We start from the raw sequence: 55193 nt of genomic DNA, 5'->3' as shown, positions 1-55193 counted from the left end.
ATGGTCTTCGCCTCGGCATTCTGCGGAGTATCGTAGGCCACCGCATCGGCCATGGTCCCTGACACGCCGGGCACGAGGCGCTTGGCGACGCCGGTCTCGATCGCCGGCGGCCCGGCCAGCGCCGCCGGATTGGTCTCGCCCTTGAAGAAGTCCTCGCCGGCCTTCACCGCCGAGGCGGCGGCGAGCTTGCTGCCGACGAACTTGCCCAACTGGTCGCCCAGCGTCGCACGCAGGTTGTCGAGCGTCTCGGCCGAGGTTGCGCCGACCCGGAACTCGTGCGCAGCCACGACATCGGCGTCGGCCTCGGTCGCCGTCAACGTCATCGTCTCGACGCTGCCGTCAGGCAGGGTGAACGAGAGCGTGAGCGACTGCCCCGGCGAGGCATTGCCCGCGCCGGCAGCGATCGACAGCGAGGCCGGCGGCCCGGCGGTCGAGGTCACGGCGATGCCGTCCACAGCCCCCGATGCGACGCCGATCTTCAGCCCGAAGGGGTGCGTGCCGTCCTCGGCGAGCGTCACCGGCTGGGTGCCCGTGGCGGAGAGAGCGAGGCGTCCGGTGGCGGCGGGATCGGCCTCGGGGGTTGCCGAGGCGACGCCGAGGTCGGCCTGCATGCGCTGCAGCAGCGCGGTCTTGAAGCCGTCCTTCCTATTGTCGCCGTTGAGGAAGATCGAAGCGTCGAGCACCGGCGGCGTCGCCGACTTGCGGCCACCAAAGACATAGCGCGTGCCGTCGCTGGCGTTGAGCATGGAGACGACGGCGTTGAGCCCGTCGCCGGCCGCGACCTGCCCGATGGTGCGGCCCGACGACAGGGTGAACTCGTTCGGCTGCATCGAGGTCTTGGTCGAGGCCACCGTCTTGGCGATGCCGGTCAGGGAGGTGTCGACGATCGAGATGCGCGTCATCACCAGGGAAATGCTCTGCTGCCAGGAATCCATCTGGCTCACCGAGGCGCGGAAGGCGAGCGAGAAGCCGCGATCGGGGCCGAGCCCGCCATAGGTCTCCGACTTCAGGCCGGAACCGAGCTGGCGCTGGAGGTCGGCCAACTTGGCCTTCATGCTGACGAAGTCGCTGGCGCTCAGCCCGCTGATGATGCCGGAGGTCCGGATGGCCATGGCGTCCTCACATCTGCCTGAGCATGTCGAGCATCTCGCGGACCGCGCTCATCACGCGCGCATTGGCGCCATAGGCGGTCTGGAGCTGGATCAGAAGGGTCATTTCCTCGTCGATGTTCACCGCGGCGACGCTGTCGAAGCGGGCCTGCAACTGAGTCACGACGGCCTCCTGCCCCTGGGCGATCTGCTGGGCCGTGGCGGCGTCGTTGGTCTGGGTGACGATGACGGAGCGGGCGTAAGAGAGCACCGAGCCCTGGAAAGGATTGGTCGTCGTTCCGAGGCCGCCGGCGGGTGTGAAATAACGGCCGGTGTTCTGCAGCGCGGCGACGAGGAAGGATGGGCGCGTCTCGTCCGACTCCAGCGTTGTGGAGGTGATCTTCACCAGGGCGCTGGGATCGGCCTTGAGGGCGCCGTTCACGTCGATCCGGGCGGCAAGGCCTGTGACCTGGGCGCCGGACCCGGTCTGGCGGTCGGAGAACAGGCCGCCCACGGCGGCCGTGTCGATGAAGAAGGGCAGCGCGCTGCCGCCATTGGCCAGGGTCTGGGCCGTGACATAGGCCGCGGCACGGTTGACGCTGGCGCCGCCGGTAGCCGTCGGATCGGCGAGCACGCGGAGGTCCGAGCCGCTGACGGAGACGCCAAAAGCGCCTGCCGCGCCGCCGACGCCCGCCGCCCAGGCGTCGATGGCTGCCTGCATCTGTGTCGCATGGCCGGCCGCGGACGAGCCGGTCAGGCGGAACACGATGTCGTTCGGGTCGGCCGTCATCGCGTCCGACATCGGAACTGACGTGTCGTCGACGCGCTTGAAGGTGATCTTCTGCGTCACGCCATTGGTGGTCAGCTCCACCGTCACCGAATCGCCGTCGACCAGGCCCGCACCGAGGGCCATGTCGTATCCGGTTGTCGGACCGGGGCCGGCGACGCTCGCGGCGGTCGTCGTCGATCCGGTGCCGAGAGCCTGCGCGAGGCTCGCGGCGATCTGGTCGAGCTGGTCCTGCGCCGCAGGCAGGGCCTTGTCCCTGAGTTCGATGAGGGCGGCGATCTTGCCCGAGGTGAAGACGCCGGCAGCGATCAGGTCGACCTTGCCGGAGGGCGTCTGCGCCGTGATCGTGCCGACCGTGCGCTTGGTCGCGTCCTCGTCATAGCTGTTGGTCGGCCCGATGATGTCGCGCGCGTCGAACGAGAGTTCCGGCTTGCTGTCCGAGAGAAGCACGAAGCCGCCGCCACCATAGAGCTGCACGCCGCCATTGCTCTGGTAGACGGGGCGCACGTCGACATATTCGGCGATCTCCTTCACCAGGGCGTCGCGCTGGTCGAGCAGACCCACGCGCGACTCGTCGGTGAAGGCGACCGACAGGCGCTTGTTGACCTTGCCGAGGTCGCCGAGCAGCGCGTTGAGGCGGGTAGTGGCGTCCGCCAGACCGGTCTCCGCGTCGAGGCGCATGGACTGGACCGAGGCCGAAAGGCTGCGCAGGGTCTGGGCCACCACTGTCGCCGAATTGATCACGCCCGACCGGGCCGTGTCGCTTTCGGGCGAAGTCAGCAGTGTCTGGAAGGACGACGAGAAGCTGTTCAGCACCGTGTCGAGGGCGCGGGCGGATCCGGGAGCGCCGAGCATCTGGTCGAGGCGCGACAGGAACTGCGACCGCGTCGAGGCATAGGCGCCGTGGGACGTCTCGGCGACGAGCTGACGCTGGACGAAGGCATCGTACTCGCGGCGGATCGACCCGACCGCGATACCCGAGATCTGATCGCCGGCGAGCAGTTCGACCGGGTCGATGATCTTGCGGGTATAGGTCGGGTTGGCCGCATTGGAGATGTTGGCGCTGGTGAGCGCCGTCGCCGTCGACGTGAACCTCAGTCCCGAAAGTGAATTGCTCAGGGCGCTGGTCAGAGACATCGCCGGTCACTCCTTGACACGCGTCATGACCCGCCTCAGCGGATCATGTTGATGGTTTCCTGCAGCATCGAATTGGACGTCGTGACGATGCGCGTGTTGGCGGCGTAGGCCTGCTGGGTAATGATCAGCTTCGTGAACTCTTCCGAGATGTCGACGTTCGAGCTCTCGAGGCTCTGCGACACGATGCGGCCCGAGGCGCCGAGGATCGGCGGGCCGGAGCCCGAGGTCTCGGCGAAGGCGCCGCCGTCGAGCCGCTTCAACATGTTGTCGCCGTTGAAGCTGGCGAGCGGGATGGAGAAGAGATCGACCGACTGGCCGTTGGAATAGTTGCCGCGCACGCGGCCTGCGTCGGTGATCGTGACGTTCATCAGCTCGCCGACGGCGTAGCCGTTCTGGCCGATGTCCGTGACCTGCACCGTGCCGTCGGATCGGGCATATTGCGACAGGCCGTTGGTGCCGATGTCGAGCGTGACGTTGCCGACATTGGTGCCGTTGACGGTCAGGTTGGTGATCGTCGGGTTGGAAGTCGGCGCGGTCAGCTGGCCCGTCGACGAGAAGGTGAAGTCGCCGCCGATGCGGGTCCAGGTCTCGGCACCCGAGGTGGAAGCCGACTGGTAGTAGGCGCTCCAGGTGTCGGAAACGGCCGGCGGGCCAGACGAGGCGTTCGCCGTCTTGGCCCAGCGGATCTGGACGTTCACCTCGTTGCCCAGCGCGTCATAGACGGTCTGCGATCCGCCAGCGATGGAGGTCGCGACGAAATTCCCGGCGTCGGACGATCCGATGGTCGCCTGACCGATCAGCGAGGCCTGCATGAGTTCGCTGCCGGCGACGCTGGTGGCATTGGCGGTGGCCGGCGTGGTCGGAAGGCTGGCGCGGTACTTCATCGTGTCGGTGGCGCGCGCCGGGATGACGTCGTTGGTGATCTGGATCGGCGTCGGCGAGGAGCCGAGCGGATTGCCTGTGGTGCGGTCGAGCGGCAGTCCGCGCAGGAAGTAGCCGGCGCCATTGACCATGTAGCCGTTGGCGTCGACCGTGAAGTCGCCGCGCCGGGTGTAGGCGTTGGAGGTCGAGAACACCGGATTGCCGTCGACGAAGCCGGAGGGCTGCTGCACCACGAAGTAGCCGTCGCCGTTGATGGCGAGGTTCGTGGTGATCGAGGTCGCCGAGATCTGGCCCTGGATGGTGTTCGTCGCCCGCGAGTAGCCGGTGACGGAGCCGGACAGTTCGCGCTTCGGCCCTGAATCGGGGATGAGGTCGACGAAGCTGGTCTCGATCCGCTTGAACGCGGTCGTCTGCGAGTTGGCAATGTTTCCGGAAATGTTTTCCAGGGCATAGGCCTGCGCGGACAGCCCGCTGACCGCCGTGGTCATTGCACCGAAGATACCCATGCTACTCCCCCTCGCCGATGACGTCCGGCCAAGTCCACAACGGAACGCCGTCGCACTCCGTAACAGTCTGTGCAGCCGCCATGCCAAGGCAGGACCCGCGGGAGATCGCGTCTTTTCAATTGCTTAGGTGGTAAACGAATCCTTTCCGACGGCCACCCCGGCAGTTTCGACTGTGCCGATCGGCAGATTCTGCCGGGTGTTGCGGGCGCCCGCCCCGCCCCCTACCCTGCCCGGCGAACGACGGAGGTTCCTCTCCGCGAAGCATTCAAGACACGAGGCACATCACATGGCGTCCGGGCGTTTCGAGGGGACGAGCGGCTATGTCGCGACCGACGATCTGAAAGTGGCGGTCAACGCCGCCATCACGCTCGAGCGCCCCCTTCTGGTGAAGGGCGAGCCCGGCACCGGCAAGACGGTGCTGGCCATCGAGATCGCCAAGGCGATCGGCGCGCCGCTGATCGAATGGCACGTGAAATCCACCACCAAGGCGCAGCAAGGCCTCTACGAATATGACGCCGTGTCGCGCCTGCGCGACAGCCAGCTCGGCGACGAGCGGGTCAAGGACATCGCCAACTACATCAAGCGCGGCAAGCTCTGGGAGGGCTTCACCGCGCCGCAGCGTCCGGTCCTGCTGATCGACGAGATCGACAAGGCCGACATCGAGTTCCCGAACGACCTGCTGCAGGAACTCGATCGCATGGAGTTCTTCGTTTACGAGACCGGCGAGACCGTGAAGGCCGTGCAGCGGCCGATCGTCGTCATCACCTCGAACAACGAGAAGGAGCTTCCCGACGCATTCCTGCGCCGCTGCTTCTTCCACTACATCAGGTTTCCCGACGCGGAGACGATGCAGGCGATCGTCGACGTCCATTTCCCCGGCATCAAGCAGAAGCTGGTCGCGGAGGCCCTGCGCATCTTCTACGAGGTGCGTGACGTCCCCGGCCTGAAGAAGAAGCCCTCCACCTCCGAGCTTCTGGACTGGCTGAAGCTGCTCATGGTCGAGGACATCTCGGCCGAGACGCTCCGCGAGAAGGACCCGCGCAAGGCGATCCCGCCGCTGCACGGGGCCCTCCTGAAGAACGAGCAGGATGTGCATCTGTTCGAGCGGCTGGCCTTCCTCGCCAAGCGCGGCTGAGGCATTGTCGGGGCCATCGAGTCGCCACGAGCGACGTCCAGATTGAGCCCATGACCCCTGCCCGCCGCCAGCCTCTGCGCCCTGCCACGGTCCTTGCGGCCGCATGGGTGCTCGGTGGCTGCTCGGCGGGGCTCGACGCCAGCCCTCCCGGCCCGCAGCCGGGGGCAACAGCCTGGGCGATCGAGCGGCAGGTATTCCGCTGCCGGCAAACCCAGGCAGGCGGCACGCGCGCCGGCATGGCAGGCGCGGGCGGCGTCTTCGTCTTCGGCACCGTCACGGCGGTCAGCCGCACCGACGGCCCCGAGGACTGCGCGCCGATCCTCGCCCTCACCGATGAGGATGTCGGCGAGGTCCGCACGCTGATCCTCGCCACGGGCGCGAGCGCCCGCGGCATGGAGACCAACTGGCAGAGCCGGGCCGGCACCCGCCGCGAGATCGTCCTGTCCGTCTATCCCGTCGAGGCCGTTCGCAGCCGGCCCTGCCGCGTCGTGTCGGCGACGCTGACCGTCTTTGGCGACCCCTCCGGCCTGCTGGTCGGCGCGCCTCCCCCCGTGCCGCTCGACGAACAGCGTATGTGCCGCGCGTCGACCGGAGCCTGGGAGCCGGAATAGCCGGCGACACGCATCGCAAGCTCCGGCGGCACGGACGGGAAACGCCGGTGCGGTTGTCTGATGGCACCCAAGGTCCCAGCCATCAGACGGAGCGAGCCCCGCCATGAGTTCGACCCTCGCCATGATCCTCGCCGCGGGCGGCGTCGGCGCCCTGCTCACCCTCGCCCTGCGCGGCACCTTCGGCGGCGATGGTGAGACCGACACGGATGCAGCGGGCTCCGGGGACAGCACCGCCAGCGCGGAGAGCGACAGCAGCGACAACGGTGGAGACAGCGGTGGCGGGGATAGCGGTGGAGGTGGTGGCGATGGTGGTGGCGACTGACTGTCACGCGCCGCAGGCGGGAATCTTGGCCTGCCAGTCTGCCACGGAGATGTACTGGCGCAGGTCGAGACCGTCGACCAGGGTGATATAGGTTTCGCCGCGCGACGGCCTGAGGAAGCTCGACATGAGCACGGGTCCTGCGGGAATGCGCGCCGTGCGGCAGCCGCCCGAGACCTTGATCTCGATCCCGCCCCGGATCCGCCCCGCCTGCCCCTCTGACGCGCGCACCCGCTCCTGGATCGCGGCGACGCGCGGCAGGTCGTCCGGCGCGATGCGCCAGAGGCTCAGGGCAAATCCAGGCCGCGCCTCGGCAGTCAGCCGGGAACGTTCCCCGGCATCGGCGTCCTCGGCGAGAACGAAGACATCCTCGGTCGCGCCCTGCGGCCCGCGGGTCCTGACCGTCATGGTGGCGTCGCCCGGTCTGACGCGCAGCATGTCGGGCAGGCGCAGGCCCGCCCGCACCTCGTCCATCTTCAGGGTGGCGAAATCCAGCCGCAACAGCCGGGGAATGCTGCGGATAGGGGTCGAGAGGCAGCCCCCGAGAAGGAGCGTCGCCGCGATCAGGCCGAGGCGAAGGGAGCGAGGTTGCGACATCACGAGCATCATTCCTATTGACGATATATTTTTATTGTTTTACAGAAATTCCATATCGTCAAGAGGGCTTGCGCCATGACCCACATCGTCGACCGCCGGTCTCCGGCTTCCAGCGACCGCCATGCACGGATGGCAGCCTGGATGTCTGGCATCACGCTGGCCGGCATCGTCTTCGCCATCACGGGAACGCTGTGGGTCTGGACCGATCGCCACCTGATCGAGACCCTGCTGGCGCCGCATGTCGGCCTCGCCGGCCGCCCGCTCGCCGTGACGCCAATGGTGCAACTGGCGGGCCTTGCCCTGTCCGCCCCGCCGCTGGCGCTGCTCATCTATCTTCTGATGCAGGCGCAGGCGGTGTTTCGCGGCTTTGCGCGTGGTCTTCGCTTCACCGACCTGGTGGCTGTCCGCGTCGCGCGGATCGGCTGGATCCTGATCGCCAAGGGCTGCCTGATGCCGCTCTGGCGCGCGGCGGCCGGGGTCGTGCTCACCGTCGGCAACCCTGACGGACACCGCCTCCTCGCCATCGGCATCAGCATGGACGACGTCCTGTGGGGCATTGTCGGCGCCTTGCTCGTCGCCATCGGCTGGACGCTGCGGGAGGCGGCGCGAATCGCCGAGGAGAATGCGAGCTTCGTCTGATGCCGATCCTCGTGAACCTCGACGTCATGCTGGCGCGCCGAAAGATGCGGTCGAAGGACCTCGCCGCCATCGTCGGCATCACCGAGGCCAACCTGTCGTTGCTCAAGTCCGGCAAGGTCAAGGGCGTGCGCTTCGACACGCTGGAGGCCATCTGCCGGGCGCTCGACTGCCAGCCGGGCGACCTGCTCGAATTCGTCGCCGATGACGACCCGCGCCTCGGACCGGCGGGCAGTTGATCGGCCAGCCGTCCGGTCGCCCTGCCCGCCTCTCCACGCCGGTTGCACTGCACGGATTGTCGGGATCGCGTTGACGATAGCGCAACCGCCCCGTGCGAGGATGGCGTCATGGATATCACGGCCCTCGCCTCGCTCGGCGTGCTTCTGGCGCTTGTCGGCGCCCATCTCTGGTACGACCGCTGGTGCGACCGCAATGGTGTGCCGCGCCCATCCGGTTCGGCATCCATGGACGGCCTCTCCTCGTCCGACGGCGATGGTGGCGACTGAGCGAACGGCCCGAGAGCCTGGTGTCCCCCGGGTTTTCTTGACCTCGGCACATGAAACGGCCACCATATCCACATGCGCAACATGGGTTATCTCGCCGTCTTCGCTGCGATGGTGCTGACCCTGCCACTCTCCTGGTGGCTGGTGGGGCGGAGCTGGCGTGATCCGCTTGCCCGCCGTATCAGCGACAGGCGGGCAGAGGCGGATCGCATCTCCGCCGCAACAGGCTTGAACGTGCCGGCCGGTGGCGGCGATTCCGCCTGATCCGTCGAACAGGGCGGGTGACGACGTTTCCGCTTCGCCCTAGACTGCGCCGATGTTCATCAATTTCTTCCACGACCTGAAGAAGGCGGGCGTGCCGGTCACGGTGCGCGAATATCTGACGCTCATGGAGGCGCTGGACGCCGACATCATCGAACGGGCGCCGACCGACTTCTACTACCTCTCCCGCGCCACGCTGGTGAAGGACGAGCGCAACATCGACAAGTTTGACAAGGTCTTCGGAGCCACCTTCAAGGGGCTGGAGACGCTGGCCGAGGGGCTTGAGGTCAACATCCCCGAGGAGTGGCTGAGGAAACTCACCGAGAAGTTCCTCACCGAGGAGGAGAAGGCGCAGATCGAGGCGCTCGGCGGCTGGGACAAGTTGATGGAGACGCTGAAGAAGCGCCTCGAGGAGCAGAAGGGCCGCCATCAGGGCGGCTCCAAGTGGATCGGCACGGGCGGCACCTCGCCCTTCGGCGCCCATGGCTACAATCCTGAAGGCGTGCGCATCGGCCAGGATTCCAACCGCAACTTCCGCGCCGTGAAGGTCTGGGACAAGCGCGAGTTCAGGGATTACGACGACACGGTCGAACTCGGCACCCGCAACATCAAGATCGCGCTGCGCCGCCTGCGTAAGTTCGCCCGCACCGGCTCCCCCGACGAGTTGGACCTCGACGGCACCATCCGCGAGACGGCGCGCCATGGCTTCCTCGACGTGCAGATGCGCCCCGAGCGGCGCAATTCCATCAAGGTCCTCATCTTCTTCGACGTCGGCGGCTCGATGGACTGGCATATCCAGCTCTGCGAGGAGCTGTTCTCGGCCGCCAAGGCCGAGTTCAAGCACATGGAGTATTTCTACTTCCACAACTGTCTCTACGAGAAGGTGTGGAAGAAGAACCAGCGCCGCTTCGACGAGACCATGCCGACCTGGGACGTGCTGCACAAATACGGCAACGACTACAAGGTGATCTTCGTCGGCGACGCCTCCATGTCGCCTTACGAGATCGCCCAGCCCGGCGGCTCCGTCGAGCACTTCAACGAGGAGGCCGGTGTCACCTGGATGAAGCGCGTCGCCTCCATCTACCCCTCGATGATCTGGCTGAACCCGGTGAAGGAGAAGCACTGGGACTACACCCACTCCATCGGCATGATGCGCGACATCATGGAGCAGCGCATGTTCCCGCTGACCCTCACCGGCCTCGACAAGGCGATGAAGGAGCTGGTGCGGTAGGGGACAAGCCCGCCACCGCCGCGCCGCCCTTCCATGCGCGGCCCGCCCTTGCGAAACGTTTGAAGACGCGGTCATCATCACCGCAACGACGCTTCAACAACAATGGGAGGGGAAGTCGTGAAACTCGTTCGCTATGGCGCCAAGGGGAAAGAAAAGCCCGGCCTGATCGACCCCGACGGCAAGATCCGCGACCTCTCCGGCGTCGTGCCCGACATTGCCGGCGCCGCCCTCTCGGCCAAGGGGCTGGCCAAGATCGCCAAGGCGAACTGGGAGAAGCTGCCGCTGGTGAAGGGCAAGCCGCGTCTCGGCCCCTGCGTCGGCGACGTCGGCAACTTCATCGCCGTCGGCCTCAACTATGCCGACCACGCCGCCGAGACCGGCGCTGCCATCCCGACCGAGCCGATCCTCTTCAACAAGGCGCGCTCCTGCATCGTCGGCCCGAACGACGACGTCATGCTGCCGAAGAAGTCGGTGAAGACCGACTGGGAGATCGAGCTCGCCATCGTCATCGGCGAGCGCGCCCGCTACGTCTCCAAGAAGGACGCGCTGTCGGTCGTCGCCGGCTTCTGCATCTGCAACGACGTGTCCGAGCGCGAGTACCAGATCGAGCGCGGCGGCCAGTGGATGAAGGGCAAGGGCTGCGAGACCTTCGGCCCGCTCGGCCCCTGGCTCGTCACCAAGGACGAGATCAAGGACGTGCAGAAGCTCGGCATGTGGCTCGACGTCAACGGCGCGCGGATGCAGACCGGCTCGACCAAGACCATGATCTTCGACGTGAAGACCATCGTCTCCTACATCTCCGAATTCATGGTGCTGGAGCCGGGTGACGTCATCACCACCGGCACCCCGCCCGGCGTCGGCCTCGGCATGAAGCCGCCGAAGTTCCTCAAGGCCGGCGACGTCATGACCCTCGGCATCGAGGGCCTCGGCGAGCAGAAGCAGAAGGTCATCGCCTGGACATGATGCGGCAGGGCGGACGGCGCCGACGGGCCGCCCGCCCCCCATCCTCCTGACGAAGGCGCGCCATGCTGAGGACCATTGCCCTGACGGCGACGGCGATGGTCGCCTTCGCCGCAAACTCCGTGCTGGCCCGCCTCGCCCTCGCCGACGGTGCGATCGACGACATGGGCTATACCGGCTGGCGTCTGGCCTCGGGCGCCGTCGTGCTGTTTCTGCTGTCGCGGATGGTCGGCCGCCGCGCTGGCGTTCCGGCCGTCGCCGGCAGCTGGCTACAGGCTGCCGCGCTTTTCGGCTATGCCCTCGCCTTCTCCATCGCCTATCTGTGGCTGGGCGCCGCGGTCGGGGCGATCGTTCTGTTCGGCGCGGTGCAGTTCGGCATGATCGCCCGCGCCCTCGTGGCGGGAGACCGGCCCGGCCCGCTGGAATGGACCGGCCTCGCGGTCGCCTTCGCCGCCCTCGTCTGGCTGGTCTCGCCCGGGGTCGCCGCGCCCTCGCCGCTCGGCGTCGCGCTGATGGCCTTTGCCGGCCTGTGCTGGGCCGCCTATTCGCTGCTGGGACGCGGCTCGTCCGATCCGCTCGCCGACACAACCGGCAACTTCGTCCGCTGCCTTCCGGTGGCGGTCCTGCTCATGGCCTGGGGCTGGCGGGTGCATCCGCCGGACGCGGCGGGCCTCGCCTTTGCGGTGGCCTCGGGGGCGCTGGCCTCCGGCCTCGGCTATGCGGTCTGGTATGCCGTCCTGCCGGCCCTCTCGCGCGTCACCGCGGCCTCGGTGCAGCTCACCGTTCCGGCCATCGCGGCGGCAGGCGCCGTGGTGTTCATCGGGGAGCCGCTGACGGTGCGTCTGGTCGCAGCATCGCTGGCGATCCTCGCCGGGATCGCACTGGCCATCCCGGCGGGCGAGCGACGCCGCCGGCAGAGCTGAATCGGAACCTCATCGCCTGGATTCTCCACCTCAGGGTAAAGGGCAATTGCAATTCCGTTCCAGACACTTGCCGGCTTCCGCTACGGAGGCGGGCGATCCCGTCGGGATCGACGCCTACTCCATCACCGCGGCCTTGAGGATGCAGACCATGACCGCGTGGGCGGTCTCGGTCCCGACGTTGCGGATGACGTGGCGACCGTCGCAGCGATAGCGGGCGCTCTCGCCGGCCCCCACCGTTTCCACCCGGTCGCCGACCTCCACCTGGAGCTCTCCCGAAAGCACGGAGAGACTCTCGATGGAGCCGCGCTGGTGGCCCTCGCTTTCCAGCACGCCGCCGGGATCGCACTGGAAATCATACCACTGCAGCCACTCGACGGTCTTGATCCAGCCGATGATGGACAGACGGCACTTGCCGTCGTCGGAAACCAGCAGCGGCGTGTCGGCGCGCGACAGCTTCTCGAGGAACGGTTCTTCGGTCGCGGTCGCCAGCACCCGCTCGATGGAGACGTCGAGCGCCTGGCTCAGGCGCCAGATGGTGGCCAGCGTCGGGTTGGTCTCGTTGCGCTCGATCTGGCTGATGATCGATTTGGCGACGCCAGACTGCTCGGACAGCTCCGAGAGCGACAGGTTGTAGGCCTTGCGCAGGCGCTGCACGGTCTTGCCGAGATTGCCCGACAACACATGCGCGCCGGCATCCATCTCGATCTTCTTGGGGTCGCGGTCGGCCATTGGCAGGCGTCGTCTCGGGCGTTGTGTCGAACGATCGTTCGTCCAAACGATCATACGGACCCCCTCGCTGCGGTGCAAGGCGACAGGGCCGGGACCCGCCGCTGGCCGGGCCGCTAGACCTCCCGCGCACCCAGCGCCGCGTGGGTCGACACCCGCGTCCAGGGACCTATGCGGGCCTGGAAGGCGGCATAGCCTGCGCCGACCTTGCCGGCCATCGTGCTGCGCGTGCCAAGATCGCGGACGAGGTCGCTCGCATGACGCCGGGCCTGCTGGATCATGGCCGTCGGGAAGGCGCGCAGCTTGACGCCATGGGCTGACACCATCGTCGCCAGCGCCTCCATGTTCAGGACTTCGATTTCGGCGAGGGCCACGGCCTGTTCGGCTTCGCTGGCTGCCTGCACGACGCCCTTGAGATCCTCCGGCAGCCCATCCCACAGGGCCTTGTTGACGACCAACTCGCTTGATCCGTTCGGCTTGTTGAAGCCCGGTGTGTAGTAGAAGGGCGCTGCGCGCCAGAGTCCGAGCTGGACGTCGGACCCCGGCGAGGTGAACTCCGCGGCATCGATCGCCCCGCGCTCGAGCGCCGGATAGATGTCGCCGGGCGGGATGGCGATGGCGGTTGCGCCGAGGCGCTGGAACAGCTCGGCGCCGAGCCCGACCATGCGGATGGTCAGCCCCTTCACATCGTCTGCCGACTGGAGCTCCTTGCGGAACCAGCCGCCCATGGAGACGCCGGTATTGCCGCCGAGAAAAGGCTTCACGCCGAAGCGGGACGAGGCCTCGTCCCACAGGGCCTGCCCGCCGCCTTTGAGAACCCAGGCATTGTGCTCGGGCGGGGTAAAGCCGAAGGGAATGGCGGTGAAGAACGCCAGAGACGGCTCCCGTCCGATGCCGAAGAACGAGGCCGTATGGCCGAGCTCGACGGTGGCATTGCCCACCGCCTCGTGGACGGCGAAGGCCGGAACCACTTCCCCCGCCGCGAAGACCTGCACCTCGATGCGGCCGCCCGAGAGCAGCTTGATCCTGTCGGCGATGCGCTGGGCCGAGAAGGCCGGCCCGGGCAGGGTCTTCGGCCATGACGTCACCATGCGCCAACGCAACGGGGACTGCGCCCGGGCGATGCCCGGGGCGGCCATGAGGCCGGCGACGCCAGCAGCGAGGGTCGTGCGACGATTGGGGGTCATGTCACCACCAGGCGTGGAAATGATGCGTCGGGCCGTGCCCGCTGCCGATGGACAGCCGGTCGGAGGCGGCGATAGCGGCCGTCACGTAGTCCTTGGCCTCGCTGACCGCCTGTCCCAGCGGGAAACCCTTGGCGAGCCCCGCCGCGATGGCCGAGGACAGGGTGCAGCCGGTGCCATGGGTGTTGCGGGTGAAGATGCGCGGGGCTTCCAGCCTCACCACGCCGGCCGGGGCGACCAGCAGGTCGAGACTGGTCTCTCCCGTTCCGTGGCCGCCCTTGATCAGGACGGCATTTGCACCGCCGGCGATCAGCGCCTGGCCCTGCGCCAGCATGTCCTCCTCGCCTCGCGCCACCGGCTGGTCGAGAAGCGCGGCGGCCTCGAGCAGGTTCGGCGTCACCAGCACGGCGCGCGGGATGAGCAGGTGCCTCAGGGCCGAGACCGCATCGGGGTTGAGCAGCCTGTCGCCGGATGTCGCTACCATCACGGGATCGAGGACCACATTGGCGACCTTGTGCCGGTCGAGGCCGGATGCCACGGCCTCGATGACGGCAACCTGCGACAGCATGCCGATCTTGGCCGCCGTCACGGCCAGATCCGAGAAGACCGAGTCGATCTGCGCCGTGATGAAGTCAGCCGGCACGTCGTGGATCGCCTGCACACCGCGGGTGTTCTGCGCCGTCAGTGCCGTGATGACGCTGGCGCCATAGACGCCGAGGGCCGAGAAGGTCTTGAGGTCGGCCTGGATTCCGGCGCCGCCGCCTGAATCCGAGCCGGCAATGGTGACCGCGATCGCCGTCATGGCATGTCTCCGCAAAGCGAGGTGTCGATGCGGGCCTGGGAGGCGAGTTCCAGCGTGTCGAGACCGTAGAGCGCGTCGAGATAGGCGGCCGCGAAGCTCCCCGGCCCCCGGGCCGTCTCGGCCGCCAGTTCCCCGGCGATCCCGAGCGTCAGCATGGCGGCTCCGGTGGCCTCGAACGGGTCCTCCGCCACCGCCAGGAAGGCCGCGGTGATCGCGGCCCCGGCACAGCCCATGGCGGTGACGCGCGCCATCAGCGGGTGACCATTGGCGATCCCGGCGATCCTCGGTCCGTTGGTAACGATGTCGGTTTCCCCGGTCGCCGCCACGACCGTGCCAAGACGGACGGCGAGAGCGCGGATGTCCTCGCCCGGCCCGAGTTCGGCGATCTCCGCCGCATTGCCGCGGATCGCGGCAGGACCGAGGGCGGCGAGGTCGCGGGCGAAGGAGGCGCGCACCGGGGAGCGGTCGACGAAGACCGGATCGAGCAGCCAGGGCCGGTCCCTGGCCGAGGCAGCCTCGATGGCCGTGCGGATCACCGCGCGGCGCTCGGGCTCCAGCGTGCCGAGATTGACGAGCAGGGCGTCGGCATTCCCGGCAAAGGCGGCGATCTCGTCCGGCGACGTCGTCATCGAGGGGACGGCGCCGATCGCCAGCAGCGCATTGGCGGTGAAGGCCTGCGCCACCGTATTGGTGATGCAATGGACGCGCGGGCGTCTCGTCCGGAGGACGGCGAGGATGTCGCTCGCCGTGCGGGCCAGTCTTGCGGGCATGTCAGCGCCCCCTGACGGGGATGGTCGCGTGCATCTCGGTTTCCTCCGCCGGCATGACCCGGTTCAGGTACGACGGGTTGGTCTTGCGACCTCTCAGCCCGATGAAGGGCACCCCGACGAGACAGTGACCGACAGTTAGGCGATGGCGCGGCGACCCGCAAGGCCGGCGCGGCGCGCGATCGTCATGCCCGATGCGCGACCGTGCTCCTGGAGGGGGATGACGCGAGCGCCCTTTGGTGGCATGGGAGAGCAACACCTCCGCGAGGTCCGCCATGATCGCCTTCTTCGTCCAGATCAAATGCCAGCTCGGCAAGGCCTACCAGGTCGCAGCCGCCCTCGCCGACCGCGAGATCGCCTCGGAAATCTACTCGACCGCCGGCAATTTCGACCTTCTCGTGAAGTTCTATGTCGAGCCCGGCACCGACATCGGCCACTTCGTCAACGAGCAGGTGCAACTGATTCCGGGCATCCAGGACACCCACACGATCATCACCTTCAAGGCGTTCTGATCCGCGCGCTCACTTGCTGCGCTGCTGCCAGACCTGCCAGACGCCGAAGGCGAGAGTCACCATGCCTGCATACCAGAGTACAGGCACGTAGCGCGGGATCACGCCGCGGATATTGGCCTGGAAGAAGGCGCATTCCGGCGTCGCGAAGCCGATGCAGGCGAGCTTGAGTTTCAGGAGGCCGAAGGCGCCGCCATACTGGGCGTAGTAGGCGAACCACCAGGCGACCGAGAGCAGGCAGAAGGCGATGCCGAGATAAATCGCCGGATGGGTCGGGGGCTTGTCGTCAGGCGAATCCATTGGCCGTGTTCCGTGGCGTCGCGATGGCCCCCATCTACGCCGCTTCGGCCTGCCGAAGCCAGTTCCGGCCGCATTGCGCCCCTGCGGATGGCGAGGCTTGCCTCCCGGGCTTGAAGCGTTCCATTCTGACGGGGAGTTCCCCGGAGCACACGACATGACGCCGACGAAATTCGGAATGGGCCAGGCATTGAGCCGGGTCGAGGACGCGCCGCTGATCAAGGGCGAGGGACGCTTCGTCTCCGACCTTGTGCCGGATGGCGCCCTCGTCGGCTATGTCCTGCGCTCGCCCTTCGCCTTCGCAGACTTCGTCATCAAGGACACGAGCGCCGCGCGCGCCATGAAGGGCGTCAAGGCGGTCTTCACCCATGCCGACCTTGAGGGCGTCGGCAACCTGCCCTGCCTGTCGCAGGTGCCCTCGGTGAACCCGATCGCCAATCCCCCCTGGGAAGTGCTCTGCTCGAAGACCGTGCGCCATGTCGGCGACGGCGTCGCCTTCGTGGTCGCCGACACGCTCGACCGGGCCAAGGACGCCGCCGAGGCGATCGAGATCGACTGGACCTCGCGCGAGCCGATCATCGATGCCGTCGACGCCCTGCAGAAGGGCGCGCCGCAGGTCTGGCCCGACATCCCCGGCAACCTCTGCGGCGAGGTTCATCTCGGCGAGGCCGAGGCCACCGAGAAGGCCTTCGCCAAGGCCCACCGCACGGTGGCCGTCACCATCGTCAACAACCGCCTGATCACCAACTACATGGAGACGCGCGGTTGCCTCGCCGAGTATGAGCCGAAGACCAAGGGCTTTACCCTCACGCTGGGCAGCCAGGGTTCGCACGGCATCCAGGCGACGCTGGCGACCAAGATCTTCAACATGCCGAAGGAGAACATCCGCGTCATCACGCCGGACGTCGGCGGCGGCTTCGGCACCAAGACCTTCATGTTCCGCGAATATCCGCTCTGCATGGTGGCGGCGCGCAAACTGAAGAAGCCGGTCGCCTGGGTGCAGGAGCGCGGCGACCATTTCGTCAACTGCTCGCAGGGGCGCGACAACGTCTCCACCGCCACCGCGGCCCTCGACAAGCGCGGCAAGGTGCTGGCCGTGAAGGTCGACACCGTCGCCGACATGGGCGCCTACCTGTCGCAATACGCGACCTTCATCCCCTATGTCGGCGCGCTGATGCTGGCGGGCGTCTATGCCTTCCCGGCCATGCATGTCCGGCTGAAATATGCCTACACCAACACCGTGCCGGTGGACGCCTATCGCGGCGCCGGACGGCCCGAGGCCGCCTATCTCGTCGAACGCCTCATGGACCGCATCGCCATCGAGACCGGCATGACGCCGGCCGAGGTGCGCCGCCGCAATTTCATCCAGCCGGACCAGTTCCCCTGGGCGACGCCGGTGGGACGCACCTATGACTCCGGCGAGTTCGACGGCCACATGACCCGCGCCATGGAGGTGGCCGGCTGGGAGACGTTCAAGGACCGGGCGAAGGCGGCGAAGAAGGCCGGCAAGATCCGCGGCATCGGCATGGCCACCTATATCGAGGCCTGCGGCGGCGGCGCGCCCGAGAACGCCTGGATGAGCCTCGAGACCGACGGCACGGTGACGATCAGGATCGGCACCCAGTCGAACGGCCAGGGTCACAAGACGGCCTATGCACAGCTTGCCTCGCAGCACCTCGACATTCCGATCGACAGGATCAACGTCATTCAGGGTGACACCGCCCTCATCCCGAGCGGCACTGGCACGGGCGGCTCGCGCTCGCTGCCCGTCGGCGGCGCGGCGGTCGACGTCGGCGCACGGGCCCTTGCCGACGTCATCAAGGACATGGCGGCGACCGAGATGGAGGTCGGCGTCGCCGACGTCGAGATCGTCGGCGGCAACGTCCGCGTCGTCGGCACCGACAAGGCGATCTCCTACGAGAAGATCGCAGGCCTCCCCGGCGCCGGGGAGAAGCTGAAGAGCCATGGCACCTGGCGACCGCCGGAGCCGACCTTCCCGAACGGGACGCATATCTGCGAGGTGGAGATCGATCCCGACACCGGTGCGACCCACATCGTCGCCTATACGGTGGTCGACGACTTCGGCGTCACCATCAACCCGACTCTGCTGGCGGGCCAGGTCCATGGCGGCATCGTCCAGGGCATCGGGCAGGCCCTGCTCGAGCGCACCGTCTACGACAAGGAGAGCGGCCAGCTGCTCACCGCCTCGTTCATGGACTACGCCATGCCGCGGGCCGACCACATCCCGAACTTCCACTTCGAGACGCGCAACGTCCCCTGCGTCACCAACCTGCTCGGCATCAAGGGGGCGGGCGAAGCCGGCACCATCGGCGCCTGCCCTTCGGTGATGAATGCCGTGGTCGACGCACTCTGGCGCGCCTACGGCATCAAGGAAATCGACATGCCGGCGACCCCTGCCCTCGTCTGGCAGACGATTCAGGAGGCCAAGGCGGCGCAGGCGGCGTGATCTGGACCATCGACGCCGGGACCATCCCGCCGGCGTCGCGCAGTCCGCCTCGGTTTGCACTAGAGCAAGCAGATATTTGCATTCTTGCAATTTAGAGGGATGCGCCCCTGCACGGACCCGTGAGCCGAAGGGCGTCGCCGCCCCGCCTGCGCGCGCTCGCCCGGCACTTTGAGACGACACGGCCAAAACCCTGCTGCAGCGCACATATCTGCCCTGGGCTTCACGCAAGTGTGAACTCTGGCGAGCATTTCGTGTCCGGATTTCCGGCCGCAGACACCGGTCACCTGACGGTAACTCATGGGCATGGATGCAAAAAAGGCCGCGAGCCGACCTCCCGACTCGCGGCCTGTCCTGTCACGCTAGGTGACGGATCGGCGTCAGGGATTGTTCGAACGCTGGGCGTCGACGCTCCACGGGCCGGGGCCGGCGAAGACCAGATAGAGGAACGTGAAGCAGTACATGATGGCGAGGCTGCCACCGTTCTGGATCGGGTAGAAGCCACGCGGCGCATGGCCCAGGAAATAGGCGGCGGCCATGGTGCCGGCGAGGAGGAAAGCCGCCGGACGGGTGAAAAAGCCGACCAGAATCAGCAATCCGGTGACGAGTTCGATGATACCCGCGATCCACGGCAGCGAACCGACAGGCGCGAAATTCACCGCCGCGGGAAAGCTCAGAATCTTCATGAAGGGATGCTGCAGCAGCACCAGCGCCGCCATGATGCGGAGCACCGACAGCATGCGCGGTGCCCAGGCGTTGAGGGTGGGGTTGAGGTTGTCCATGTGGGGGTCCCGTTGCGTGACGAAAGGTCGTGGCACCGCCTCTTGCAGGGCGGTCCGGAGACCTTATCGAGGGCGCGACGACGTGCAACGGGTGGGAGATCGCTGGCGCCGGTCAGGCGGCGCCGGATTCCGCCCTGCTCCGCGCCCTCGCATCGAGGCTCCACGCACCGGGACCTGCGAAGACCAGATAGAGGAAGATGAAGCAGAACAGGATCACCATCGTGCCGCCGTTCTCGATCGGATAGAAAGACCGATGGGCATGGCCGAGCAGGTAGGCGACGGCCATGGTCCCCGAGAGCACGAACGCCGCGGCGCGGGTCCACCACCCGAGAATGACCGCCAGGCTGCCGAAGACCTCGAAGAGCCCGGCGAAGAAGACGAGCCGGAAAGGCTCGATCGGCGAGGGAAAAGGCACCGGCCAGTTGAAGAACTTGATCAGGCCGTACTGCAGCAGCAGCAGCCCCGTCATGATGCGCAGGATCGCCAGCACGCGCGGACGGTTGGCATCGAACATGGGATCGAGTTCGCTTCTCATGAGATTGCTCCCCCCTGGCGTAATGACGCGGCTTGCTTCTGACGGCGCGACCGTGGGTCTCCGTGACCGCCCCTCAGGTTCATTCCGGTCCTGCGCGTCTCGAAGATAAGTTCCGGGCCCCGCCGCAGGGCATGCGTGCAGCATTGGCTATGCTCGAATCCACCTCTGCATGGTTCAAGAGGGAAGAAGAATCCCCTCCCGCCCCATCTCCCCTTCATGCCCGTCCTCTCCCGCGCCGCCACGGGAATTCTCTTCAAGCTCATGTCGACGGTGGCCTTCACCTCCATGTCGACACTGGTACGCGTGTCGGGCAAGGAGATCCCGGTCGGCGAGGTGGTGTTCTGCCGCTCCTTCTTCGCGCTGATCCCGCTCTTCATCATGCTCGCCTGGCGCCATGAGATCATGGACGCCTTCCGCTATGTCAGCTTCGCCTCGCACATGAAGCGCGGCGCCATCGGCGCCACGGGCATGTTCTCCGGCTTCGTCGGCCTCACCATGCTGCCGCTCGCCGATTCCACCGCCATCGGCTACGCCGCGCCGCTGATGGTGGTGCCGCTCGCCTATTTCATCCTCGGCGAGCGGGTGCGCATCTATCGCTGGTCGGCAGTGGCCATCGGCTTCGTCGGCGTCGTGGTCATCCTCTGGCCGCATCTGAACGTCGGCGCCTTCGGCGACCGGCCGGACAGCCAGCGAACCGGGGCGATGTTCTCGCTGGGCGGCGCCATCTGCGCCGCCTTCGCCACGATCCAGGTGCGCAAGCTCGTCAACACCGAGACGACGGCGGCCATCGTCTTCACCTTCATGGCGCTGTGCGCGATCCTCGCCCTCATCACCTGGCCGCTCGGCCAGGTCGTGCCGTTCATCGGCCAGTGGATCGTGCCGACGCCTCTGCAGGCCTTCCTCCTCGTCATGGTGGGCGTCACCGGCGGCCTCGGGCAGATCTTCCTGACGCTCAGCTACCGCTACGCCGACACCTCGCTGATCGCGCCCTTCGACTATTTTTCGATGATCTGGGCCGTCATCATCGGCTACCTGGTCTTCGCCGACCTGCCGAGTATCTATGTGATCATCGGCGGCTCGATCGTCGTCGCCTCCGGCATCTTCGTCATCTGGCGCGAGCAGAAGCTCGGCCTCGAGCGCGCCCGCCAGCGCACCGTCTCGACCCCGCAGGGCTGAGCGGTCAGCGCGAGCGGGACGCGGAGCGCGCCATCGCGAAGACGCAGAGGCCGACAACGCTGGCGGCGAAGGTGGCGAGCCCTGCGACCACGCCGAGCCACACGCCCACGGCTATGGCGAGCCCAAGCGAGAGAACGAGGATCACGAGCAGCTTCGGCTCGCTGAACAGGAATTCGATGACATCGGACATGAGCCGCTCCTGTGGTATCGGGGCACGTCTCGCGCCCCTTCAGGTCTTGTCTGTCGACCCGGCAGGCTCCGAGGTTCAAACGGGCCGCAGCCGGCCTACCCGCCGATGCCGCGGCGCAGCCGCCTCAGGTCGCCCATGAACTCCTTGCCGAAGAGCAATACGAGGCTCGCCCCATAGGCGATTCCGCCTGTGGCCATCAGCGCGGCCAGGGCGATCTTCTCGTTGAGCCCACCGCCGACGACGCCGCGAAGGACGAAGACCATGCCGACCAGCGTGGCGGCGAGAACGGCGAATGAGGCGAGCAGCTTCGGCAGCACGCGCCGCGCCCGCTCGTCCAGCGTGAACAGGTCCTTGCGGCGCGCGAAGAGCACGAGCAGCGACAGGTTCACCCATGCCCCGACGCTGGTGGCTGTCGCAAGCCCCACATGGCCGAGGGGCCCCATCAGGGCGAACTTCAGCGCCACGTTGATCGCAATGGCGACGGCCACCGCGATGACCGGCGTCGTGGTGTCGCCGCGCGAGTGGAAGGTGACCGTCAGCGGCCGGATGAGCACCAGCGCCGCCAGACCGGCCCCGTAGGCCGCGAGCGCACGCGCAGACTGCAGGGCATCCGTCTCCGAGAAGGCGCCGCGCATGAACAGCGCCTTCATGATCGTGTCCGGCACGATGACGAAGGCGGCGACCGCCGGCAGGGTGAAGACGAGCGTGAGTTCGATCGCCCTGAGCTGCGCGGTGCGCGCGCCCTTCTCGTCCCCGGCCGCCACCCTGCGGCTCATTTCAGAGAGCAGGACCGTGCCGACGGCGATCGAGATCACCCCCATCGGCAACTGGTTCAGCCGGTCCGCATAATAGAGCCAGGAGACCGAGCCGGCGACGAGGTAGCTGGCGACCACCGTATCGGCGAGAACCGCGATCTGGGTTCCCGCCGAGCCGAGCGTCGCCGGCACGAAGGTCTTCCAGAACTGTTTCACCTCGGGGGTCACCTTCGGCGCCCTGAGCTCCACCATCACGTTGGCACGCAGGGCGTCGCCCGCCACGATGAGGAACTGCAGCAGCCCCGCCACGATGATGCCCCAGGCCGCCGCATGCGCCGGCGTCTGGAAGTTGCCCGCCAGCAGCAGCGCGCCGATGATGCCGATGCTGAGCACGACCTGCGTCGCCGCGGCCGCCGCGAAGCGCCCGACGGCGTTCAGGACGCCGCTGACGAGGATCACCAGCGAGACCAGCGCGAGATAGGGAAAGGTGATGCGGGTGAGTTCGACCGCCGCCGGGAAGCGGACGGGATCGTTGACGAAGCCCGGAGCCATCAGGCCCACCACGGTCGGCATGAAGACGATGGCGAGGGCGAGCAGCACGAGCTGGGCGATCAGCAGATAGGCGAAGATGCGATCGGCGAAGACCAGCGCCGCGTTCTGCCCCCGCTCGGCGGCGACCCTGGCGAAGCCCGGTACGAAGGCGGCGGAAAAGGCGCCCTCGGCGAAGATGGCGCGGAACTGGTTGGGAATGCGAAAGGCGACGAAGAAGGCATCCGCCAGCGGCCCCGCCCCGAGCACGGCGGCGAACATCAGGTCGCGGATGAAGCCGAAGAGGCGACTGAGAAGGGTCAGGGCCGAGACCGAGAAGATGTTCCTGATCACGGCCGGAGAAATCCCTGAAGGCGAAGGCGGAGGGGCGCAGGGCGCTTCGCCTGGCGATCGGCCAGCGCTAGCGGCCCATTCTGACGAAACGAAGGTCTAGCGCAGGCGAAGCGATTCGGCTCCGGTCACGCACCGGCCGCAGTGGCCGGCCCGTCGGGCACCGCATGCGGGGTGCCCTCGTGCCGGAACAGCCGGAAGATTGCTGTATTCAGCACCACCAGCACGTCGTCCGCCCAGACCTCGCCGTCGAGGAAGGCCATGGAGCCGGTCAGCTTGCGGATGCGCACCTTTCCGGTAACCCAGTCGCCGGCCCGGCCGCCCGCGAGGAACTCGGTGTTGAGGGAGATGGTGGCGCAGCGCCGCCCGGTCACCCGGATCACCTCGTAGCCCAGCACCGTATCCATGAAGGTGGTGAGCGAGCCGCCGTGGAGGACGCCGTTCGGGTTGCCGTGGCGGGCCTCGGCCCGGAAGCCGTATTCGACGCCACCGGCTCCGTCATCCCGCCAGTAGTAGGGACCGGCGAGGCCGATGAAGCCCTCGGTCTCCCCCATCCTCCTGAAGCCCGCCGGAATCGCGCCGGGATGTGTCGCTGTGGTCATGACGTCCATCTGGCACCGGGCGGGCGGGCGGCTCAAGACCGGCCGTTCGGCAGGGCCGAAGCTCACGCCTCGAGCGTCAGGCCCGCCGCCTTCGCGTCCGCGACGAAGCCCTTCACCGTATCGAGTGAGATGTCCTCCGGCGCGCGGCCGAGGCCCTCAAGCTTCTTCAGGATATCGGCGGGGGCGGTGATGATGTGGCAGCCGATGCGATCGGCCTCGAGCACGTTCCACACCTCGCGGGTGGAAGCCCAGATGACCTCGACCGTATCGGTGCCGCGGGCAAGGCCAACGGCGTAGTTCATCACCGGCATGTAGTCGTGGCCGGCGTCGCCGAGACGGCCTGCGAAGACCGAGACGATGGACGGTGCGCCGCCTTTCAGCGCCTCGACCGAGGCCTTGATCTGCGCCTCCGAATAGAGCGCGGTGAAATTGATCTTCACGCCCTCACGGGTCAGCTTGTAGATGAGGTCGTAAAGCCGCTCGCCCCGCGAGTTCGTCACCGGCAGCTTGACGTAGACGTTTTTCCCCCAGGTGGCGATGACTCGGGCCTGCGCCTCCATCTCCTTGAGGTCGTCGGAGAAGACCTCGAAGGAGATGTGATGATCCGGCACGGCCGCGACGAGATCCTTCGCATAGGCGGCATAGTCGGAGACGCCGGCCTTCTTCAGCAGCGAGGGATTGGTCGTGAAGCCCTGGATCCACGGCTTCTTCGCCATCTCGACGATGGAGGCCTTCTCGGCCCCGTCGGTGTAGAGCTTGACCTTGAGGTCGGCCAGAACCGGCATGCTTCGTCTCCCGGAGTTTCCCGGCAGCGTGTTTAAGGCCGCAGGCGGCGGGTGTCCAACCAGGGATTCCGCTTGGCAGGCTTCCAATGGGGCAACAAGATCGCCGCGCCCTGACATGCGACTGGAACCGGACCTGCGATGCCGCAATTCCCCGATGCCCCGCTGATAGCGCGGTTCGACAGGAAGCGCTCCGAGCGCAATGCCTACCTTCTGGTCGCACTCCTGGCAGTAGCGGCACTCATCGGAGGGTGGAACGCATCGATAGGGGAGTTCACCTTCGGCGCGATCCTGATCGGGTGCATTCTGGCTGCCGTCCACTTCGGACAGCGCAAGCTGCAGACGGCGACAGGGCCTCAACTCGTCATCGACAGTACGGGAATGACAATCCCCGGTCAGTTCGCCGAGCGCATTCCGTGGGAGGCCATCGCCGGGGTCAGGATCGTCAAACGGCTCGAACACGCCGACCTCGTGCTGGTCGACGTACCGACTGCCGAGAATTTCGGCCGGCGCGAGCAGGGCTGGGACCACTTCCCGTGGTCGCCGGCGCGCAGCTCGGAAATCACCGTGAACACCCGGGATCTCGATGTCGGCAGCCCGGAGATCATGGCGGCCGTCGGACGCTTCGCGCCGCAGTTGAAGGCCTGACCGCCACACGACGCGGCCGCGGATGGCGTCATGCATGACGACCGTGATATCGACTGCAAAGTGCCTCGGGGTGCAGCCTGATCATCCCGAAGCGATCGGGGCCATGCGCAGGAGCCCGCGAGCACCTATGTGACGGTTCGGTCACTCATCAACCCGGATCATCGCCATGGGCGCCCTGCGCTTCCTGCTCAATATCCTCTGGTTCGTCCTTGGCGGCCTCATTGCCGGCCTCGCGTGGTTCCTCGCCGGTGCCATCGCCGCGGTCACCATCATCGGCCTGCCCTGGGCCTTCGCCTGCTTCCGCATCGGCTCCTACACGCTCTGGCCTTTCGGCCGCGATGTGGTCTGGGCGAGCGAACTCACCGGCCGGCCGCCCAGCGCCATGGGCGTGCTGCGCTTCATCGGCAACGTCATCTGGTTCGTGCCGATCGGCTTCGCGCTGATGGTCATCCACGTCCTCGCGGCGCTGGCCTGCTTCGTCACCATCATCGGCATCCCCTTCGGCTGGGCGCATCTGAAGCTTGCCGCCGCCTCCGTCTTCCCGCTGGGACAGCGCGTGGTCAGATCCGACGTGGCGGAGCTTGCCCGACGTCAGGGCGCGGCGGCAGCGCTCGCCGGCTGGCGGCGCTAGACGCGGCGTCGACCCGCCGTTCAGGATCGCGCAATCCGTGACGGCCATCACATCGACGGGAAAGGGCCTCTGGCACGGTCTGGTCATCGGGAAGCGATCGGGCTTCCGAAACACTCGAAGGAGAGTTCCATGACCAGCATCACCACCAAAGTGCTCGCCGTCGCCGCTCTCGCGCTCGCCGGCTCCGTCACCTTCGCCGCCACCGATGCCGAGGCCCGCGGGTTCCGCGGCGGCGGCTTCCACGGTGGCGGGTTCCACGGCGGCTTCCACGGCGGCGCCTTCCGCCACGGCGGCCCCCGCTTCGGCATCCGCCCGGCCTGGGCGGGACCTGGCCGCTGGCACGGTCACCGCCCCTGGGGCTGGCACCGCCGCCATGTCCAGTTCGGGATCATCGGTGTCGGAGCCGCCATCGCTCCGGCCTGCACCATCATCCGCCGCTTCGACCCGGTCTATGGCGTCTATCGCCGCGTGACCGTCTGCGACTGAGGCTCACCAGCAACGGCGCGAGGGGCGGCTCCACGAGCCGCCCCTTTCCGCGTGCGGCCGTCACGCGCCGTCATCCATCGTGATGGCGGCAGGTTTGCGCTGAAGCCAGCGGAAATCGTATAGGAGCGGCCACAGGATGCGGCGACAGCGTCGCTCCGACCGATTCCCGAGGCCGTCACATGACCCAGTCCCCTTCCCCGACGACGCCCCTTCGCATCGGTGTGGTCGGCCTTGGCGTGATGGGCAAGAACCACGCCCGCGTGCTTGCCGAACTGCCCGGCGTGACGCTGGCGGGCGTCGCCGACCCCGATGCGGCGCAGGTCGAGTTCGTCACATCGCGGCTGGGCTGCCCGGGTTTCGCCTCGCTCGACGCGCTCATGGACGCCGGCGTCGATGCCCTGACCATCGCCGCCCCGACCCAGCTCCATACCCCCATCGCGCTCGCCGCCATCGCCCGCGGCATCCACGTGCTGGTGGAAAAGCCCATTGCCCAGTCGGTCGAGGAAGGCCGCCGCATCATCGAGGCGGCGGAAAAGGCCGGCGTGACGCTGATGATCGGCCATGTCGAGCGCTTCAACCCGGCGGTGCAGTCGATCCGCCAGGCCATCGCAGGCGACGACATCTTCTCCATCCAGATCACCCGCGTCGGCCCCTTCCCGCCGCGCATGTCCGACATCGGCGTGGTCATCGACCTCGCCGTTCACGACATCGACCTGATCCGCTGGTTCACCGGCTCGGAGATCGCCGAGATCCAGCCGCAGACCAACTCGATCCATGCCGCGCGCGAGGACATCGCCCTGCTGCAGTTCCGAACCGCCTCGGGCGTCCTCGCCCACATCAACACGAACTGGTTGACGCCCTTCAAGGCGCGCACGGTGCACGTCGCGACACGCAACAAATACATCACCGGCGACCTGATCACCCGCCAGGTCACCGAGTGCTTCGACTACAAGCCCGACGGCTCCTATTCGATGCGGCACCTGTCGGTCGCCTATGCCGAGCCGCTGCGCGCCGAACTCACCGCCTTCGTGGAGGCGGTCCGGACCGGCTCGGCGCCCGTTACCGGCGGCGCAGACGGCCTCGCCTCCCTCGACATCGCCATGCGCTGCCTGGGCGAGCGCCATGCGCCGATCCTGCAACCGAAGCTTGTGGTCGGTGGGCGCGCATAACTCCCCACCTCCGGCGCGCCTTGCACCGGCACGCGCCCCCTCCGACTATCCTCCCCCAAGGCGACGCTGGATCGCCGCCGGGAGGTGACGCGATGGACTACCGCACGCTCGGAGGCTCGGGCCTCAAGATTCCCGCTCTGATGCTCGGCACCGCGACCTTCGGTGGCGGTAGCGAGTTCCTGCGCAAATGGGGCGCGACAGACGTCGCGGAAGCGACGCGCCTCGTCGATATCTGCCTTGAGCTCGGCTGCACCATGTTCGACACCGCCGACGGCTATTCGACGGGACTGTCGGAGGAAATCCTCGGCGAGGCCATCAAGGGGCGCCGCGACAAGGTACTCATCGCCACCAAGACCGGCATGCCCATGGGTCCCGGCCCCAACGACATCGGCACCTCGCGCCACAAGATCATCGCCTCCTGCGAAGCCAGCCTGAAGCGTCTCGGCACCGACCATGTGGACCTCTACCAGCTCCACGCCTTCGACGCGCTGACCCCTATCGAGGAGATGCTGCAGGCGCTCGACGCGCTGATCCACGCGGGAAAAATCCGCTATTTCGGCGTCTCCAACTATTCCGGCTGGCACCTGATGAAGATGCTGGCCCTCGCCGACCGCCACGGCCTGCCGCGCCCGGTCACCCACCAGGCCTATTACACGCTGGTGGCGCGCGACTTCGAATGGGAGTTGATGCCGCTCGGCCTCGACCAGAACGTTGGGACGCTGGTCTGGTCGCCGCTGTCGGGCGCCAAGCTCTCCGGCAAGATCGGGCGAACAAGGCGCCCGCCGGAGGACAGCCGGCTGGCGACGGATGCAAGCTGGCCCGTGCCCGAGGAGCGGCTCTACAGCGTCACGGACGCGCTGGAGATCGTAGCGCAGCAGGTCGGCCGGTCCATCCCGCAGGTTGCGCTGGCATGGCTCCTGACCCGGCCGACGGTGTCCTCCATCGTCATCGGCGCACGCAACGAGGCGCAGCTCCGCGACAATCTCGCCGCCTGCGAGCTGAAGCTGACCGCAGAGCAGATCGCGATCCTCGACAAGGCCAGCACGATTCCGCCCGCCTATCCCTACTGGCACCAGCGCCGCACCATGATGACCCGCAACCCGCCACCGGTGGTGTGAAGCCCGGCCTGGGCGGCCATCACTTGTCGTCCCCCTGTCACCTTGCGATGCTCTGCATCGCAAGGGTCGAGCCGGACGGGAACCGGTGGCCCGGGCAGATCGGGATGACGCCATGGATCACGGCACACAGCGCGTCACCATCATGGGAGCCGGCTATGTCGGCCTCGTCACCGGGGCGTGCCTGGCGCGCATCGGCCACGACGTGATGGTGGTCGATCATGACCGAACACGCATTGAGGGTCTCGTTGCCGGACGCATGCCGATCTTCGAACCCGGCCTTGCCGAACTCGTGGCGGAGCAGGTGGACGCCGGCCGTCTGCGCTTCGCCGCGGACCTCGCCGGCAACGTCATGGATGCTGACGCGATCTTCATCTGCGTCGGCACGCCTCCGCGGCCCTCCGATGGCCATGCCGACATGGCCCAGGTCATGGCCGCGGCCGCCGAGGTGGCGCGCAACCTGTCGGGATTTGCCGCCATCGCCGTGAAATCGACCGTCCCGGTCGGCACCGGCGACGAGGTCGAGGCGCTGATGCGCGCCATGCGGCCCGAGGTCGATGTCGCGGTGGTCTCGAACCCTGAATTCCTGCGCGAGGGCGTTGCCATCGCCGACTTCATGCGCCCCGACCGCATCGTCGTCGGCATCGGGGACCCGCGGGCGGGCGCGATCATGGCGTCCATCTACCGGCCGCTGACCGATGCCGGCGCCCCGCTCCTCGTCACCAACCGCCGGGCCGCGGAACTGATCAAATATGCCGCCAACTCGTTCCTGGCGCTGAAGATCACCTACATCAACGAGATCGCCAATCTCTGCGAGGAGATCGGCGCAGATGTCGGGGACGTGGCGCGCGGCATCGGTCTCGACCCGCGCATCGGTGAGCGATTCCTGAAGGCCGGCCCCGGCTTCGGAGGGTCCTGCTTCCCGAAGGACCTGCTGGCGCTGATGAAGACCGCGCAGGATCACGGCGTGCCGCTGCGCTCCGTGGAGACGGCGATTGCCGTCAACGACGCCCGCAAGGGCGAGATGGTTCGCAAGATCGTGCGTGCCTCCGACGGATCGGTCGCCGGCAAGATCGTCGCCGTGCTGGGCCTCACCTTCAAGGCCGGCACCGACGACATGCGCTCGTCCCCGGCACTCGTCATCCTGCCGCAACTGCAGAAGCAAGGCGCGCACATCGTCGCCTATGATCCAGCCGGAATGGCCAATGCCGCCCCGCTGCTGCCGGGCGTGGCCATGGCTGACAGCGCCATGGCGGCGCTGGCCGGAGCCGATGTCGCGGTAATCCTCACCGAATGGGAGGAGTTCGCCGCGCTCGATCTCGTGGCGGCCGCGACGACCATGCGGCAGCCCGTTCTGGTCGACCTGCGCAATCTCGTCGAGCCCGAGGCGGCGGCCCGGGCCGGGTTCACCTACCGGTCGATCGGCCGGGCCTTGCGCGAGGGTGCGCATCCGCCGCTCGCCCGGGCCGCCGAATAGCGCGTCCGCCTGTCCCTTGGCACTTTCTTGACCTCTTTCCGCTAGGCCATGAGCCGGGACATCCGGCGCGCCAGACCGCCGCCAGCGGGGAAAGACCATGACCGTTCTCGTCACCGGCGGCGCCGGCTATATCGGCAGCCACATGGTTCTCGAACTTCTCGACGCGGGCGAAAGCGTCGTGGTTCTCGACAACCTGTCCACGGGCTTTGCCTGGGCGGTGGACCCGCGCGCAACCCTGATCGTCGGCGACATGGGTGACCAGAAACTGGTCGAGACCATCATGCGGCTTCACGGCATCGATGCCGTGATCCACTTCGCCGCCCGCATCGTTGTGCCGGACTCGGTCGCCGATCCGCTCGGCTACTATCTCGCCAACACCGTGAAGACCCGCGCCGTCATTGCCGCGGCCGTCGCTTCGGGCGTCCGGCGCTTCATCTTTTCCTCGACCGCCGCGGTCTATGGCACGCCCGAGGTCATGCCGGTGAACGAGGAGGCCGCGACACGGCCCGAGAGCCCCTACGGGACATCGAAGCTGATCACCGAATGGATGCTGGGCGATGCCGCAGCCGCCCATGACCTGACCTATGTCGTGCTGCGCTATTTCAACGTCGCCGGCGCCGATCCGAAGGGCCGCACCGGCCAGTCGACCCCCAACGCCACCCATCTCATCAAGGTGGCGGTGCAGACGGCGCTCGGCCTCCGGCCGAAGATGGATGTCTTCGGCACCGACTATCCGACGCCGGACGGCACCTGCCTGCGCGACTACATCCACGTCACCGATCTCGTGCGCGCGCATCTGTCCGCCCTCGCCCACCTGCGTTCCGGCGGCGAGAGCATGGTCGCCAACTGCGGCTACGGTCATGGCTATTCGGTGAAGGAGGTGATCGACACCGTCCGCTCCGTGACCAAGGTCGACTTCCGCGCCGACTACGCGCCGCGCCGTCCGGGCGACGCCGCCGCCGTGGTGGCGGACGCCACCCGCGCCCGCACCCGCCTCGGCTGGACCCCCGAACACGACGATCTCACCGAGATCGTCGAGGCCGCCTATGCGTGGGAGCGCCGCCTGGCGAACGGGCCCCGCTGAGATCCGTAGTCCCATCTCTTTCACGAGGCATGGAAAAGGGTGGCGCGCAGGTCCCTGATGCTATGGGCGCCCATGCGGCGCCGCCACGTTAGTCACTCACTGGTTACATACTTGATTGACGCTTCCCGGGGCGGCGGCTAACGTTTCGACCCAAGAGATGCCCCACAGGCATCCAGCCATCAGGGAGGATATCGTGATCACCAGAAGACTGGCGCTCGCCGCCGTTCTCGCCGCCGCCGCGGCCATCCCCGCCACCGCCCAGACCTTCCCCTCGCGCCCCATCACCATGGTGGTGCCCTTCGCCGCCGGCGGACCGACCGACATCGTGGCGCGGCTCGTCGCCGAGCGCATGTCGCAGTCGCTCGGCCAGCAGGTCGTGGTGGAGAATGTCGCGGGCGCCGCCGGCACGACGGGCGCGGCGCGCGTCGCCCGTGCCGAGGCCGACGGCCACACCATTCTCATGGGGCCGATGAGCACCATGAGCTTCTCGCCGGCGCTCTACCCGAACCTCACGTTCAACCCGCTGACCGACTTCGAACCGGTGGGCATCGCCGCCTCCGCGCCGATCATGCTGGTCTCCGCCAAGAAGCTGCCGAGCACGACCCTCGGCGAATTCTCCGCCCATCTGAAGGCCAATGCCGCGACGGTGAACAACGGCAATGCCGGCGTCGGCTCCACCTCGCACCTCGCCTGCACGCTGCTCAACCAGCGCCTCGGCGTCTCGCCCACGCTCGTCCCCTACCGCGGCACCGGTCCGGCCATCCAGGACCTCGTCGCCGGCAATGTCGGCTACATCTGCGACCAGGTGACGAGCCTGATGAGCCAGGTCCAGGGCGGCACCATCACGCCGCTCGCCATCCTTGCCCCCACCCGTTCGCCTGTCCTGCCCAATGTCCCGACGGCGACCGAAGCCGGCATGGCCGGCGTCGACATGGTGGTATGGAATGCCGTCTTCGCGCCGAAGGGCACGCCGGCCCCGGTGATCGCGGCCCTCAACGCCGCCCTGCGCAAGGCCATCGACGACCCGACGGCGAGGGCGCGCTTCCTTCAGCTCGGCGCCGAGGCTCCGGTCGAGGCGCAACGCTCGCCCGAGGCACTTCGTGCCGTGCATGCGGCGGACGTGACGAAGTGGGGCGACGTCATCCGCGCCGCGAATATTCGGATCCAGTGACGGCGAGGGGCTGCAGAACCAGCCCCTCGCTTCCACCGCCTTGCTCTACCGCGGTGCGTCCTGATGCAGGGAGCATTTCCCGCCACCGTTTGTGAAGCCCGCGCATGCGCCTGTCCCTCTGCAACGAAGTGCTCCAGCCCTTCGACCTCGCCCGGCAATGCGCCTTCGCGAAGGCGGTCGGCTATGACGGTCTGGAGGTCGCGCCCTTCACGCTGGCGGAAGCGCCGCACCGGTTGCCGGCGGCTGCGATCGCCGCGACCCGCCGGACGGTCGAGGACCATGGCCTCGCCGTCACCGGCCTGCACTGGCTGCTGGTGACGCCGGAAGGCCTGTCCATCACCAGCCCCGACGATGCCGTGCGCGCCCGCACGCGCGACGTCATCCTCGGCCTCCTCGACCTCGCCGCCGGGCTCGGCGCGAAGGTCATGGTTCACGGCTCGCCCGCCCAGCGGCGCCCTGCGGACGGTCAGAGCCACGACGACGCCTGGCGGCGCGCCCGCGACCTCTTCGCGGCCCTTGCGCCCGAGGCGGCCGCGAGAAGCCTCACCTATTGTCTCGAACCGCTGGCCCCACCGGACAACGTCTTCATCCAGACGATCGAAGAGGCCGCGCGCATGGTCGAGGACATCGGCCATCCCGCCTTGCGCACCATGATCGACACCTCGGCCGCCTCCGCCCACGAGACGGACGCGGTCGCCGACCTTGTCAGGCGGTGGGTGCCGACCGGCCTGATCGGCCATGTCCAGCTCAACGACGCCAACCGCCGCGGCCCCGGCGAGGGCCAGGACCGCTTCGCGGGCGTCCTGAAGGCGCTGCGGGAGACCGGCTATGCCGGCGACATCGCCATCGAACCCTTCATCTACGATCCCGATGGCCCTGCCTGCGCGGCCCGCGCCGCCGGCTATGTGCGCGGCCTCCTGGAGGCGCTGGACGCGCCGTCATGACGGGCGCGGCCCATCGTGCAAATCTCGGCCTCGACGGCGAATCGCCAGGGCGGCGCCGATGACGGACGGGGACGGCGTGGCAGAACCTGCACCAGTGGCGAAGGCAGTTCGCAAGCGCGACAGCGCGGGCACGCGCGCGCGTATCCTCAACGTCGCCACCCGCGAATTCGCCAACAAGGGGTTCGAGGGAGCGAAGACCGACGACATCGCGGATCGCGCGCGCATCAACAAGCGCATGATATATCACTATTTTTCGTCAAAGGAGCTGCTCTACCTGGCGGTCCTCGAGGCCGCCTATGAGCGCGCCCGCTCGGCTGAACAGAAACTGGAGCTCGACCGCCTGGCACCGGTCGAGGCGCTGACCCGCTTCGTCGAATTCACCTTCGACTCGTTCGTGCGTGACCGCACCTTCATCAACCTGCTCGCGACCGAGAACCGCCAGCGCGCCAAGGTGCTGAAGAAGTCGGCGCAGGTGAACCGCATGAACTCGCCGGTCATCGACGCCATCGGCCGCATCATCGCCCGGGGCAACGCCGACGGCTCCATTCGCGCCGGGCTCGATGCCCGCCAGTTGTGGATCACCATCATCGGCATCTGCTACTTCTTCTTCTCCAACATCTACACGCTGTCGGTGATCTTCGACGCCGACATGGAGGACCCCGCCTCCATCGCCGCACGGCGGGCGCATGTGGTGGATTTTGTGCTCCGGGGTGTGAAGGCTTAGGCGCCCTCACACCACGCGTCTGTGCCGCTCGATGCAGGTCTTCAGCACCTCGTCCATCGGGCGCTGCCACCAGTCGAGCTCGGAGAAGATCTCGACCTCGCAGAATCCCGCGAAGCCCTCGGCTTCTACAGCAGCCCGGATCTTCTTCAGTTCGATCACCCCATCGCCCATCATGCCGCGATCGGTGAGCAGGTCGCGGGTCGGCACCAGCCAGTCGCAGACATGGTAGGCGAGTAGCCGCTCACGCCCGGCCCTCCGGAGGTCCCGGTAGAGGTTCGGGTCCCACCAGATGTGATAGACATCCGCGGCGACGCCCAGCGCGCCGGTCCTAGCGGGATCGAGCCTGTCGCAGATGTCGAGCGCCTGTTCGAGCGTGTTCACGCAGGCCCGGTCCGCCGCATACATCGGATGCAGCGGCTCGATGGCGAGCGGCATGCTCGCGGGCTTTGCATAGTCCAGCAGTTCCGCGATGCCGTCCTCGACCTGGGCGCGCGCGGCGCCGAGATCGTGCGAGACAGCCGAGCCCGGCCGCGAAAAATGCGGCAGCCCGCCGACCACCAGAACCAGGCAGGCCGCGCCGAGAGCCGCTGCTTCGTCCACCGCCCGGCGGTTGTCGTCACGCGCCTCCTGTCGCCGCGCAGCATCGGCCGGGAACATGCCACCGCGGCAATAGCCCGAGAGCTTCAGCCTATGGGTCTTCACCGCCTTCACCGCGGCATCGAGCCCGACCGTCGCCACCTGGTCGCGCCAGGGCGAGATGGCGCCGACGCCATGCCGCGCGCAGGCCTCGATGATGGCGAGGAGATCGCCCTGCTTCCTCACCGTCGCGGTGTTGATGGAGAGGAGCGAGTGGTCGGCGGAGAAATCGCGCATCGGAGCGTCCGCGGATCAGGCCGCGTCCCTCGTCGCGTCATGCCCGGGCTTGTCCCGGGCATCCACGACTTGAACACGGCGCCAAAGGAATTCGTGGATGCCCGGGACAAGCCCGGGCATGACGAGCAGGTCGGAGTCTGCCGGCCCCTCACACCACCCCGCGCGTCGCCATGACGGCCGCCATCCGCGCCGCGGCCAGGTCCGGGTCGCGGAAGATCCCCGCCTGGTCGGCAAGCCGGAAAAGTTCCGCGAGATGCTGCGTCGAGCGCGTACTCTCCTGGCCGCCCACCATGGTGAAATGGTCCTGATGGCCATTGAGATAGGCGACGAAGACGACGCCGGTCTTGTAGAAGCGCGTCGGCGCCTTGAAGATGTGCCGGGAGAGCGGCACCGTCGGCGCGAAGATGTCGTGGAAGGTCGCGAGATCGCCGTCCGCGAGTGCCGACAGGGCCCCTGCCGCGGCGGGCGCGATGGCATCGAAAATGCCGAGAAGGGCGTGGGAATAGCCCTGATCGTCTCCGGCGATCAACTCCGCATAGTTGAAGTCGTCGCCGGTATACATCCTGATGCCCGGCGCGAGGCGCCGCCGCATCGCGATCTCCTTGTCCTTGTCGAGGAGGGAGATCTTCACGCCGTCGACCTTGGCCGCGTTGCGGTTGATGACGTCGACGGCCGTGTCCATGGCGGCATCGACATGGGCTGAGCCCCAGTAGCCCGCCAGCGCCGGGTCGAACATGTCGCCGAGCCAGTGGATGATCACCGGCTGTGCCGACTGCGAAAGGATGCGGTCATAGACGCGCCCGTAGTCGTCGGGGCTCTTTGCGACCCTCGCCAGGGCGCGGGACGCCATCAGGATGATCCGCCCGCCAAGCGCCTCGATGGCCTCGAACTGGGTCTCGTAGGCCCGGATGACATCATCGACCGACGTCGCCTCGGCCGGATCGAGATGGTCGGTGCCGGCGCCGGAGAAGACGACGGCCCCCGGCGTCGCCTTCGCCTGCCGGACGGACCGGCCGATGAGATCCAGCGCGCCGGCCCAGTCGAGCCCCATGCCGCGCTGGGCGGTGTCCATCGCCTCTGCGACGCCGAGGCCGAGGCCCCAGAGATAGTCGCGATAGGCCATGGTCCGGTCCCAGTCGATGGCGTTGGTCAGCCAGGGATCGTTGTCGGCCAGCGGATCGGCGACCATGTGCGTTGCCGCCAGCGCCACGCGATTCAGCGGCCGCGTCACCCGGTCGGGAAACTGCCGCGGCACGGAGAGCAGGTAGGTCTCGATCCCCCGGTCTGCGGTCGGCAGCCGCACGCTGGCGGCGGTCTTCGGCTTGTCGAGCATGGTCCCGTCCCCCCTCACACCGTCAGCTTCGGAACGTCGATCCAGCGGCGCTCCTTCCAGCTCTGCAGGGCGCATTCGACCAGCTGGACGCCCTTGGCGCCTTCCATCAGCGTGTAGGAATAGGGCGCGTCCTCCACGACGTGGCGGATGAACATCTCCCACTGCGTCTTGAAACCGTTATCGTAGGTCTGGTTGTCCGGCATCTTCTGCCAGGTCGAGCGGAAGTCGATGGTCTGTTTCTGGTCCGGGTTCCAGACCGGTCGCGGCGTCGCATTGCGTGGCTGGATCACGCAGTCGTGGAGGCCGGCGACCGCCGACCCGAGCGTGCCATCGACGTTGAAGGTGACGAGGTCGTCGCGATAGACGCGCGTCACCCAGCTCATGTTCATGTGGGCGATGACGCCGCCCTCGAGCTGGAACGTCGCATAGGCTGAATCGTCCGCCGTCGCCGCGTAGGGCTTGCCGTTTTCGTCCCAGCGCTCGGGAATATGGGTCGCGCCGAGGCAGGAGACCGATTTCACCGCGCCGAAGAGGTTGTCGAGCACGTAGCGCCAGTGGCAGACCATATCGAGGATCATGCCGCCGCCGTCCTCGTTGCGGTAGTTCCACGAGGGGCGCTGCGCCGCCTGCCAGTCGCCCTCGAAGACCCAGTAGCCAAACTCGCCGCGCACCGAGAGCATCTTGCCGAAGAAGCCGGAATCCCGAAGCGACTTCAGCTTCATCAGGCCCGGCAGGAACAGCTTGTCCTGCACCGTGCCGTTCTTGACGCCCTTGTCGCGGGCGAGCTTCACGATGCGCAGCGCCTCGGGGAGATTGGTCGAGATGGGCTTCTCGCAATAGATGTGCTTGCCGGCATGGATCGCCTTCTCGAGGAGCGTCGGGCGCATCTGCGTCGTCGCCGCATCGAAGAAGATCTGGTTTGACGGATCGGCGATGGCCCCGTCGAGATCGGTCGACCAGCGCTCGACACCATTGGCCTTCGCAAGGGCCGCCACCTTGTCGGCGTTGCGGCCGATGAGGATCGGGTCGAGTTGCACGCGCGAGCCGTCCGACATCAGCACGCCGCCCTGGGCGCGGATGGCGGCAACGGAGCGGACGAGATGCTGGTTGGTGCCCATGCGGCCGGTCACGCCGTGCATCACGACACCGAGGGTCCTGGTCATGCGGATTGTCCTTGTATGGTGGCGGTTTCGAGGGGAGCGAGGGATGCGAGGTCCGGCGACGCGCCCGAGGCGAAGCCCGGCCCGTCGAGCGAAGAGAGGTCGAGCCTGCCCGAGGCGACAGCGAGCCTGACACGGTCGGTGCGGGCATAGAGCGAGGGATGCGCGGACCGGAACGCTTCGGCCTCGACCTCCGGCGCGGAACCGAAACCGTCCACGTAGTGGTGGCCGTTTCGCTCGACATGGGTGAGGCCGAGAGCGGCGACGAAGGCGGTGTCCTGCTGCACGGCAAGGCCCGGCTGGCAGGTCAGGTCCTCGGCCGAGACGAGGTAGCGCGTCTCGCCGGCTTCCGCGTTCCAGACAGCGACCCGCGTGGCGTTGAGCAGCGCCTTGTAGAAGCCCTTGCAGCACTTGGACGACACGCCGCGATAGCCGAGGTCCTTCGCGCGCGGGAAGGCGTCGTAGCCGTCATCCGCCTCGTCGATGATGACGCTGCGGGCCGCGACGCGGGCATCGAGCTCCCGTTCGAAGGTGACGCGGCGGTCGAAGGGCTGCTCGATGAAGAGAAGCCGCGCGGCGACCTCCTTGAGGCGCGGCTCCGCATCGATCAGCGCCAGCAGCGATGCAAGGCCCGTCGGGTCGTACTGTTCGTTGGCGTCGACCGTTATGCGGCAGGCGACGCCGCGCCTGTCGATCAGGCCGGCGATCTCGACCAGCCGCATGCAGTCGGAGGCCGGGTCGCCGCCGAGCTTGATCTTGAGATAGTGCAGATCCGCCGCGTCGAACTCGCTGGCGAGGCTGTCCGGCCCCTCGATCCGATCGGTCAGTCCCACCGTGTGGCGGATCGCGATGCTGCGGCCTGGCGTCAGCGCGGCGAGACGCCGCTCGATCGACGCCTGGTCGAGATCCGGCGTCAGCCGCGCATCGAGCCCCACCGCATTGCTGGCCAGCACCGAGACGAAGCTCGCGCCCAGGACCTTCGACAGGCCGTCAAGAACCGCCTTGTCGATCTGGGCGACGCCGAAGGAGGCCGACAACGGCGTGACGTCCGCGCCGCGCGCCCAGGCGAGTTGCCGGCCGTGCAAATCGGCATGATGCCCGAAGGCTGTGTCGGGGATGGTAGCGTCGTTCGCCTGCGCGACAGCGTGGGCAAGGCTCGCCCTGAGATCGCCGACCGTGTCGTCCGGCGTGCGGTCGATGCGCTTGTCGAACCATTTCGGTGGCATGAGTTCGGCGGTCATGCCGGTGGCCCGGCCTTGGCCCTCGACCTCCACCCCGATCGTCACGAAGGCCTGGAAGGCGCCCTCTACCGTCACGGCGCCGAAGCGGAACGGCCGGACGAAGGGCGTCCAGCGCTTGAAGGCGCGCGCCTCGTGCAGGCGGATGGCGGGCGCGCTCATCAGCAGCCCGATCCGGTCGTCGTCCGAACCATGAGCGTCGTTCTCCCGGCGGCTCTCTGGCGGAGCCATAATTCACTCACCAGTTACTTACAAAGACAGGCGCTAAGGAGTCAAGCGGGAGCGGAATCCCCCCTCCCCGAACGACAGAAGGCCCGCCGGCGAGGGCGGGCCTTCGGGATGTCCCGGGCAAAGAAGCGTCAGCGATACCAGAGCGTCGGCAGCGCCGTCGTGAACCACGGAAAGACGGAGATCAGCACCAGCACGATCAGCAGCGGGATGAGGAACGGCGTGACCCCCACGATGGTCCGGTCGAGGCTGACGCGCGCCACACGCGACAGCACGAACAGCACCATGCCCACCGGCGGCGTCAGCAGTCCGATCATCAGGTTGAGCACCATGACGACCCCGAACTGCACCGGATCGATGCCGACATGAATGATGATCGGCATCAGGATCGGCACGAGGATCGAGATGGCGGCGATCGTCTCCATGAAGCAGCCGACGAGGAGCAGGAAGACGTTCAGGAGCAGCATGATGAGCAGGGGATTGTCGGTCACCGACAGGATGCTGGTTGCGATCGTCTCGGTCACGCGGGTGGTCGTCAGCACCCAACCGAACAGCGAGGCGGCGCCGACGATGACCAGCACGCTGGCCGTCATCTCGATGGTGTCGAGCGTGATGCGGTAGAACTGCTTCAGCGACAGCGAGCGATAGAGCAGGACACCGAGCAGCAGCGCCCAGGCACAGGCCGCAATGGCAGCCTCTGTGGGCGTGAAGACGCCGAACGACATGCCGCCAATGATCAGGATCGGCGTGAACAGCGCCGGGATGGCCCTGACGAAGCTGGTGAGCAGCGCCTTCATCCGGAACATCTGGTCCCGGCCGATATTGTGCCGGCGGGAGTACCAGGTGACGTAGAACATCATCACCACGGCCATCAGAACGCCGGGAATGAGCCCGCCGGCGAAGAGCTGGCCGATGGAGACGTTGCCCACGACCCCGAAGACCACCATCGGGAGAGACGGCGGAATGATCGGTCCGATCGTGGACGAGGCGGCGGTGATGCCGATGGCGAACTCGTCCTTGTAGCCGTGATCGCGCATCGCCTTGATCTCGATGTTGCCGAGACCGCCGGCATCGGCCACCGCCGTCCCCGACATGCCCGCGAAGATGACCGAGCCGACCACGTTGACGTGGCCGAGGCCGCCGCGCATCCAGCCCACCGCCGACACCGCGAAGTCGAAGATGCGGTTGGTGATGCCGGCCGTGTTCATGAGGTTGCCGGCCAGGATGAAGAACGGCACGGCGAGCAGAGGGAAGGAATCCACGCCCCCCGCCATGCGGTGCAGCACCACGAAGTCGGGAATGAAGGTCTCCAGCTTGATATAGGCGAGGGATCCGGCCGCCAGGGCGACGAAGACCGGCACGCCGACCACCAGCAGGATGAGGAAGACGCCAAAGAGAATGATCATCGGGGCGGATCCTTATTCCACGACCGGCGCATGGGCCGCAGGGTCGGGACGCCAGCCCCGACGGGCATTGGCGATGAACATCTGGCCGGCACGCCAGAGCATGAGCAGGCAGCCGACGAAGATGCCGCCATAGACGATGCTCATGGAGAGATCGAAGACGGTCATCCGCTGGATCTCCATGCGTTCCGTCACCTGCCAGGCGTACCAGACGAGGAGGGCGACGAAGCCGAGCACGACGACGTCGATGAAGAAGTTCAACACCCTGACGATGGGCGGCGGCAGGAAGACATGCAGCACCTCGACCGCGATGTGGCTGCGCCGGCGCATGGCGACGGCCGCCCCCACGAAGGTCACCCACATCAGCAGGTAGCGCGCAATCTCCTCAGTCCAGGCGAAGGACGAGTTGAGGATGTAGCGGGAGAAGAACTGCAGGAAGACCACGAAGGCCATCAGCCAGAACAGGGAGAAGGCGATCCAGTCCTCCGGATAGTGCTCGATCTCCACATCAGGGTCTTCGACGACGATGAGATGGTCCGCGTCGGGCGCGGTCGGGGGCGGCGATGACATGGCAACCTTTGGGATCGTGAGCCGCGCTGGCGGACGGTATGCGGACGCGGGGCGGCACCGCGCGGGTGCCGCCTGAAGCGTTGGGAGACAAGCGGGTCGGCGGCCCGGTCAGGGCCGCCCGTCCGGTATCAGCTCGACGAGGTGAGGCCCTGAAGAGCGTCGTACTCGGCCTTCGACCAGCCGGCGCCCGAGGCCGCATCGTTGTGGAGCGGCACCGCCACGGCGCGGAACGCCGCCCGGTCCGGGACGATCACGGTCTTGCCGAGCTTGCGGAACTCGTCGGCGAGTTTCTGCTCGCTCTCGCGGATCTTGTCGGTCGCCCGCGAGGCGGCCTCCATCAGCACGTCCGAGAAGATCTTCTTCTCGCCGTCGTTGAGCCGCGCCCACACGTGGCTCCCGACAATGGAGAGCAGCGACTCGGTGATATGGCCGGTCAGCATGATGTGGCTCTGCACCTCGTAGAACTTCTTCGCCATGATCGTCGGCAGCGGGTTCTCCTGACCGTCCACCGTGCCCTGCTGCAGGGCGAGATAGACCTCGGCGAAGGCGATGGGCGTCGCATTGGCGCCGACGGACTTGGTGAACATGAGGAACAGCGGCGCCGGCGGCACCCGCAGCTTCATGCCGCGCATGTCCTCAGGTTTGTTGATCGCCTTGTTGGCGGTCACGTGCCGCTCGCCATAATAGGTCAGCGCCGTGACCTTGTGGCGGGTGCGTCCCTCGTAGCCTGAGGCGATCTGCCGGAACAGCGGCGAGTCGCGATAGGCCTTCCAGTGGTTGAAGTCGCGCAGCACGTAGGGAGCATTGGTGATGGCGATAGGCTTGTGGATCGAGCCGGCGAAGGCGACGCCGGTATAGATGATGTCGACCGTGCCGAGGCCGAGTGCCTCGTTGATCTGGTTCTCGTTGCCGAGCTGAGAGGCCGGGAAGACCTCGATCTGGTATTTGCCGTTAGTGCGCTTGGCGATCTCGGCCGCGGCCCACTGGGCATCGGTGTGATAGGGCTCGCCCGTCTCGTAGACGTGCGCCCACTTCAGCTTGGCGCCCTGGGCGCGAAGCGGCGTGGCGAATGTGGCAAGTCCTGTCGATGCAAGTCCTGCGCCTGCGATCAGCGCGTTGCGGCGTGTCAGTGTCATGGGGGTTTCCTCCCTACCCGTGATGATGAGTCGCGATGGGCGGTTTCCCCGCCGCTTGTTGCCGCGCCGCCTTGTCTGGCGGTCGCGGTTGAATGGCGTCAGGCGCGCTTCAGGTCAGGGCGCCCCGTGTCCTCCAGGAAAAAGTCCGGGTTGAACCGCTTGAGATCCTCGGCGCCGATTTGGAGCCCGTCGATGTGACGGCCGAGCGCCTCGGCGGCGGCATCCGGCTCGCGCTGCTCGATGGCCTTCAGCACGGCGTCGTGCTCCGCCACCACGCGCGCCATCCGCCCTTCCAGCGGCAGCGTCAGCCGGCGGAACCGGTCGACTTGCAGCTTCACATGCCTGACGAGCGCCCAGACCCCGGGGTGGCGCCCGATCGCGGCGATCGCCTCGTGAAAGGCCTCGTCGGCCCGGTGGAAGGCCTCGGTATCGCCCGCTTCGGCCGCCTCGGCCGAGCGCGCCACGATGGCCCCGAGTTCGATGATCTGGCTCTTCGTCGCTCGCTCCACGGCGGCGCGCACAGCGAGCTGCTCCAGCACCCGGCGGATCGTGATCGCCTCGGGCAGGTCGGTGAGCGGGATGCGGGACACGTAGGTGCCGGACTTCGAGACGATATCCACCAGCCCCTCGTCGGAGAGGCGCAGCAGCGCCTCGCGCACTGGCGTGCGGCTGACGCCGTGTTGGGCGGCGATGTCCTTCTCGTTGAGCTGGGAACCGGGCTCGCGCCGCAATGACAGGATGTCTTCGCGCAGGAGACCGTGGATCGACGCTGCCGCCGTCCGGCCACGCGCCGCCTGCCTGTCTCGCGATCCGCCGATGACGGTCAGCATGCAAAGCTCCCTGATATGACAGGTACACCTGATATATCAGATTGGCAATCTGCCCTGACACCCTTGGTCTTCAAACGTGAGGTGCGCAGCCGTGCGTCCTGCCGCATGATGGTTCCGGAAGATTCGATTTGACTGCCGGCAACCGGCGATATTCTTTGCAGGAACAGTTGTATCGAATCCCAGAAAGCAAAATCGGCCCTCGGCGCGATCTGACGACAATCAGGGAATGGGTGATGTCCTTCGACAGCCTCTTTCACTCTCCCATGGCCGAGGCCACGGGAGCGCGAATGAAGAAGGTCTGGGTCGTTCTGCACGACTTCGGCGTGACCTTTGCTGCCCTGATGTTGGCCTTGCTTCTGCGGGGCGAACCACCCGTGCGCTCCATCGGCGGCATCGATCCCGTCCTGGCCGGACTCGGCTTCGCCGCCTTCGCCCTCCTGGTCTATGGCGCTTGCTCCCTCTACGCCTCGCGCTGGCGCTTCGCCTCGCTGTTCGATCTGTTCGGCATCTTCAAGGCCGTTTGCATCCTGACGGCCCTCCTCTTGATCGCCGATTACCTCGTCTCACCGCGCTTCACTGACGACGCCAAGGTGCTCGGCGGGCGCACCCTGGTGATCTACTGGTGCGTCCAGGTGATTCTGCTCGGCGGCCCCCGCATCGCCTACCGGGCCTATCGCTCCTGGCGCCGGCAGACGGCTCAGAACCGCGATCCTTTGGCCGCGCTCGTCATCGGGCGCGCATCGGATGCCGACTCGGTCATCCGCGCCGTCGAGGCTGGTGTCGCAGGCCCGATCCGGATCTTCGGCATCGTATCCCCCATCATTCAGGAGGCCGGACAGGCCGTCCGCGGTGTCCCCGTCTGGGGAACGACCGATCAGATCGAGACAATCGTCCGGGATGCGGCGGAGCGCGGGATCACCATCCAGCGCGCCATCATCGCGCCCGAGGCCCTCCATGCGACGCCGCTCATGGAAGCGGTCATCGGCGCGTTCCGCAGGGTGGGCATTCCCACCATCCGCCTCGACGTCGCCCAGTCGAGCGGCTTCGCCCAGCCTGCCCGCCTTCACGCGGTGATCGACGACGACCTTCTCATTCGTCCCCTTGTCGAGGTCGACGAAGCGCCGTTGAAGGCTTTCGTGCGCGGCAAGCGGGTCGTCGTCACCGGCGGCGGAGGCTCGATCGGCTCGGAACTCGCGCTCCGGAGCGCGCAGTTCGGCGCCGAGGCGGTCCTTGTCCTGGACAGCTCGGAAGCGGCCCTTCACGCGATCCTCGACCGCGCCACGCTGAAGAAAGAGCCCGGCGACGGGCCGCTCGAGGGCCGCTTGTGCGACATCCGCGACCGGATCCGCCTGATGACGCTGCTGTCGGAGTTCGCCCCCGATGTCGTGTTCCACGCGGCAGCCCTCAAGCACGTTCCTCACCTCGAGCGCGAAGTCTCGGACGCCGTGCGCACCAATGTGCTCGGCACGGTGAACACCGCCGACGCAGCGATCGCGGCGGGTGCCTCGGCCTTCGTGCTGATCTCCACCGACAAGGCGACCGAACCTGTCTCCATCCTGGGCGCGACGAAGCGACTGGCGGAGATGTATGTTCAGGCGCTCGACGCCGCGCCGCATGTCGTCGACGGCACGCCGCGAAAGCGGACCCGGCTGGTCGCCGTCAGGTTCGGCAACGTGCTTGGCACCGCAGGCTCGGTGGTGCCGCGATTCCGGGCGCAGATCGAGGCGGGCGGGCCGGTGACCGTGACCGATCCCGCCATGGTCCGCTATTTCATGACGAAACGGGAGGCGACCGACCTTCTGTGGACGGCCGCGCGCATCACGGCGGAGACGACGTCCACCAGCCATTCGGCGATACTCGTTCTCAATATGGGCCAACCCGTGCGGATCGACGATCTTGCCCGGCGCATGATCCGGCTCGCCGGCTTCGAGCCCGGCAAGGGCATCGACATCGTCTATTCAGGACGCCGCCCCGGAGAGCGGCTGTCGGAAATCCTCTTCGAGGAACGTGAACCGCAATTCGACATCGGCATCCGCGGCATCGTCGCCGCCGAGGCGCAGGCCCCGGCCCTCGCCCGCCTGCAGCCGGTCTTAGCCCGACTCCAGGCGGCCGCCCTGGAGGGCGACGATGCCCAATCGCGCGAGACCATCGCCGAACTGGTGCCGGACTTGAGGCGGGCGGCCAAGGTGATTCCTCTCCCCACCGGGCGGATCAAGAGCGTCTGAACACCCCGTCCCGGGCGCGGCACGGCTGACGGTCCATCCGACCTCCCGCGTGCATAAATCAACGCTCGCGGAACGCCCTGTTGATCTGGTCGCGGATCGGCTTGGTCAGGTAGGCGAGCGCCGTCCGCTCGCCGGTCTGTACGAAGACTTCGGCAGGCATTCCCGGAACGATCCGGTTGTCCCCGAGGCGGGCCAGTTCACCGTCGCGAACGGACAGCCGCGCGGTGAAAAAGACCGCGCCCGTCTGCGGATCCCGCACCACGTCGGCGGACATGCGCGTGACGCTGCCGGCGACCTCCGGCGTCGTCCCCTGCGGAAACGAGGGAAAGCGGATCGCCGCGCGCTGGCCGACCGCCACCTTGTCGATGTCTTGCGGGGCGAGCCGCACCTCGATGACGAGGAGATCGTCGCCCGGAACGATCTGCAGGATCGCCTGTCCCGCGGGAATGACGCCGCCGATGGTGTGGAAGGACAGTTGATGCACGGCCCCGGCGATGGGGGCCCTGATGTCGATCCGCTTGAGGGCATCCTCGGCAGCCACGCGCCGCTCGACGAACTCACCGATCCGCGCCTGCACGTCGCGCAACTCGGTGGAAACCTCCCGCCTGAGGTCCTGGTCGATCTGGATGATCTGCAGCTCGCTCTCGGTGATGCGCCCCTCGGCGCGGGCGCGCTCGGCCATGAACTGCCCCACGTCGCCGGCGAGACGCGCAGCCTCGCGCTCCAGTTCGACCAGTCGGGTGCGCGGCACGAGATTGCGGCGGTAGAGCTCTCGGATGTCGGTCAATTCGCGATCGATCAGTTCGACCTGTCGACGCCGCGCCGCTTCCTGTGCGGCCAGCCCGGTGATCTCGCCACGGATCTGCTCGATCCGCTCGCGCAACTGGCGGCGCTGCCCTTCGCGCGCCGCCTTGCGCGCTGTGAACAGCGTCTGTTCGCCGTTCCAGGATCGCGCGACATCGACATGGCCGAGCCGGTCCCTGAGGTCGCCGGGCGGGGCCATGTCGGCGAGGCCATCGCGCTCGGCCTCCAGACGCGCCTGACGCGCGGAGAGCTCATCCAACTGCTTGACGATGACCTGCAGGTTCGAGCGCGTCACTGTATCGTCGAGGCGGATCAGGAGGTCGCCTTCGCGCACGCGCGCGCTCTCGCGCACCCGAATCTCGCCGATCACCCCTCCCGTTGGGTGTTGGACGGTGCGGACATTGGTATCGACGACGACCTGGCCCGAGGCGACCACCGCGCCGGCGAGCGGGACGGTCGCGGCCCAGCCGCCGAGCCCGCCGACGAACAGGACGATGACGCCGATCCCGGTCGCCACCAGCCGCCGCATGGCGGCGGTCTGTGCGGCAGCATCATCCGCCTTGCCCGTATGATCCATCGGCGCCCCGGTCATGATGGCGTCTGTCCGCGGGGCGGCGCTAGCACGCGCTTGAGCACCTCGTCTCGCGGTCCGAAGGCCTGCATGCGCCCGTCCTTCATCACACCGACCACATCCACGGCGGCGATGGCGCTCGGCCGGTGGGCGATTACGATGGCAATGCCCTGGCGTTCGCGCACGTGGCGGATCGCCTGTGTCACCGCGGCTTCGCCCTCGGCGTCGAGATTGGCGTTCGGCTCGTCGAGGATCACCAGGAACGGATTGCCGAACAGGGCGCGGGCCAAGGCGACGCGCTGGCGCTGACCGCCGGACAGCGTCATCCCGCCCTCCCCGATCCGGGTCTCGTAGCCAGACGGGAGCTTGCGGATCATCTCGTCCGCACCGGCGGCGCGGGCCGCGGCGACGATGTCGTCCGATGCGGCGCCGGGTCGGAAGCGGGCGATGTTCTCGGCTACCGTTCCATCGAACAGCCCGATGTCCTGCGGCAGGTAGCCGATGAACGCGCCCCGCGCGGCATCGCTCCATTGCTCGAGTTCGGCCCCGTCGAGCCGCACCGACCCACGCAAGGGCCGCCATGCGCCGCTCAGCACCCGCGCAAGCGTCGACTTGCCGGAGGCCGAGGGCCCGATGACGCCCAGCGCCTGCCCGGCGAGGAGCGAGAACGACACACCCTGGATGATGGGCGTGGTGCTGCCGGGAGCCGCAACGACGACCTGCTCGAGCGTCAGCATGCGTTTCGGCGGCGGCAGGGCCATGCGCTCGGCCGGCGCCGGCAGCAGGCGCAGGGCCTCCCGAAGCCTGTGCCAGCCCTGCCGGGCAGCGACGAAGGACTTCCAGTGCGACACCACCGCCTCGATGGGCGCCAGGGCCCGCCCCATCAGGATCGACGAGGCGATCATCACGCCCGGCGTCGCCTGCTCGATCAACACCAGCCAGGCACCGAGCCCGAGGATGGCCGACTGCATGGCCATCCGGAAGATGCGGGACACCGTGGCATAGGTTCCGATCACATCCGTGGCGGCCTCGTTGGCCGACAGGAAGAGCCCGTTGACCTGGCCGTAGCGGGCTGCCAGCGCCTCCTGCATGCCCATCGCCGCGATGGCTTCGGCATTCCTGCGCGAGGTCTCAGCGATCAGCGCCCGCCCGGCCGCCGCGCGCGTGACCCCGAGCATCGGCGCCTTGGTCGCCCGTTCGGTCAGCAATGTGACGACGAAGAGCGCCACGCAGGCAAGGAGCACCGCCGTACCGATCCAGACATGCATCAGGAAGCAAAGGATGAGGAACACCGGCAGCCACGGAAGGTCGAAAAACGCCGTGGGGCCGAGGCTCGACATGAATCCACGGACGGAATCGAGGTCACGCGCCGGTTGTTGCGCATCCAACTGCGTGCCCGCGCGCACCGGGATGGACGCGATGAGGCGGAAGGCCTGAGGCGCGAGCTGGCGGTCGATGGAGGCCCCAATCCGCGTCAGCAGACGCTGCCGGATGATGTCGAGAACGCCCTGAACGAGAAAGACGAGACCCAGAAGGGCCGTCAGCCCGACCAGCGTCTGCAGGCTGCGGCTGGTCAGCACCCGGTCGTAGACCTGCAGCATGTAGATGGCGCCGGCCAGCATCAGGACGTTGAGGACGCCTGAGAACAGCCCCGTCGCCATGAGCGCGCCCCGGCACGAGGCGAGCGCCGCGGCGAGCGGGTCCGCCGGCGCGGCGAGTGATTGTCTCCTGGCCATCGGCGCGATGTCCTCACGGGAGGCCGGACGTCTCTTCTCGATCTGTCCGGAAAGGCCCTGCAGGGAAGCCGCAGTTCGCTCCGATACGGAGCAACGCGGGGATTCGGGCCTACGTTACCACAGCCCGAGCCGGGTCAGCGGCCAGCAACGACCGGTAAATTGTGACCACCTGGCCGCCGACGATCCCGACCGTTGCGGACTGCTCGACCTTCGCTCGGGCCGCGCCGCCTATGGCGGCCAGGTCAGCCTTTGCGGCGCGCCCGATGGCGTCAGCCAGAGCGGTGACGTTTCCCGGCGCCACGACATAGCCGGTCTCGCCGTCCACGACGAAGTCACCGCAACCCGGAACGTCGGTCACAATGGCCGGGCGCCCCGCCGCCGCAGCCTCCAGCAGCGCCCTCGGCAGGCCCTCGCCGCCGCGCGAAGGCAGGATGAACGCATGGTGGTCCGCGAGGAGGTCTGCGATGTCGGTCCTGCGACCGAGAAGGCGAACGCCGGGGGTGGCGGCGAAGACGGCGAGTTCGTTCGCGCCATAGGTGCCCGGATTGGCGGAGTCGCCGTCGCCGACCAGCGTCAGGGTCACATCGACCCCCGCCCGGCGCGCCATGGTCAGGGCGGCGACGGCGAGATCGACGCCCTTCGAGCGGACCATGCGGGCCACCAGGATCAGCTTCAGCGGCGGCCGGGCGGGCATGGCGCGCACGGCAAACGCATCAGGATCCACGCCCGCGCCGGTCAACACGGTCACCCGCCCCGCAGCCGCCGCCCGCTTCAGCCCCATGTGCGGGCCGTCGTGGGGATTCTCGGTCAGCCAGCGGGTGCCGACACTGTCGAGCCCCAGGCGCAGCATGTTGGCGACGAGCCCCCCGGCGAGGCGCGCAGCCCCTCCATTGGCGGCGAGGAACCCGAGGCCGGTGACACTGACCACCAGCGGCAGCCTGACGCCCCTCAGCCGCGCCAGCGCGGTGATCGCCATGCCGTGCAGTCCGAAGGCGTGCAGGACCACCTGCCGCCGGCCGGCAACGATGTCCCGCACCTGCCCCGCAGCGCGCCACAGCCCCCTGGGCAACAGCCCGCCCCGCGCGGCGCGGCTCGGGACGAAGGAAATGCCCTGATTGGCGAGCACGTCCGCCTGCGCATCCACGGAGGCCAGCACCGCGACATCGAACCCGTCAGCGCGCGCAAGCTTCGCCCAGGGCAGGAAATGCGACCGGAAGAACCAGGTCTCGTTGACGAGGCAGAGGACGAGAGGGCGCGTCATGGCAGCATGCCGATCCCCGTCCATCCGCCCCGATCTCCCGCGCAGCCCGCCATGGTCATCCTTGCCTTTGCCCCGCCCGGATGAGACAACATCGCCACACCCTGCTCCGTGCGGAGCGGAGCGCCCGCCCAGACTGGAATCAAGTGCAGTTTGATATGCGATCAGTCGCCGACGAAGTCGAACGCTGCCTGCCCTTCTTCGTTCGCCTGTGCGTCAACAGCGTGATCCAGACCGGAGCGCGCCTCGACGAATCGGCGGTGGAAGTCGCGCGGGAACTCTACGGGCGATTTCCCCAATCAATCTCCGCCGACTTGCGGGCGCATTTCGAGGCGGCGCTCTCCGATCTGGTCGATCTCGTCTCGGCGCTCGCGCCGCGCCTGCCGCCCCAGATGCTCAGCGATTTCGCGGAGAAGGCGTCACAAGCCCAGGTGGCGGCGACGCTGGAGCGGTCGCTGGTGGGGGCGCTGCGCGCGGCTCCGGCCTGACGCTGCCGGCAGGAACGGGCCGCTCTGCTCGCCTTCGGCTGGCCGGTGCCGCCATCATCCCGACAATTGCGCGACGCATCAGGAGCGCAGGCCAGAGAGCGGCGACCATATCGGCATGACCCGGATGAATGAACACCTCAGAGCCCTCGAATCGGAAGCGATCGGCATCCTCCGCGAAGCAGCGGCGGCGTCGCCGCGCGCGGTGCTGCTCTATTCGATCGGCAAGGATTCCTCCGTCTTGCTGCACCTCGCCCTGAAGGCCTTCGCGCCGGCGCCGCTGCCCTTTCCGCTGCTGCACGTCGATACACGCTACAAGTTCCGGGAAATGATCGCCTTCCGCGACCGCATCGCCTCCGAGAAGCCGGTACGGCTGATCACCTGGACCAACGAGAAGGCACTCGCCGAAGGCATGAACCCCTTCGATCATGACGCTTCGGTCTACACCGCCGCGATGAAGACGGTGGCGCTGCGCGCGGCGCTCGACCACCACGGCTTCGACATCGCCATCGGCGGCGCCCGGCGCGACGAGGAACGATCACGCGCCAAGGAGCGCGTCTTCTCCCTGCGCGAGAAGGGCCATGTCTGGGACCCGCGCAACCAGCGTCCGGAGTTCTTCGGGCTCTACAACACCGCCCTTGAACCGGGCAGGAGCCTGCGCTGCTTTCCCCTGTCAAACTGGACCGAAATGGACGTCTGGCGCTACATCGAGGCGGAAAACATCGACATCGTGCCGCTCTACTTCGCCATGCCGAGACCCGTCGTCAGCCGCGGCGGCCAGTGGATCATGGTCGACGATGCCCGGTTCCGACTGGCGCCGGACGAGGCGATCCGCACAGAGACGGTGCGCTTCCGCACGCTCGGCTGCTACCCGCTGAGCGCCGCCATCGAATCCGCCGCGACGACCGTGGCTGCCATCATTGAGGAACTCGCCACGGCGCGACGGTCGGAGCGGGTCGGCCGTGTCATCGACCATGTCGGGTCGAGCATGGAGGACAAGAAGCGCGAGGGCTATTTCTGATGATCGCCCCTCTGCCGGCCTCTGCGCGCAAGCGCCTGCGCTTCACCACCTGTGGCGCCGTTGATGACGGCAAGAGCACGCTGATCGGGCGGCTTCTTTACGATTCCGGCAGCATCTACGACGATCAGATCGAGGAAATCCGCCGCGCCACCACCAGCACCGACGGGCTCGACTTCGCCTTCGTCGTCGACGGGCTGAAGGCCGAGCGCGAGCAAGGCATCACCATCGACGTCGCCTACCGCTATTTCGCGAGCGCCCAGCGCGCCTTCCTCATCGCCGATGCGCCGGGCCATGAGCAGTACACCCGCAACCAGGCGGCCGCAGCCTCGCAGTCGGACGTCGCCGTGCTCGTCGTCTCCGCCGTCGACGGCATCCGCGCCCAGACCCGCCGGCACCTGACCATCGCGGCACTCTTCGGCATCCGCGCCGTCATCGTTGCCATCAACAAGATGGACGCCGTGGCGTTCGGCGAGCCGCGCTTCGACGTGCTGGCCGTGGAAATCACGGCGCTCGCCCACCTCCTCGGCGTGACGGTGGCCGGCTTCGTGCCGGTGGCGGCGCGTGCAGGCGACAACGTCGTGACGCCCTCCACCGCCATGCCCTGGTATCGCGGGCCGACGCTACTGGCTCTTCTTGAATCCTGCGACTTCGATCGCGAGGGCCCTCATGAGGCGCGGCTGCCGGTGCAGGCCACCGGCCGGCTGTCGGGCGGCGGGCGCGTCTCCCTCGGAACACTCGCCTCGGGCACGCTGGCGGTCGGGGATACGCTCTGCGGCGATCCCGCCCTGCCCGCCCGCGTCTCCCGTCTGTGGCAGGCGGGGGTCGCGGTGAGCGCCGCCGCGGCCGGCGACGCGGTCGCCATCGAGCTGACGCCGGAACTCGACATCGGCCGGGGCAGCATCCTGATGCGGCCAGGGGAGTTCCTGCAACCGGCGCTGCAGGTGCGCGCGCGGCTCGTCTGGCTCGATCAGGCGCCGCTGGTGGCGGGGCGCGACTACGACTGCCAGATTGCCACGCAGAAGGTGGTGGCCGGCGTGTCGCGGATCGAGGGCATCGTCGACCTCGACACGGCGCTGACGGTTCCAGGAGCCGAACAGGTGGCGTTCAACGAGATCGCCGACACGCTGCTGTCCTTCGCCCAGCCGGCGACTGTGGCGACACAGGAACCCGCCCTCGGGCGCTTCATTCTCGTCGACCGGCAATCGCGGCGCACCGTGGCGGCCGGCACCTTCACGACGGTGGTGCGTCACACGGGCGACCTGCCCTGGCAGGCCATCGCCGTGACACCGCAGGCCCGCGCCAGGGCCAAGCTGCAGACACCTCTGGTCGTGTGGTTCACCGGCCTGTCGGGCGCCGGCAAGAGCACGATCTGCGACCTTCTCGACCGGCGCTTGCACGCCCTCGGCCGCCACACGATGGTGCTCGACGGCGACAACCTGCGCCATGGGCTCAATGCCGATCTCGGCTTCACCGCCGCCGACCGCGTCGAGAACATGCGCCGCGTCGCCAACGTCGCGGCCCTCATGGCCGATGCCGGGCTGATCGTGCTGGTGTCGTTGATCTCGCCCTACCGTGCGGAGCGCCAGCGGGCGCGCGAGGTCATCGGGGCGGAACGCTTCGTCGAGGTCTTCGTCGATGCGCCCATCGAGGTCTGCATGGCGCGCGATCCGAAGGGACACTATGCGCGGGCGGCAGCCGGAAGCCTTGCCAATTTCACCGGCGTCTCATCGGGCTACGAGCCTCCGGAGAAGCCGGATGTGCATGTGGAAAGCGACAGGATGCAGGCCGAGGAGGCGGTCCAACTCATTCTTGAGCGGCTCGACAGCGAACGCCCGACAGCAGGATGATGCTGCGGGGTGACTATCGCAGCAGCCGACGCAATCGAGCCACCATTTTTCCGGCGATCGTCTTGGCCCGCCACAAGCTGTAGCTCAGAGAGCGAAGCGGTCCGATGGTCATGGCCCGTCGGGCACGCGAGCGACGCCTGTAGGTATTGAGCACCGTGTCCATGTTGTCCTGAATCTCATTCGGAACCGGGATCTGGCGCTGCCCGCGGAAGACGATCTGGTGCTCGAAGAAGCTACGGTGGATGTCGTCGAGGTGGTAGGTGCTGAAGCTAACGAGGCTTTCGATGGAGGCCGGGGTCAGTTCCTGACCCCAGTCGCGGTTGAAATCGGTCATCTCGATTCCCACCATCTCGTCGGAGTCGGTGACAACATGATATTGCTTCGCATCGTAGCCGAGGCGCGTCAGAAAATCGCCATCGATCGTCGTGCCGACCTTGACCCGCTTCTTCGGCGACAGAACCATCAGCGGATGCATATGAAAGGCTCGAACAAACATCAGGTCGCGCCCGAGGCGCCAATAGACCTGCGAGGGCCACGCGTTGAGGAACCGCCCGGACAGCCAGTCGTGCGCCTTGGCCATGGGATGCAGGGCTTGCAGTGACTGGGTAACCAGTTCGCGGTTCGGAATGGCCGGGTCTTCCGGCGCCATTCCGATCCGCGCCGAGAGATAGGGTTCCATCTGTTGCAGTGACGTTCGGAGCCCAACCACCATGACGGCGTTGTAGCGTTGGTCGGCCAGATCTTGAAGGCGACGGAACGAGCCATCCGACCAGAAGCTGTCAGGGGTCAGGAACACGTAGTAGGTGGAATTGCGAGTGACGAAGCGTGAGTTCATGCCGAGCACATAGGCGTCCGACATGGCCTTATGTGCCGAACTGAAATCCACCAGACCATCGATGAGAAGAACTTCCGTTCTTACGATCGCCTTGAGTCGGCGGAACGATTCGTGAGCCTCGAGCAACTTGCAGTCGACCCGCGTCGTCAGGATCAGGAAGACAGCGTCCGAACGCCCAGCATAGTGCCCGAGGTTGCCCTTCGTGAGCATCAGCGGCAGGCAGACATCAAGGAACAGTTCCAGATACTTGCGCCCCCAGACAGGAACGAGGAAGAGATATTTGGCGGCGTCGGCCTTCGCGGGCATCGCAAGTTCCGGGCAAGGCGATTGAACGACCCGCTCATGGCCAGATGCAACTGGCGCTCAAACGGATGACAATCAGGTCACTATCAATGTCTCATGCCGGAGGCCAGAAGGATTCTTGAAGCGCCGTCGCGTGAACGGCAGCGGCACCGACCGGGGTACATGACCCTGCGTAGGTTTGACAGGGTCGGAACGGGGCGAGTACATGCGGCTCGCTGTTCCCCAACCGCCGCACCGCGACACAGGTCCCATGCCAACCGAAGGATTGAAGCGTTTCGCCCGGGCCGTCAGGCTCGCCTTCGTGCTCGGCTGGGCTGACGCCTTGCAGCGGTATGCCCGATCAGTCATCGGGCATCTGTGGATCACCATACATCTGCTGATTTTCACGGTTCTTGTCGGCGTGACCTTCGCGGGAATTTTCGGACAGGATCCTCGCCGATACCTGCCCTATTTTGCAGTCAGCTATGTGGGATGGACCTTCCTGTCGAATATGCTGATCGAGACGACCGGCGCGATGATCGCCGCGACGGGCAACATCCGGGACCGCGGACATGATCCGCTGATCTTCGTCCTGGTTCCGATGGCGCGCGGTCTGATCACCATGGCCCACACGGTCATCGTGCCTATCATCACGCTGGCGCTGTTCTGGCCTGTGCCGCTCTCCAACATCGTGATGGCACTGCCGGGCGCCATACTCTTCTTTCTGGTCTGTCTGGCAATCTGCCTGCCGGTTGCCGTGGCCGCCACGCGCTATCGCGATATTCGACTGATCCTCGAGGCGCTTCTGCTCGGCATATTCCTGATGACGCCGATCCTCTGGGAGCCTTCAACGCTGAAGAACCGGCCGCAGTACATTATCGTGGAGCTCAATCCCGTCTACCATCTGATTTCGATCTGGAGGGATCCCCTGCTCTATGGCACCTGGCCGATGCTGAGCTTCGTCTGGGTGTTCGTCATTCTGGCCGGCCTCATCGCACTGAACATCCAGGCGCTGCGAAAACTGCAGCGTACCGTCCTGTGGCTGTGAGCAGGACCATGGAACGCATCATCCTCGACCATGCCGGGATCGACTTCCCGCTCGCTGCGCCGGCGGACCTGTCGCTGAAGCGTAACATTCTCAAGCTCTTCGGCATCGGCCGCACAGAACTCAAGATCGTCCGTGCCGTTCATGACCTCAGCCTCGTGGTGCGCGAGGGAGACAGGATCGGCATTTGCGGCCCCAACGGATCGGGCAAGACCACCCTGCTGCGCATGATGGCTGGCATCTACCCTCCGACGACAGGAAAGGTGACCATTCACGGTTCCGTCACGGCGATTCTCTCGATCGGCGCGGGCATCAATCAAGAACTGTCGGCGGACATGAATATCCGCATCCTGCTGCAACTGGATGGCATTCCCGTCACGGACCGGCTCGTCGACGAGATCTGGGATTTCGTCGACATCGATGACGAGTACCGATACGCGCCGATCCGTACCTTCTCAAGCGGCATGGTCATGCGCACGCTGTTCGCGGTCACTACCGCTGTCCGGCCCGATATCCTGATTCTGGACGAATGGCTCTCGGTGGTGGACGCAACCTTCCAGGCCAAGGCCCAGGAGCGGATGAAGGCCATGGCGGGCAGCGCCGACGCGCTGATCATCGCCTCGCACAACCTGAAGATGCTCCACGAGACGTGTGAAGTGATCCTGCATATGGAGCGCGGCCACATCATTCGCACCGAGACCGTCGACTAGATGTTTAGTCCCGGCATTTGCTGGAGCGGATCGAGCGTGAACCTCTGGGGCTCCGTTGTCCATCGTTTGCAGATGAACTCGTAGGGAGTGAGGCCGTTCAGGGTCTTCAGGCGCCGGCCGAAATTGTA

The 55193-nt window shown here is 67.2% G+C and carries 56 protein-coding genes, 1 pseudogene and 1 riboswitch (1 of these 58 running past the window's edge); of the genes and pseudogenes, 29 read left to right on the top strand and 28 right to left on the bottom strand.

Translation table 11 applies throughout. The annotated features are described in order from the left end of the window. The 3 genes in view from ACJ4V0_RS19320 to ACJ4V0_RS19310 are tightly spaced (at most 35 nt apart) and all read right to left on the bottom strand, a layout consistent with a single transcriptional unit that may run on beyond the window. Positions 1-1112, bottom strand: the 5' portion of a protein-coding gene (locus ACJ4V0_RS19320; protein WP_448301241.1) for a hypothetical protein. The gene continues 475 nt to the left of window position 1, outside the view; 1112 of the gene's 1587 nt are visible here — the first part of the coding sequence; its start codon is at positions 1110-1112; its stop codon lies beyond the left edge, outside the window. A 7-nt stretch (positions 1113-1119) separates the two neighbouring features. Then, positions 1120-3012 carry a flagellar hook-associated protein FlgK gene (gene flgK / locus ACJ4V0_RS19315; RefSeq protein WP_448301240.1) on the bottom strand — a complete coding sequence of 631 codons (1893 nt, stop codon included), beginning with the start codon at positions 3010-3012 and terminating at the stop codon, positions 1120-1122. A gap of 35 nt (positions 3013-3047) precedes the next feature. Next, positions 3048-4400 carry a flagellar hook protein FlgE gene (locus ACJ4V0_RS19310; protein WP_448301239.1) on the bottom strand — a complete coding sequence of 451 codons (1353 nt, stop codon included), beginning with the start codon at positions 4398-4400 and terminating at the stop codon, positions 3048-3050. Positions 4401-4686: 286 nt separating this feature from the next. Here ACJ4V0_RS19310 and ACJ4V0_RS19305 point away from each other — a divergent pair, with 286 nt between their 5' ends. From ACJ4V0_RS19305 to ACJ4V0_RS19295, 3 genes are all read left to right on the top strand, one after another. Beyond that, on the top strand, positions 4687-5535 hold the full coding sequence (locus ACJ4V0_RS19305; RefSeq protein ID WP_448301238.1) for an AAA family ATPase: 849 nt from the start codon (positions 4687-4689) through the stop codon (positions 5533-5535). Between the two features lie 50 nt (positions 5536-5585). After that, positions 5586-6146 carry a hypothetical protein gene (locus tag ACJ4V0_RS19300; protein WP_448301237.1) on the top strand — a complete coding sequence of 187 codons (561 nt, stop codon included), beginning with the start codon at positions 5586-5588 and terminating at the stop codon, positions 6144-6146. A gap of 103 nt (positions 6147-6249) precedes the next feature. Then, a complete protein-coding gene (locus ACJ4V0_RS19295; protein WP_448301236.1) occupies positions 6250-6468 on the top strand; it encodes a hypothetical protein in 219 nt (72 codons plus the stop codon). Between the two features lie 3 nt (positions 6469-6471). On the opposite strand, the gene ACJ4V0_RS19290 is transcribed toward ACJ4V0_RS19295, so the two are convergent. Beyond that, positions 6472-7062 (bottom strand): hypothetical protein, encoded by a 591-nt coding sequence (locus ACJ4V0_RS19290; protein ID WP_448301235.1) that lies wholly within the window; start codon positions 7060-7062, stop codon positions 6472-6474. Between the two features lie 75 nt (positions 7063-7137). Between ACJ4V0_RS19290 and ACJ4V0_RS19285 the strand changes: the two genes are divergently transcribed. The 7 genes from ACJ4V0_RS19285 to ACJ4V0_RS19255 all read left to right on the top strand — a co-directional run bounded on the left by ACJ4V0_RS19285 (position 7138) and on the right by ACJ4V0_RS19255 (position 11576). Further along, positions 7138-7701: a hypothetical protein gene (locus tag ACJ4V0_RS19285; protein ID WP_448301234.1), complete on the top strand. Its 564-nt coding sequence runs from the start codon at positions 7138-7140 to the stop codon at positions 7699-7701. Then, a complete protein-coding gene (locus ACJ4V0_RS19280; protein WP_448301233.1) occupies positions 7701-7937 on the top strand; it encodes a helix-turn-helix domain-containing protein in 237 nt (78 codons plus the stop codon). The genes ACJ4V0_RS19285 and ACJ4V0_RS19280 overlap by 1 nt, the downstream gene beginning before the upstream one ends. 108 nt (positions 7938-8045) lie before the next feature. Continuing rightward, a complete protein-coding gene (locus ACJ4V0_RS19275; RefSeq protein ID WP_448301232.1) occupies positions 8046-8204 on the top strand; it encodes a hypothetical protein in 159 nt (52 codons plus the stop codon). Positions 8205-8276: 72 nt separating this feature from the next. Beyond that, positions 8277-8465: a hypothetical protein gene (locus tag ACJ4V0_RS19270; protein WP_448301231.1), complete on the top strand. Its 189-nt coding sequence runs from the start codon at positions 8277-8279 to the stop codon at positions 8463-8465. A gap of 52 nt (positions 8466-8517) precedes the next feature. Beyond that, entirely contained in the window at positions 8518-9693 is a 1176-nt protein-coding gene (locus tag ACJ4V0_RS19265; RefSeq protein WP_448301230.1) for a vWA domain-containing protein, read from the top strand. Between the two features lie 117 nt (positions 9694-9810). Beyond that, positions 9811-10656: a fumarylacetoacetate hydrolase family protein gene (locus ACJ4V0_RS19260; RefSeq protein ID WP_448301229.1), complete on the top strand. Its 846-nt coding sequence runs from the start codon at positions 9811-9813 to the stop codon at positions 10654-10656. Positions 10657-10718: 62 nt separating this feature from the next. After that, complete coding sequence (locus ACJ4V0_RS19255) at positions 10719-11576, top strand: DMT family transporter (protein WP_448301228.1); 858 nt, start codon at positions 10719-10721, stop codon at positions 11574-11576. A gap of 114 nt (positions 11577-11690) precedes the next feature. Here the strand turns inward: ACJ4V0_RS19255 and relB are convergent, their stop codons facing one another. The 4 genes from relB to thiM form a co-directional block, all read right to left on the bottom strand. Continuing rightward, positions 11691-12305 (bottom strand): type II toxin-antitoxin system RelB family anti-toxin, encoded by a 615-nt coding sequence (relB, locus tag ACJ4V0_RS19250; RefSeq protein WP_448301227.1) that lies wholly within the window; start codon positions 12303-12305, stop codon positions 11691-11693. Between the two features lie 113 nt (positions 12306-12418). Next, entirely contained in the window at positions 12419-13489 is a 1071-nt protein-coding gene (locus tag ACJ4V0_RS19245) for a TRAP transporter substrate-binding protein (RefSeq protein ID WP_448301226.1), read from the bottom strand. A gap of 1 nt (position 13490) precedes the next feature. Next, positions 13491-14288: a bifunctional hydroxymethylpyrimidine kinase/phosphomethylpyrimidine kinase gene (gene thiD, locus ACJ4V0_RS19240; RefSeq protein ID WP_448301225.1), complete on the bottom strand. Its 798-nt coding sequence runs from the start codon at positions 14286-14288 to the stop codon at positions 13491-13493. Then, the gene (thiM, locus tag ACJ4V0_RS19235; protein WP_448301224.1) at positions 14285-15058 is read right to left on the bottom strand and encodes a hydroxyethylthiazole kinase; all 774 of its coding nucleotides are present in this window, start codon (positions 15056-15058) and stop codon (positions 14285-14287) included. Before thiM ends, thiD begins: the two co-directional genes overlap by 4 nt. 22 nt (positions 15059-15080) lie before the next feature. Continuing rightward, positions 15081-15184, bottom strand: a riboswitch (TPP riboswitch). A gap of 146 nt (positions 15185-15330) precedes the next feature. Between thiM and ACJ4V0_RS19230 the strand changes: the two genes are divergently transcribed. Next, positions 15331-15567 (top strand): Lrp/AsnC ligand binding domain-containing protein, encoded by a 237-nt coding sequence (locus ACJ4V0_RS19230; protein ID WP_106748835.1) that lies wholly within the window; start codon positions 15331-15333, stop codon positions 15565-15567. A gap of 9 nt (positions 15568-15576) precedes the next feature. On the opposite strand, the gene ACJ4V0_RS19225 is transcribed toward ACJ4V0_RS19230, so the two are convergent. Then, positions 15577-15864, bottom strand: coding sequence for a hypothetical protein (locus tag ACJ4V0_RS19225; protein WP_448301223.1), 288 nt, complete (start codon positions 15862-15864; stop codon positions 15577-15579). Between the two features lie 154 nt (positions 15865-16018). Between ACJ4V0_RS19225 and ACJ4V0_RS19220 the strand changes: the two genes are divergently transcribed. Further along, positions 16019-18328, top strand: coding sequence for a xanthine dehydrogenase family protein molybdopterin-binding subunit (locus tag ACJ4V0_RS19220; protein ID WP_448301222.1), 2310 nt, complete (start codon positions 16019-16021; stop codon positions 18326-18328). A 377-nt stretch (positions 18329-18705) separates the two neighbouring features. Here the strand turns inward: ACJ4V0_RS19220 and ACJ4V0_RS19215 are convergent, their stop codons facing one another. Both ACJ4V0_RS19215 and ACJ4V0_RS19210 read right to left on the bottom strand, forming a co-directional pair. Beyond that, complete coding sequence (locus tag ACJ4V0_RS19215) at positions 18706-19107, bottom strand: DoxX family protein (RefSeq protein WP_448301221.1); 402 nt, start codon at positions 19105-19107, stop codon at positions 18706-18708. Positions 19108-19219: 112 nt separating this feature from the next. Next, a complete protein-coding gene (locus tag ACJ4V0_RS19210; protein WP_448301220.1) occupies positions 19220-19642 on the bottom strand; it encodes a DoxX family protein in 423 nt (140 codons plus the stop codon). A 216-nt stretch (positions 19643-19858) separates the two neighbouring features. On the opposite strand from ACJ4V0_RS19210, the gene ACJ4V0_RS19205 reads away from it, so the two are divergent. Then, positions 19859-20818 carry a DMT family transporter gene (locus ACJ4V0_RS19205; protein WP_448301219.1) on the top strand — a complete coding sequence of 320 codons (960 nt, stop codon included), beginning with the start codon at positions 19859-19861 and terminating at the stop codon, positions 20816-20818. Between the two features lie 4 nt (positions 20819-20822). Here the strand turns inward: ACJ4V0_RS19205 and ACJ4V0_RS19200 are convergent, their stop codons facing one another. From ACJ4V0_RS19200 to ACJ4V0_RS19185, 4 genes are all read right to left on the bottom strand, one after another. Next, positions 20823-21008 (bottom strand): hypothetical protein, encoded by a 186-nt coding sequence (locus ACJ4V0_RS19200; RefSeq protein ID WP_448301218.1) that lies wholly within the window; start codon positions 21006-21008, stop codon positions 20823-20825. Positions 21009-21103: 95 nt separating this feature from the next. Continuing rightward, positions 21104-22645, bottom strand: coding sequence for a murein biosynthesis integral membrane protein MurJ (murJ, locus tag ACJ4V0_RS19195; protein ID WP_448301217.1), 1542 nt, complete (start codon positions 22643-22645; stop codon positions 21104-21106). Positions 22646-22770: 125 nt separating this feature from the next. Then, positions 22771-23244: a PaaI family thioesterase gene (locus tag ACJ4V0_RS19190; protein WP_448301216.1), complete on the bottom strand. Its 474-nt coding sequence runs from the start codon at positions 23242-23244 to the stop codon at positions 22771-22773. 62 nt (positions 23245-23306) lie between these two features. Continuing rightward, positions 23307-24029, bottom strand: coding sequence for a transaldolase (locus ACJ4V0_RS19185; protein WP_448301215.1), 723 nt, complete (start codon positions 24027-24029; stop codon positions 23307-23309). 138 nt (positions 24030-24167) lie between these two features. Here ACJ4V0_RS19185 and ACJ4V0_RS19180 point away from each other — a divergent pair, with 138 nt between their 5' ends. The 10 genes from ACJ4V0_RS19180 to ACJ4V0_RS19135 all read left to right on the top strand — a co-directional run bounded on the left by ACJ4V0_RS19180 (position 24168) and on the right by ACJ4V0_RS19135 (position 33475). After that, complete coding sequence (locus ACJ4V0_RS19180; RefSeq protein ID WP_448301214.1) at positions 24168-24674, top strand: PH domain-containing protein; 507 nt, start codon at positions 24168-24170, stop codon at positions 24672-24674. A 166-nt stretch (positions 24675-24840) separates the two neighbouring features. After that, the gene (locus ACJ4V0_RS19175) at positions 24841-25305 is read left to right on the top strand and encodes a YccF domain-containing protein (protein ID WP_448301213.1); all 465 of its coding nucleotides are present in this window, start codon (positions 24841-24843) and stop codon (positions 25303-25305) included. 129 nt (positions 25306-25434) lie between these two features. Then, entirely contained in the window at positions 25435-25791 is a 357-nt protein-coding gene (locus tag ACJ4V0_RS19170; protein WP_448301212.1) for a hypothetical protein, read from the top strand. Positions 25792-25970: 179 nt separating this feature from the next. Then, complete coding sequence (locus ACJ4V0_RS19165) at positions 25971-26960, top strand: Gfo/Idh/MocA family protein (RefSeq protein WP_448301211.1); 990 nt, start codon at positions 25971-25973, stop codon at positions 26958-26960. A 92-nt stretch (positions 26961-27052) separates the two neighbouring features. Next, positions 27053-28078, top strand: a complete 1026-nt coding sequence (locus ACJ4V0_RS19160; protein WP_448301210.1) for an aldo/keto reductase — start codon at positions 27053-27055, stop codon at positions 28076-28078. A 112-nt stretch (positions 28079-28190) separates the two neighbouring features. Further along, entirely contained in the window at positions 28191-29552 is a 1362-nt protein-coding gene (locus tag ACJ4V0_RS19155) for a UDP-glucose dehydrogenase family protein (protein WP_448301209.1), read from the top strand. Positions 29553-29649: 97 nt separating this feature from the next. Beyond that, entirely contained in the window at positions 29650-30636 is a 987-nt protein-coding gene (galE, locus tag ACJ4V0_RS19150) for a UDP-glucose 4-epimerase GalE (protein ID WP_448301208.1), read from the top strand. Positions 30637-30829: 193 nt separating this feature from the next. Further along, the gene (locus ACJ4V0_RS19145; RefSeq protein WP_448301207.1) at positions 30830-31807 is read left to right on the top strand and encodes a tripartite tricarboxylate transporter substrate-binding protein; all 978 of its coding nucleotides are present in this window, start codon (positions 30830-30832) and stop codon (positions 31805-31807) included. Between the two features lie 104 nt (positions 31808-31911). After that, positions 31912-32751 carry a sugar phosphate isomerase/epimerase family protein gene (locus ACJ4V0_RS19140; protein WP_448301206.1) on the top strand — a complete coding sequence of 280 codons (840 nt, stop codon included), beginning with the start codon at positions 31912-31914 and terminating at the stop codon, positions 32749-32751. A gap of 94 nt (positions 32752-32845) precedes the next feature. Beyond that, a complete protein-coding gene (locus tag ACJ4V0_RS19135) occupies positions 32846-33475 on the top strand; it encodes a TetR/AcrR family transcriptional regulator (RefSeq protein ID WP_448301205.1) in 630 nt (209 codons plus the stop codon). A gap of 6 nt (positions 33476-33481) precedes the next feature. Here ACJ4V0_RS19135 and ACJ4V0_RS19130 read toward each other — a convergent pair whose 3' ends face one another. The 8 genes from ACJ4V0_RS19130 to ACJ4V0_RS19095 all read right to left on the bottom strand — a co-directional run bounded on the left by ACJ4V0_RS19130 (position 33482) and on the right by ACJ4V0_RS19095 (position 42246). After that, complete coding sequence (locus ACJ4V0_RS19130) at positions 33482-34348, bottom strand: sugar phosphate isomerase/epimerase family protein (protein ID WP_448301204.1); 867 nt, start codon at positions 34346-34348, stop codon at positions 33482-33484. Between the two features lie 148 nt (positions 34349-34496). Further along, positions 34497-35681: a dihydrodipicolinate synthase family protein gene (locus ACJ4V0_RS19125; RefSeq protein WP_448301203.1), complete on the bottom strand. Its 1185-nt coding sequence runs from the start codon at positions 35679-35681 to the stop codon at positions 34497-34499. A 14-nt stretch (positions 35682-35695) separates the two neighbouring features. Then, positions 35696-36844, bottom strand: a complete 1149-nt coding sequence (locus ACJ4V0_RS19120) for a Gfo/Idh/MocA family protein (protein ID WP_448301202.1) — start codon at positions 36842-36844, stop codon at positions 35696-35698. Further along, the gene (locus ACJ4V0_RS19115; protein WP_448301201.1) at positions 36841-38310 is read right to left on the bottom strand and encodes an enolase-like domain-containing protein; all 1470 of its coding nucleotides are present in this window, start codon (positions 38308-38310) and stop codon (positions 36841-36843) included. The genes ACJ4V0_RS19120 and ACJ4V0_RS19115 overlap by 4 nt, the downstream gene beginning before the upstream one ends. Before the next feature lie 128 nt (positions 38311-38438). Beyond that, entirely contained in the window at positions 38439-39713 is a 1275-nt protein-coding gene (locus tag ACJ4V0_RS19110; RefSeq protein WP_448301200.1) for a TRAP transporter large permease, read from the bottom strand. Between the two features lie 12 nt (positions 39714-39725). Then, positions 39726-40280 carry a TRAP transporter small permease gene (locus ACJ4V0_RS19105; RefSeq protein WP_448301199.1) on the bottom strand — a complete coding sequence of 185 codons (555 nt, stop codon included), beginning with the start codon at positions 40278-40280 and terminating at the stop codon, positions 39726-39728. A 128-nt stretch (positions 40281-40408) separates the two neighbouring features. After that, entirely contained in the window at positions 40409-41416 is a 1008-nt protein-coding gene (locus tag ACJ4V0_RS19100; RefSeq protein ID WP_448301198.1) for a sialic acid TRAP transporter substrate-binding protein SiaP, read from the bottom strand. A 98-nt stretch (positions 41417-41514) separates the two neighbouring features. Next, the gene (locus ACJ4V0_RS19095) at positions 41515-42246 is read right to left on the bottom strand and encodes a GntR family transcriptional regulator (RefSeq protein WP_448301197.1); all 732 of its coding nucleotides are present in this window, start codon (positions 42244-42246) and stop codon (positions 41515-41517) included. Positions 42247-42479: 233 nt separating this feature from the next. Between ACJ4V0_RS19095 and ACJ4V0_RS19090 the strand changes: the two genes are divergently transcribed. Continuing rightward, positions 42480-44471, top strand: coding sequence for a polysaccharide biosynthesis protein (locus ACJ4V0_RS19090; RefSeq protein ID WP_448301196.1), 1992 nt, complete (start codon positions 42480-42482; stop codon positions 44469-44471). A 58-nt stretch (positions 44472-44529) separates the two neighbouring features. Here the strand turns inward: ACJ4V0_RS19090 and ACJ4V0_RS19085 are convergent, their stop codons facing one another. The 3 genes from ACJ4V0_RS19085 to ACJ4V0_RS19075 form a co-directional block, all read right to left on the bottom strand. Then, entirely contained in the window at positions 44530-45867 is a 1338-nt protein-coding gene (locus ACJ4V0_RS19085; RefSeq protein WP_448301195.1) for an HlyD family type I secretion periplasmic adaptor subunit, read from the bottom strand. Further along, complete coding sequence (locus ACJ4V0_RS19080; protein ID WP_448301194.1) at positions 45864-47582, bottom strand: type I secretion system permease/ATPase; 1719 nt, start codon at positions 47580-47582, stop codon at positions 45864-45866. Before ACJ4V0_RS19080 ends, ACJ4V0_RS19085 begins: the two co-directional genes overlap by 4 nt. 109 nt (positions 47583-47691) lie before the next feature. After that, positions 47692-48843: a glycosyltransferase gene (locus ACJ4V0_RS19075; RefSeq protein WP_448301193.1), complete on the bottom strand. Its 1152-nt coding sequence runs from the start codon at positions 48841-48843 to the stop codon at positions 47692-47694. 155 nt (positions 48844-48998) lie between these two features. On the opposite strand from ACJ4V0_RS19075, the gene ACJ4V0_RS19070 reads away from it, so the two are divergent. The 3 genes from ACJ4V0_RS19070 to cysN all read left to right on the top strand — a co-directional run bounded on the left by ACJ4V0_RS19070 (position 48999) and on the right by cysN (position 52193). Continuing rightward, positions 48999-49328 (top strand): hypothetical protein, encoded by a 330-nt coding sequence (locus ACJ4V0_RS19070; protein WP_448301192.1) that lies wholly within the window; start codon positions 48999-49001, stop codon positions 49326-49328. 115 nt (positions 49329-49443) lie between these two features. Then, complete coding sequence (gene cysD / locus ACJ4V0_RS19065; RefSeq protein WP_448301191.1) at positions 49444-50346, top strand: sulfate adenylyltransferase subunit CysD; 903 nt, start codon at positions 49444-49446, stop codon at positions 50344-50346. After that, positions 50346-52193: a sulfate adenylyltransferase subunit CysN gene (gene cysN / locus ACJ4V0_RS19060; protein ID WP_448301190.1), complete on the top strand. Its 1848-nt coding sequence runs from the start codon at positions 50346-50348 to the stop codon at positions 52191-52193. The genes cysD and cysN overlap by 1 nt, the downstream gene beginning before the upstream one ends. Before the next feature lie 13 nt (positions 52194-52206). Here cysN and ACJ4V0_RS19055 read toward each other — a convergent pair whose 3' ends face one another. Further along, a complete protein-coding gene (locus ACJ4V0_RS19055; RefSeq protein ID WP_448301189.1) occupies positions 52207-53334 on the bottom strand; it encodes a hypothetical protein in 1128 nt (375 codons plus the stop codon). 202 nt (positions 53335-53536) lie between these two features. On the opposite strand from ACJ4V0_RS19055, the gene ACJ4V0_RS19050 reads away from it, so the two are divergent. After that, positions 53537-54358, top strand: a complete 822-nt coding sequence (locus ACJ4V0_RS19050; protein ID WP_448301188.1) for an ABC transporter permease — start codon at positions 53537-53539, stop codon at positions 54356-54358. An 8-nt stretch (positions 54359-54366) separates the two neighbouring features. Further along, positions 54367-55065 (top strand): ABC transporter ATP-binding protein, encoded by a 699-nt coding sequence (locus ACJ4V0_RS19045; protein WP_448301187.1) that lies wholly within the window; start codon positions 54367-54369, stop codon positions 55063-55065. On the opposite strand, the pseudogene ACJ4V0_RS19040 reads toward ACJ4V0_RS19045, so the two are convergent. Further along, positions 55062-55193: pseudogene (locus ACJ4V0_RS19040) on the bottom strand (IS481 family transposase); the annotation flags it as partial. The gene ACJ4V0_RS19045 and the pseudogene ACJ4V0_RS19040 sit on opposite strands and share 4 nt — an antisense overlap.

The sequence above is a fragment of the Phreatobacter aquiterrae genome (assembly GCF_053471285.1).
Note: the sequence above shows the minus strand (reverse complement) of the source record. Positions and strands in the feature narration are given on the sequence as shown.

Excerpts from the sequence above, each read along its gene's own strand:
- ACJ4V0_RS19140 (WP_448301206.1), top strand. The coding sequence starts at position 31,912 with ATGCGCCTGTCCCTCTGCAACGAAGTGCTCCAGCCCTTCGACCTCGCC.
- thiD (WP_448301225.1), bottom strand. The coding sequence starts at position 14,288 with ATGACGGCGATCGCGGTCACCATTGCCGGCTCGGATTCAGGCGGCGGC.
- ACJ4V0_RS19080 (WP_448301194.1), bottom strand. The coding sequence starts at position 47,582 with ATGGCCAGGAGACAATCACTCGCCGCGCCGGCGGACCCGCTCGCCGCG.
- ACJ4V0_RS19270 (WP_448301231.1), top strand. The coding sequence starts at position 8,277 with ATGCGCAACATGGGTTATCTCGCCGTCTTCGCTGCGATGGTGCTGACC.
- ACJ4V0_RS19285 (WP_448301234.1), top strand. The coding sequence starts at position 7,138 with ATGACCCACATCGTCGACCGCCGGTCTCCGGCTTCCAGCGACCGCCAT.
- ACJ4V0_RS19225 (WP_448301223.1), bottom strand. The coding sequence starts at position 15,864 with ATGGATTCGCCTGACGACAAGCCCCCGACCCATCCGGCGATTTATCTC.
- ACJ4V0_RS19045 (WP_448301187.1), top strand. The coding sequence starts at position 54,367 with ATGGAACGCATCATCCTCGACCATGCCGGGATCGACTTCCCGCTCGCT.
- cysN (WP_448301190.1), top strand. The coding sequence starts at position 50,346 with ATGATCGCCCCTCTGCCGGCCTCTGCGCGCAAGCGCCTGCGCTTCACC.
- ACJ4V0_RS19175 (WP_448301213.1), top strand. The coding sequence starts at position 24,841 with ATGGGCGCCCTGCGCTTCCTGCTCAATATCCTCTGGTTCGTCCTTGGC.
- ACJ4V0_RS19090 (WP_448301196.1), top strand. The coding sequence starts at position 42,480 with ATGTCCTTCGACAGCCTCTTTCACTCTCCCATGGCCGAGGCCACGGGA.
- ACJ4V0_RS19215 (WP_448301221.1), bottom strand. The coding sequence starts at position 19,107 with ATGGACAACCTCAACCCCACCCTCAACGCCTGGGCACCGCGCATGCTG.
- ACJ4V0_RS19075 (WP_448301193.1), bottom strand. The coding sequence starts at position 48,843 with ATGACGCGCCCTCTCGTCCTCTGCCTCGTCAACGAGACCTGGTTCTTC.
- ACJ4V0_RS19245 (WP_448301226.1), bottom strand. The coding sequence starts at position 13,489 with ATGACCCCCAATCGTCGCACGACCCTCGCTGCTGGCGTCGCCGGCCTC.
- relB (WP_448301227.1), bottom strand. The coding sequence starts at position 12,305 with ATGGCCGACCGCGACCCCAAGAAGATCGAGATGGATGCCGGCGCGCAT.
- thiM (WP_448301224.1), bottom strand. The coding sequence starts at position 15,058 with ATGCCCGCAAGACTGGCCCGCACGGCGAGCGACATCCTCGCCGTCCTC.
- ACJ4V0_RS19305 (WP_448301238.1), top strand. The coding sequence starts at position 4,687 with ATGGCGTCCGGGCGTTTCGAGGGGACGAGCGGCTATGTCGCGACCGAC.
- ACJ4V0_RS19190 (WP_448301216.1), bottom strand. The coding sequence starts at position 23,244 with ATGACCACAGCGACACATCCCGGCGCGATTCCGGCGGGCTTCAGGAGG.
- ACJ4V0_RS19100 (WP_448301198.1), bottom strand. The coding sequence starts at position 41,416 with ATGACACTGACACGCCGCAACGCGCTGATCGCAGGCGCAGGACTTGCA.
- ACJ4V0_RS19115 (WP_448301201.1), bottom strand. The coding sequence starts at position 38,310 with ATGGCTCCGCCAGAGAGCCGCCGGGAGAACGACGCTCATGGTTCGGAC.
- ACJ4V0_RS19200 (WP_448301218.1), bottom strand. The coding sequence starts at position 21,008 with ATGTCCGATGTCATCGAATTCCTGTTCAGCGAGCCGAAGCTGCTCGTG.
- ACJ4V0_RS19205 (WP_448301219.1), top strand. The coding sequence starts at position 19,859 with ATGCCCGTCCTCTCCCGCGCCGCCACGGGAATTCTCTTCAAGCTCATG.
- flgK (WP_448301240.1), bottom strand. The coding sequence starts at position 3,012 with ATGTCTCTGACCAGCGCCCTGAGCAATTCACTTTCGGGACTGAGGTTC.
- ACJ4V0_RS19120 (WP_448301202.1), bottom strand. The coding sequence starts at position 36,844 with ATGACCAGGACCCTCGGTGTCGTGATGCACGGCGTGACCGGCCGCATG.
- ACJ4V0_RS19180 (WP_448301214.1), top strand. The coding sequence starts at position 24,168 with ATGCCGCAATTCCCCGATGCCCCGCTGATAGCGCGGTTCGACAGGAAG.
- ACJ4V0_RS19050 (WP_448301188.1), top strand. The coding sequence starts at position 53,537 with ATGCGGCTCGCTGTTCCCCAACCGCCGCACCGCGACACAGGTCCCATG.
- ACJ4V0_RS19220 (WP_448301222.1), top strand. The coding sequence starts at position 16,019 with ATGACGCCGACGAAATTCGGAATGGGCCAGGCATTGAGCCGGGTCGAG.
- ACJ4V0_RS19185 (WP_448301215.1), bottom strand. The coding sequence starts at position 24,029 with ATGCCGGTTCTGGCCGACCTCAAGGTCAAGCTCTACACCGACGGGGCC.
- ACJ4V0_RS19295 (WP_448301236.1), top strand. The coding sequence starts at position 6,250 with ATGAGTTCGACCCTCGCCATGATCCTCGCCGCGGGCGGCGTCGGCGCC.
- ACJ4V0_RS19275 (WP_448301232.1), top strand. The coding sequence starts at position 8,046 with ATGGATATCACGGCCCTCGCCTCGCTCGGCGTGCTTCTGGCGCTTGTC.
- ACJ4V0_RS19280 (WP_448301233.1), top strand. The coding sequence starts at position 7,701 with ATGCCGATCCTCGTGAACCTCGACGTCATGCTGGCGCGCCGAAAGATG.
- galE (WP_448301208.1), top strand. The coding sequence starts at position 29,650 with ATGACCGTTCTCGTCACCGGCGGCGCCGGCTATATCGGCAGCCACATG.
- ACJ4V0_RS19160 (WP_448301210.1), top strand. The coding sequence starts at position 27,053 with ATGGACTACCGCACGCTCGGAGGCTCGGGCCTCAAGATTCCCGCTCTG.
- ACJ4V0_RS19130 (WP_448301204.1), bottom strand. The coding sequence starts at position 34,348 with ATGCGCGATTTCTCCGCCGACCACTCGCTCCTCTCCATCAACACCGCG.
- ACJ4V0_RS19085 (WP_448301195.1), bottom strand. The coding sequence starts at position 45,867 with ATGACCGGGGCGCCGATGGATCATACGGGCAAGGCGGATGATGCTGCC.
- ACJ4V0_RS19290 (WP_448301235.1), bottom strand. The coding sequence starts at position 7,062 with ATGTCGCAACCTCGCTCCCTTCGCCTCGGCCTGATCGCGGCGACGCTC.
- ACJ4V0_RS19265 (WP_448301230.1), top strand. The coding sequence starts at position 8,518 with ATGTTCATCAATTTCTTCCACGACCTGAAGAAGGCGGGCGTGCCGGTC.
- ACJ4V0_RS19255 (WP_448301228.1), top strand. The coding sequence starts at position 10,719 with ATGCTGAGGACCATTGCCCTGACGGCGACGGCGATGGTCGCCTTCGCC.
- ACJ4V0_RS19105 (WP_448301199.1), bottom strand. The coding sequence starts at position 40,280 with ATGTCATCGCCGCCCCCGACCGCGCCCGACGCGGACCATCTCATCGTC.
- ACJ4V0_RS19110 (WP_448301200.1), bottom strand. The coding sequence starts at position 39,713 with ATGATCATTCTCTTTGGCGTCTTCCTCATCCTGCTGGTGGTCGGCGTG.
- ACJ4V0_RS19155 (WP_448301209.1), top strand. The coding sequence starts at position 28,191 with ATGGATCACGGCACACAGCGCGTCACCATCATGGGAGCCGGCTATGTC.
- ACJ4V0_RS19095 (WP_448301197.1), bottom strand. The coding sequence starts at position 42,246 with ATGCTGACCGTCATCGGCGGATCGCGAGACAGGCAGGCGGCGCGTGGC.
- ACJ4V0_RS19070 (WP_448301192.1), top strand. The coding sequence starts at position 48,999 with ATGCGATCAGTCGCCGACGAAGTCGAACGCTGCCTGCCCTTCTTCGTT.
- ACJ4V0_RS19125 (WP_448301203.1), bottom strand. The coding sequence starts at position 35,681 with ATGCTCGACAAGCCGAAGACCGCCGCCAGCGTGCGGCTGCCGACCGCA.
- ACJ4V0_RS19230 (WP_106748835.1), top strand. The coding sequence starts at position 15,331 with ATGATCGCCTTCTTCGTCCAGATCAAATGCCAGCTCGGCAAGGCCTAC.
- cysD (WP_448301191.1), top strand. The coding sequence starts at position 49,444 with ATGACCCGGATGAATGAACACCTCAGAGCCCTCGAATCGGAAGCGATC.
- ACJ4V0_RS19055 (WP_448301189.1), bottom strand. The coding sequence starts at position 53,334 with ATGCCCGCGAAGGCCGACGCCGCCAAATATCTCTTCCTCGTTCCTGTC.
- ACJ4V0_RS19300 (WP_448301237.1), top strand. The coding sequence starts at position 5,586 with ATGACCCCTGCCCGCCGCCAGCCTCTGCGCCCTGCCACGGTCCTTGCG.
- ACJ4V0_RS19170 (WP_448301212.1), top strand. The coding sequence starts at position 25,435 with ATGACCAGCATCACCACCAAAGTGCTCGCCGTCGCCGCTCTCGCGCTC.
- ACJ4V0_RS19210 (WP_448301220.1), bottom strand. The coding sequence starts at position 19,642 with ATGAGAAGCGAACTCGATCCCATGTTCGATGCCAACCGTCCGCGCGTG.
- ACJ4V0_RS19165 (WP_448301211.1), top strand. The coding sequence starts at position 25,971 with ATGACCCAGTCCCCTTCCCCGACGACGCCCCTTCGCATCGGTGTGGTC.
- ACJ4V0_RS19310 (WP_448301239.1), bottom strand. The coding sequence starts at position 4,400 with ATGGGTATCTTCGGTGCAATGACCACGGCGGTCAGCGGGCTGTCCGCG.